The organism is Microbacterium sp. HJ5, assembly GCF_054824025.1.
Map to the genome: position 1 here is coordinate 1 of NZ_JSYE01000013.1, position 56061 is coordinate 56061.

A 56061-nucleotide genomic window follows, 5' to 3' on the forward strand; every position below is an offset into this window, starting at 1 on the left:
AGCAGCGCGTCGCGATCGCCCGCGCGCTGGTGAACCGCCCGCAGGTGCTCCTGGCCGACGAGCCGACCGGAAACCTCGACCCCGCGACATCCGTCGACATCATGCAGCTGCTCGCGCGCATCAACGCGGGCGGCACCACCGTGGTCATGGCGACGCACGAGGCCGGCTTCGTCGACCAGATGCAGCGCCGCGTGATAGAGCTGGCCCACGGCGAGCTCATCCGCGACGAGCGGCACGGCGGCTACGGCGACACGTCGAGCCTGCCGAGCCTCGCGCCCGAGCAGGAGCGCGGAGCCGCCGCCGTCGCGGCGCTCACCGCGGTGCTCGAGGTCCAGCGCGAGGCGGCTGCAGCGGCCGAGGCCGGGCTCGATCCGACGCTCGCGAGTCTCGACGAGGAGGTGACGGATGCCGCGTCCCCGGCGGCACCCGAACCATCCGAAGATCCAGAGCCCGCGATCGCCGCCGCCCCCGCGGCGCTGCCCGTCGAGGACCCGACGCCTGTCCGCCCCGCCGGCGGCGAGACGGCGGCGGCCGGAAAGACGGACGCGGACGCCAACCCCTACGGCGTCGCGCCCGCCGCGCCCCGCACGCAGCCGATCCCGGTGGCCGACATCCCCGAGGTCGACCTGGCCGAGCTGGGCGTCGCCGACCGGCTCGGCCTGGGCGAGACCGACCCCGACGAGGAAGTGGGACCCACGTCGTGAGGCTCGGACTCATCCTCTCCGAGGCGTTCACCGGCCTGCGCCGCAACGCCTCGATGGTCATCTCGGTCGTGCTCGTCACCTTCGTGTCGCTCACGTTCGTCGGCGCCGCGATCCTCATGCAGATGCAGATCGCCACGATGAAGGACTTCTGGGTCGACCGCGCCCAGGTCGCCATCTACATGTGCACCGAGATCTCGCTCGCGGCGACGTGCACCGAGGGCGTCGCGACCGAGGAGCAGCTCGCGGCCGTGCAGGAGAAGCTCGAAGGGCCCGCGCTCTCGCCGCTCATCCGCGACGTGCGCTTCGAGGACCGCGACGAGGCGTACCAGAACGCGCTGGAGCTCTTCGGCGAGGACTACGCCAGCGTCATCACGCCGGAGCAGCTCAACGAGACCTACTGGATCAACCTCGTCGACCAGAACCAGTCCGACGTCATCTTCGAGGCGTTCCAGGGCACGGATGGCGTGGAAGAGGTGAAGGACCAGCTGCAATACCTCGAGCCGCTGTTCTCCGCGCTCACGGTCGCCACCTACATCGCGGTCGGCATCGCGGCCCTCATGCTGATCGCCGCCGTGCTGCTGATCGCCACCACGATCCGCCTGTCGGCCTATGCGCGGCGACGGGAACTCGGGATCATGCGCCTGGTCGGGGCATCCAATCGATTCATTCAGACGCCGTTCGTGCTGGAAGGCGTGTTCGCCGCGCTCATCGGTTCGCTGCTCGCCAGCGCGGCCGTCATCGCGGGCGTCCATTTCGGCGTCAACGAGTACCTGCGCGGGCGGGTCGAGTTCGTCACCACGTGGGTCGGTCTCGGGGATGCGTGGCTCGTCGTGCCGATCCTGATCCTCATCGGAGTCGTGCTCGCAGCGCTGTCCGCGAGCTTCGCGATCCGACGCTGGCTGCGCGCCTGAGGCTCGTTCGCGCCGGACGCGCCCGCTCGGATAGACTGACGGGCTGCCGTGCGCCCGGTGCGGCGCACATCGAGGAGTCATCATGCCCAGGGAACGCGGGGAGACGGTCGTCGCGACCAATCGTCGCGCGCGCCACGAGTACACGATCGAGAAGACGTACGAAGCGGGCCTGGTGCTGACCGGCACCGAGGTGAAGTCGCTGCGACAGGGTCGTGCCAACATCTCCGACGGCTACGCGTACATCAACAACGGCGAGGCGTTCCTCGACGCGGTGCACATCCCGGAGTACTCCCAGGGCCACTGGACCAACCATGCGTCGAAGCGCGTGCGCAAGCTGCTGCTGCACAAGGACGAGATCGTCAAGCTGTCTCACGCCATCTCGGCCGGGGGCTACACGCTCGTGCCGCTCAAGCTCTACTTCTCGGACGGCCGTGCCAAGGTCGAGATCGCGGTCGCGAAGGGCAAGCGCGAGTACGAGAAGCGGCAGACCATCAGAGAGCGCGAAGACAAGCGCGAGGCCGAGCGCGCGATGCGCAGCCGCAACCGCCTGGGGGAGTGACGTCGGGCGCCGGCCCTCAGCTCGCCGAGAACCGCGCCTCCACGGCCGCGGTGATCACGATGTCCTCCGGCTGCAGCTGGATCGCCGGCCCGCCGCCGGCGTCTGCGGCGAAGGATGCCTTGGCCACCAGCATCCGCTCCGCTTGCGGGGCAGGCGGAGCCTCGTTGCGCGTCAGCAGTCCGAGATCCGCGATCTCGAGCGGGGTCACCGTCGTGAGGTCGATGGCTCCGGCGTAGGCGTTCGCGCGCGCCACGGCGACGGCCACCGCGCCGGCCGCGACATCGCGCTCGACCGTCGCGCGTGCCCCCGGAGTCAGCTGCCAGTCGATCCAGCCGAGCTGCACGCCCTCGCGCTCGACGACCTCACCCGCCCACCACGACAGCACCGCGAAGTCGGTGAAGGTGGCGCTGAAGTCGACCGACCCGTAGTGCACCGGGGCCAGACGCTTGCCCTCGGGACTCCACGGCCGCTCCGACCACACCGACACCCGCTGGCTGGTCCACTCGACAACGGTGCCCGCGGCCTTGCGTGCCGCCAGGTCGTCGCGCACAGGCTCGCTGAAGGCGGCCATCCGCTCGACGACCGCGCCGCGCTCCGGCCCCTCGGCGCGGATCGTGAGGTGTGCCACGGCTCGCTCAGGGGCGACGCGCGTCTCGTGCTCCCCACGGACGGTGATGACGACTTCACTCATGGGGCAGAGCCTACTTCGCCGCGCGGAATGGCGGGGTGCCGGCATCCGTTGTATCCTGATGTGCTCGGATGCTTCGGCTCCGGGTCTTGGAAATTCCACAGCGTGACAGCGGCCCTTCGCACGAAGGATCCATGGGGATGATCGGTTTCGACATCGCCTGTGAATCTGCGGGAAGCGGGCCGAGGATGCAGGGTTATCTCGTAAACGACCTCTGCAAACCAATAATTGCCGATGCAAATCGCAATGAGTTCGCCCTCGCTGCCTAAGCGAGCCTGAACTCCGTCAGACCGTAGGCGTTCCCGCTACGGACTCTGGCGTCATCTAGGGGACTTGCTGCGTGATGGCGTCTGGACGTCACGTGGGACTCTTCCCAGGCTGGGCTCGTCGACTTAGGTGTCTGTGACAAAGGTCGGAGCCGAGCAGAACGCCTCTACAGACTGCGCCCGGAGAAGACGCAGTATCCCAGCGATGGACGGGGGTTCGATTCCCCCCATCTCCACCAACGCCGCTGTCGCGGAACAAGGCCCTGAGAGCCGCGTCGTCACGCGGATCTTGGGGCCTTCGTTCGTTTGCGTGAGGCGGCTCGAGACCGGATCGCCCACACACTGACGCCTGGTCAGGCACCGCCGGTCATCGTGGGTCGTGCGGTCCCAGGGTCGGTCCTCGATCTGCATCGGCCTCGCAGATGGCGGGTCCGTACTCGAGCCAGTCAGGTCGGTCCGCGATGAATGCCCGTCGGCTGCTTTGTTCGTCCAGGGCGGACCATGCGACGATGTCGTCGACCTCGGGCTCGTACTTCACCCACTCGAACCAGTTCACGAGGCGAAGCATGGGCAGCCTCTCGTGGGTGTCCTCAGCGAACACCTGCCGCCACCAGGCACGCCGGATCGCCGTCTCGGCCGATTCGTCGCCGCCGGGGATGACGAAGGCGGCGGTCTCCGGGATCGCGACGGGCTTGCCGCGAAGCTCGCCATATTCGGTGTAGAAGTCTGGGACGGCGGTGTCGTCACCGCCGAGCCCGTCGTAGGTGCCGGTGAGCTGGGCGACGAACTTGCCCGGCTCCGGAAGCTCGTTCTCGCCCCATGGGACAGCCGACCCCCAGTGGTACAGCGACATCCCGACCCAGTCCACGTACTCATCCCCGGGGTAGTACGGCGCATACGGGTCGTCCGCACCGTCGAGGGTCCCGTCGCCGTCGGTGTCCAGCGCGGCCTCGTCCTTCGGGCGTTCGTCGGCCGCATAGGTGCCTCCCGTGAAGGGATACCCGCCGCCGTAGTTCGGCGCCCACATCGTGGCGGCCCCCGGGATCTCGTGCACGCGGTCGGCGACGCGCCGGAACGCAGCGATGTAGCCCTCGGGCTGCTGGCCCCAGGCGTACCAGGAGCCGTTCATCTCGTGAGCGAACCGGACGATCACGGGCACACCGGTGCTCGTGACCTCGTTGAGCAGGTTCGCGAGATCGTCCAGCATGTCGTCGGTCAGCGCGGCGAGGCCCGACGTGGGTTCGAGCGTCAGCAGATGAACGGCGCGGGCAGCGTGTGCTTGCTCGGCTGCCTGGACGACCCACTGTCGCTCCTCGGCAGAGAACGGCACCGGGACGAAGGACACGACGTTGCTCGGCTGTTCACCCAGCAGGTCGGCATACTCGGTGATGGACTGGTCATCCCAATCCAGGTTCACCCCGAAGCGGACGTGGCCCGGCTGAGCGAACTGCTCGAGTGCACAGCTCGGGTGTGGCACTGCTTCAGGTGCGGATGCGCCTGATGTCGGCCCGCAGGCTGAGAGCCCGCTGGCGAGCACCAACGCGGCCACGCTGAGTGGTATGCGTTTCCCCCTGGGCATGCATTCGAGTATCCCGTGCCCACGATGAGTCAGCGCGATGCTCGCCGCTCTCCCGCGCATCTTCCTGCGGGAACCGGTCACTTCGTGCGCTCAGCGCGCGAAGACGTCTGAGGTCGATCGCACCCGACTTGGATCCATCCGCCATACAACCCAGCGAGTGTGCAGCGTTTGCTCACCCTGTCGGGGTGACGTCTCAGGGAACGGGCGGTCATAACGTGCACGCCGACGATCGCGCCTGTGCCCGCATCTACGCCCACCATGCCGGAAACGAATACGTGGGTCCCCGCCCGTACCGCCTGACTGTAGAGCGACGCACTCGTCGGACCAAGGGTCTAGCGTTCGAGCATGGTCGCCACTTCCGACAAGCCTGAGCTGCGCGTCGACACGATCGAGGAGTGGGAGCGCTGGCTGGAGGCCGATCCCGGTCCCGACGGAGTGAGGCTGCGCCTGCGCAAGACGTCGTCGAGCAAGCCGGGCATCACGTACGCCGAGGCCTTGGATGTCGCGCTGTGCTTCGGCTGGATCGACGGGCAGAAGCAGTCGCTGGATGCGGACTACTTCCTCCAAGTCTTCACACCGCGCCGGCCGCGCGGCCTGTGGTCGAAGATCAACATCCAGCACACCGCTCGCCTGATCGAGGAAGGTCGGATGCGGCCCGCGGGCCAGCGAGAGATCGACCGCGCCAAGGCGGACGGGCGATGGGATGCCGCCTATCGACAGAGCGACGGAGACATTCCCGCCGAGCTCAAGGCGGCACTCGAGGCCGATCCGGCGATCGCGGCCGCGTTCGCTGCGCAGTCGGCGCAGAATCGCTTCGCGATGTCGTTCCGCGTGAGCAACCTGAAGCGACCGGAGTCCCGTGCCGCGCGCGTCGCCGAGTACGTGGCCATGCTCGAGCGGGGCGACACGATCCACTGAGCCGACTGTTCCGTTCTGCCGGTTCGGGCTACTTCTTGCCGAGTTGAGCGGCGACGTCCGGAACATAGCGGAACTGCTCGATGGGCGGTCGCTCGTAGTCGTCCGCCTTCGGGCGGTCGGGGATGGTGATCTCGGGCCCATCCAGATGGTGGTACGGGATGCTGTCGAGGAGGTGGCTGATCGCATTCACACGTGCGCTGCGCTTGTCGTCGCTCTCCACGACCCACCACGGCGAACCGGGGGTGTCGGTGGCGGCGAACATGGCGTCTTTCGCGCGGGAGTAGTCCTCCCACCGGCGAATCGACTCCAGGTCGGTCGGTGACAGTTTCCACAGTTTCATCGGGTCTTCCCGTCGCGCAACGAAGCGCGCTTGCTGCTCGTCATCCGAGACCGAGAACCAGTACTTGATCAGGATGATGCCGTCCTCGATGAGATGCTGCTCGACGACCGGCACCTGCCGAAGAAACCTCTGGTACTGCTCGTCCGTGCAGTAGCCCATGACCCGCTCCACCCCGGCTCGGTTGTACCAGGATCGGTCCATCAGCACGATCTCGCCCTTGCTGGGGAGATGTGCGATGTACCGCTGGAAGTACCACTGGCCCCGCTCGCGCTTCGATGGCTTGCTGAGCGCGACCACGCGGGCATGCCGAGGATTGAGATATTCGGTGACCCTCTTGATCGCTCCGCCCTTGCCCGCGGCATCACGGCCCTCGAAGATCACGAGGACACGCGCGCCCGACTTCGCCACCCAGCGCTGCATCTCGACCAGCTCGATCTGGAGGCGCTTCAATTCGGCCTTGTACCTCCGTTTCGGCATCCGCCGCACGGACGTGGTGGCACTGCTCTTCTTGGCCATGGCTCCCCCTGGTTGACCCCGGTCGATCACCGCGCATTCCCGCGGCCGCAATCATCGCCCTCGAGATCAGCGTCGGCCAGGGCTTGCGTTGCGCGCCGAGTTGCGGCAGGGCCGGCGCGGCCGACCGCGAACACCGCACGCACTGCTCCTCTGTACACACCGGCCGCCGATGGGTGGAATGGTGCGATGAGAGCTGTTGAGCCGGTCCCGGCAGACCCGTGGCCCCATGACATGGTCATCAGGGTGGACGATCGACCGCACGCATTGCTCGAGTTGCTCTGGCTGCGGGAGGCGCACGGTCTGTCTCCCGTCGGAGACGGCCTCCCACCCCTGTTGGTCGACACCCCGACGGCGCCCGCTGACGAGATCGACGACGAGACCCGCGGGAAATGGGAGGGGGACTGGCCGTCCGTCTGGCGAGACGTGGTTGCGCATGCGGGTGAAGAGAGCGACCCGCAACTGTACGAGCGACTTCCTCACACCGAGGATGGTTCAGCCGAGCGCGAGGCGATCCTTCGCGCACTCGTCGGGCCGAGTTGGGCAGACCACCACGATCGGGACGTCTTCAACGACGCGTCTTACCTCGCCTGGGAGCAGAGCGGTATGGAGGCGTTCCTCGCCTCTCAGCACGAGCGGCTCGCAGACAGTCCCGAGCGTCGCGAGGTCGACGCGCTCGTCCCGGCGTGGCGCGCAGGGCTGACGAAGGTCATCACGATCCCGTGCCGCGGAGAGCTGGCCCAGAGGATCGGCGCGCATGGTCTTCTCCTGACGCACGCCACTCGCGCCACCCCTGATCGGTATCGTCGGGCACTGCGGTCGTTCGTCGGGTAGAGCTGCGCTCGCTCGGCCGAGCGTGGGATGTGCGCGCCGGCGGGAGACCCGCGAGTCAGCGGTCGGAGTTGCCCAAGAGCTGCCGCTGCCCGCAGGATGTCAGGATGCCGCTCTTCGACCACCTGGGAATCACCGTCGACGATCTGGACACGGCGATCGCCCAATTCGACCCGGTGATGCGTGGGCTCGGGTGCACCAGGCAGGACGCGGACGGATCGGTGTCCTGGTACAAGGGCGAGGAGGAGCTGATCCTGTTCCCCGCACGCGAGGTGGGAAGCGGGCCGCACAGAACCGGTCGCGTCGGATGGCAGCACCTCGCCTTCGCCGTCGGTGCCCCTGAAGAGGTCGACCGCCTGCACGCCATCGCGGTCCAGGCCGGCTGGACGGTGGTCCGCGAGCCGAAGCAGTATCCGCGATTCAACGACCGCTACTACGCATCCTTCATCGAGGACGACAACGGCATCCGCCTGGAGTTCATGTTCAATCCCCCTGCGGAGTCAGACGACGCGCTCTGAACCCGATCCGACCCGAGGCCGCGGTTCCCTCGGTGCGCCGTCAGTCGTCGCCGGGGGTGCGCGGCGTCATGAACCACTCGACGAATCGCGTCGCACGGCCGTCGGGCGCGAACCGACGTGTCTACGCGGCCCGCGGTGCCGGCGCTAGCCCCAGGCCCGCTCGATCGGCACCTCACGCCCGAGGACGTTCTGCGCCGCACGATGACCTGACAGCATCGCCGCGGGCACGGTGGCGGGGTCGTCGGTCCAGGTCGCTTCGCCGGCGAGATGCAGCACGCCGCCGATCGGCACCGCCAGGTCGTCGTGGTCGGACGTCGTCGAGCCGACCGCCATGTACGCGTACGAGCCGTACGAGAACGGGTCGTCCTGCCAGTCCGTCACATGCACGCGGATCGGGCGCTCGACCGCGTCGCCGTACAGGCGCCGCAGTTGCGCGAGCACAGAGTCGACGATGGCCTCCTCCGACCAGTCGAGAGTCTCCACCGCGGCCGGCCCGGCGGCGAACGTCAGCAGCGTCGGCTCGTCGTGAAGCGGGGTGAGGTCGTACCACGAGTGCCACCAGCGCCCCTCGGGCCCTTGCTGGCGGATCGCGTACACGTCGTCGTCCCAGAACTTCGTCCGGAAGCCGAGGAACACCTTCTCGAAGGCGTTCATCCGCAACCGTCCGAGCGGCTCGGCATGCGACGCGGGCAGCGGCGGGTCGAGCACGAAGCCATCGGACTGCAGCACGCCGACCGGCACGGTGATCACGATGTCGTCCGCCGAGAACGACCCGAAGTCCGTCGTCACCACGACGCCGTCGCCGCCCCACGAGACGCGCGACACGACGTGGATGAGCCGGATGTCGAGGCCCTCCGCCAGTCGGCGGGGGAGGCGGTCGTAGCCGTCGGGGAAGACCACTTCGTCACCCTCGATGAAGTCGTCGTCCAGTCCGTGCGCGGCGAGATCCTCGATCCACGCGCCGTACTGCTCCTCGGACCGATGCTCGAGGTACTCGCGCACCCGCTGCGTGCGCTCGTCGTCCCACCCCTGCGCGGCGAGCGCCTCTTCGGTCACGTCGCGGTACGAGGCATCCGGAGCCGAATCGGAGATGACGTCGAGCAGTGTGGCGTCCACCGTGTGGATGTCATCGATGTACCGCTGCGCGGCCGCGTCGTCGAGCCGTGTTCCGTCGGGCCCGTAGTACGCGATCGGGCGGCCGTCGGGCTGGTACCCGCCGACGGTGAACTCGGCCGTCCGCATCCCGAACGCCTCGGCCGCGGCGGCGACGGGGGAGCCGGTGATGCCGTGGATCCACGACGCGCCCATGTCGGTGGGGATGCCGTAGCGGCGATCCGTCACGACCCGCCCGCCGACGCGGTCGCGTGCCTCGAGCACGACGACGTCACGACCCTCGGATGCCAGCAGACGGGCGGCGGTCAGGCCCGCCACGCCCGCGCCGACCACGATCGTCTCGAACCGCTCCATCGTCGACCATCCTTCCGCAGCACCGGGCCGCGTTCAGACGCTATCGACTCCCGGACCGGATGCGCGAACGGGCCGCGATCAGCGGAAGCCCTCGCTCTGCGTCCGCTCGTCGGCCACGCGCACACCGTGGTGGTACGCGAGCTTGCCGCCGAGCCAGCCCGAGACGCCGAGCGCGCCCAGGCCGACCAGGCTGAGGATGAACCCGAAGACACTCACCTCGTCGTCTTCGTCGGCCGACCAGCGCACGATCAGGTTCACCAGGAACAGCACCGTGACGCCGAGGTTGAGCGCCATGTGGATCGTGGCGGTGCGGTGCGCGGCGGTGCCGCGCTGCAGCTGCGTGTAGTCGAGGAAGCCCACCGCCGCCGCCAGCACGGCACCGATGATGCCGATGAGGATCAGCACGCGTGCGGCGATCACGTACGGCGTCGCGTCTTCGGCGACGAAGCCGATGATGTCGAAGACGAGGCTCGCCACCCACGTGCCGATCGGGATCGTGACCAGGATCGGGTGGAACGGGTGCCCGTAGGGGCCGGCGACGATCGAGCGGGGGCGCTTCGCGCGCTGAAGGGGTGTGCGGTCGTCCATGATCGGATCCTCTCGTCAGGCGCCGTGAAGGGCGGGAGACCAGTGAAGCGCCGAGCGGGCGGATGTGTGCGGGGGTTGCGGCCGTGCGCTCGCTGTGCCACACATGTCCCCGGGGCGCGAGGAGCGTGGGAGAATCTCGATCGATGGCCAATCTGACGATCATCCAGCAGTCGCCCGAGCCCGAGCAGGTCGCACAGCGCTCGCGCACGCGACACTCCATCGCCGAGAAGATCCGCGCCATGGGGCAGAACCGCATCGGCGCACTCCTCCTGCTCCTGGCGACCGTCGCCGCGATCGTGTGGGCGAACGTCGCGACCGGCTCGTACGAGGCGTTCTGGGAGACGCATCTCACCGTCGGCGTAGGCGACCTCCAGCTCGACTTCACGCTGCATGCGCTCGTCAACGACGCGCTCATGGCGATCTTCTTCTTCACGGTGGGGCTCGAGGTGCGCAGGGAGTTCGCGATCGGCGAGCTGACGAGCTGGTCGCGGGCGATGGTGCCGGTCATGGCGGCGATCGCCGGCCTGGTTCTGCCCGCGCTCCTGTTCGTGCTGATCGCGATGGGATCGGGCTACGAGAACGCGTGGGGCATCGTGATCTCGACCGACACCGCCTTCCTCGTCGGCGCCCTCGCGCTCATCGGCCCTCGGGTGCCGGGGCGCCTGCGTGTGTTCCTGCTCGCGCTCGCCGTCGTCGACGACATCGGGGCGCTGTCGATCATCGCCCTCGTGTACACCGAGAACTTCAACCCGCTGCCCCTGGCGATCGCGGCGGTCGGCCTGGCCGGCGTGTACTTCACGCGCTACCTCCCGAGCGGCCGGGGTCCGGTCTACGCGACGCTGTCGATCATCGTGTGGCTCGCCTTCCTCGCGTCGGGCGTGCACCCCACGCTCGCCGGCGTCGCGATCGCCCTGCTCGTACCCGTGTACCGTCCCGACCGCCGCGATGTGGAGCACGCGCTGGAGCTTGCGCGCACGTTCCGCCAGTCGCCGAACAGCGAGTACGCGCGCGCGGCCGCCAACAGCCTGCGAGAGTCGATCTCGATCAACGAGCGCCTGCAGTCGGCGTACGCGCCGTATGTCGCGTACGTGATCCTGCCGCTGTTCGCGCTCGCCAACGCGGGCGTCGTGCTGAGCCCCGAGATCCTCGGCGCGGCGGTCACCTCGTCGCTGACGTGGGGCATCGTCGTCGGCCTCGTGGCCGGCAAGCTCATCGGCGTCTTCGGATCGAGCGCCCTCATGAAGGTGCTGCGCCTGGGTGAGTTCGGGCCCGGCCTCACCCTCGATCGCCTCGCGGGGGGCTCGGCGCTGTGCGGCATCGGGTTCACGATCTCGCTGTTCATCGTCGACCTCGCGATCGACGACGCGGACGCGCAGAACCAGGCCAGGGTCGGTGTGCTCGCGGCATCCGTCATCGCCTTCGTGCTCGCCGCGATCATCTTCCGGATCTCGGATGCCGCCCGCCCCGACGTCGATGCCGGGCAGACCCTCGCGCGCCCCGTCGACCCGAAGCGCGACCACATCTTCGGATCGCCGGACGCGCCGTACACGATCGTCGAGTACGGCGACTTCCAGTGCGGGTTCTGCCTCAAGGCGTCGGGATCGATCCACGAGGTGTACGAGGAGCTCGGCGACCGCCTGCGCTACGTGTGGCGTCACGCGCCGCTCACGCAGTACCACCCGAACGCGCTCGCCGGCGCCGAGGCGGCGGAGGCCGCAGCCCTGCAGGGCCGGTTCTTCGAGTTCGAGCGAGGTCTCTTCGCCGACCAGGAGAACCAGCGTCCCTCCGACATCATCCGGCTCGCGCGCGACCTCGGCCTCGACGTCGACCGGTTCGAGCGCGATCTGACGGCCCCCGAGGTCACCGGCAGGGTGCAGGACGACATGCTGGATGCCGAGGCGATGGGCATCACGTCGGTGCCGACCCTCTTCATCAACGGCCGCCGCCACACCGGGCCGTACGATTCCCAGTCGCTCATCCGCGCGCTGTCCTCCGGCGACGGATCGGCCGCGCCCGACCCCGGCACCGCGAGCGCTCACTAGCCTGGTCACGATGGACACCGCCCTCGACCCCATCCAGCGCCCCGAGCTGACCGACGCCCAGTGGGAGCGCCTGCGCGGCTTCGGCGTGCCTGAAGGGGTCGCCGCAGGCGACTACCTCTTCAGATCGGGCGACCGGGACTACGACCTGATCCTCGTCGACGAGGGAGAGGTCGAGGTCGTGCGCGACTCGCTCTTCTGGATCGACGAGGCGGTGCTCGCCCGCAGCGGCCCGCGGACGTTCGTCGGAGAGCTCGGCCTCCTCAACGGGCAGGGGGCGTTCCTCTCGGCTCGTGCGACGACGGCCGGTCGCATCCTGCGCGTGCCGCGACCCGAGCTGCGCCGGCTCATGGCCGAGGACGACGAGCTGTGCGACATCATCCTCCACGCACTGTGGGCGCGCCGCGAGTCGCTGCGACGCGGACCGGCCGCGCTCACGCTCAAGTTCGTCGGACAAGGCTCGTCGGGCGACTTCCTCGCACTGCAGCGGTTCGCCGAGCGGCTCGACCTCGTGCACAAGACCGTCGCTCTCGCCCCCGGCGAGCTCGGCGCGCACGAGAAGCTCGGCCTCACCGAGGACGACCTGCCGATCGCCTACATCCAGGGAGAGGCCATCCCGCGCGCGACGCCCGGCATGGTCGCCGAGCGGCTGGGCCTGAGCTATCAGGCCGACGGCGACGAGGTGGTCGACCTCGTCGTGATCGGTGGCGGGCCGGCCGGGCTCGCCGCGGCCATCTACGGCGCGTCGGAGGGCCTCAGCACGGTGCTCCTCGACGCGGTGGCCCCGGGCGGGCAGGCGGCGTCGACGTCGCGCATCGAGAACTTCCTCGGCTTCCCCTTCGGCGTGAGCGGGGGTGACCTCATCGGGCAGGCGAGCCTGCAGGCGCTCAAGTTCGGGGTGCGCGTGTACGCGCCGTGCGAGGCCGTGAAGCTCGACCCGGTCGCCGAGCGCCGGCTCGACGTGACGCTCGCCGACGGCCGCGTGATCCGGGCGCGCACCGCGATCGTGACCTCCGGCGCCGCCTATCGCCGGCTCGACCTCGAGCGGTGGTCCGAGTTCGAGCGAGCCGGCATCTACTACGCCGCGACGCAGCTCGAGCTGCGTCAGGTGATGGAGTCGCCGGTCGTCGTCGTCGGCGGAGCGAACTCGGCCGGACAGGCATCCCTCTATCTGGCGTCCAACGGATGCCCCGTGCACCTCGTCGTGCGCGGGGAAGACCTCGGCGGGCGCATGTCCTCGTACCTGGTCGACCGCCTGATGGAGGAGCCCCGCGTGCAGGTGCACACGGGCGCCAACGTGGTCGGTCTCGACGGCGGCTCCGCTCTGGAGCGCGTCCGGATCGACCGCCTCGGCGATGTCGACGCCCGGGGGCTGTTCTGCTTCATCGGTGCCGACCCCGCCACCTCATGGCTGCCGTCGCTCGATCGCGACGCGGACGGCTTCCTCCGCACCGGCACCGACATCGCCGCGCAGTCGCTCGCGCAGTGGCAGCGTCTGGGTCGCGAGCCGCTGCCCTTCGAGACATCCGTCCCGCGTGTGTTCGCCGCCGGCGACGTGCGGCGCGGATCGATGAAGCGCGTGGCGGCCGCGGTCGGCGAGGGCTCGAGCGCCGTCGCCTCCGTCCATCGCGCGCTCGCGAACTGAACCGAACCGACCGAACCGAGGAGACCCCGTGCCCGACGCCGTCGATGTGACCGTCCCACCGAGCGGCCCGGGGTGCGCCGACTGCGACGACCTCGACGGCTGGTGGCTGCATCTGCGCCGCTGCGCGGCGTGCGGACGGATCGGATGCTGCGACTCGTCGCTCGGGCAGCACGCGTCGGCACATGCGCGCGAGACCGGCCACCGTCTCGTGCAGAGCTTCGAGCCCGGTGAGGACTGGTGGTGGGACTACGAGGCGGCTGCGTGGGCCGATGGTCCTGAGCTCGCGCCGCCGACGAGCCGCCCGGACGATCAGCCGGTGCCGGGTCCTGCGGGCCGCGTACCGGAGGACTGGCGCTCGGCGCTGCGCGCCGCAGGACGCTGAACGGGCGACGTGGCGCCGGTCGGCGGAGGACTCAGGCAGCCGGCCATTCGATGAGGAGCAGCCCCTGCTTCGTGTCGGCGAGCTTCACCCAGCCGGCGCCGAACAGGTAGGTCATGCCGTAGCCCTCGTCGTCGACCGCGATCGTCGTCTCCTTGGGCTCGGTGATGTAGACCCCCGCCTCGGACTCCTCGCGGATCCAGCCCTGGCCGACCAGGGCGGTCTGCGCCTCCCCGGCCTGGTCGGACTCGATCGGCGCCCACCCGAACAGCTGCAGGTGATCGCCCGCGGGGCCCTCGAAATCGGCCCACACGCACTGGATGCCGTGGGCCAGCTCGACGTCGCCGAGGTAGAACTTCTCCGCCTGCGCCGACCATCCGATGCTTTCGAAGTCGGCGACGACGTCGGCGCCGATGAGCGTCTCGCACGTCGGATCCTCGCCCGGCTCGGGCGCGGCGGACACGGTCGGGGTGGGCTCGGGAGCCGGCGTCGTGGGCGTGCTCGCGGTCGTCTCCGACGGCTGGGTCGACGGCGGGGTGGACGCGGCGCACGCGGTCGCCAGGGTGGCGGCCAGTGCGATGAGGAGCGCGGCGCCGATTCGGTGTCGTGGGGGGAACATCGAGCGGTCTCCGGGGGAGGGGATCGGTGGGGCGAGGGCAGGGTCAGGGGGAGTGCAAGAGCTGCAGATAGGCGTCGTGCAGGACGCGGTTCGTCGCGAGCGACGAGCGCTCCGACAGCGAGTCGGCGCCGTCGAACGAGGTGAAGCGTCCGCCGGCCTCGGTGACGATCGGCACGAGGGCGGCGATGTCGTACTCCTTGACGCCGAACTCGGCGACGAACTCGAGTCTGCCCTCGGCGAGGAGCATGTACGGCCATGCATCGCCGTACCCGCGGTCGCGCCACACCGATGTCGTCAGGCGCTCGAGGGCGTCGAGGTGACCGGCATCCCGCCACTGGCCGATGCTCTGGAAGCTCACGCTCGACTCGGCGACCGAGTCGACGGCCGACACGGCGAGCCGCCGCGGGTCGCCGGACGGCGTGTTCGTCCACGCGCCGAGTCCGGTGGCCCCCCACCAGCGCCGGCCGATCGCCGGCTGGCTCGCGACGCCCACGCGCGGCACGCCGTCGACGGCGAGCGCGATGAGGGTCGTCCACATCGGGATGCCCTTGAGGTAGTTGGCGGTGCCGTCGATGGGGTCGATGATCCACTGGCGCTGCGCGTCGCCGGTGACCCCGTACTCCTCGCCGAAGACGCCGTCGGAGGGTCGCTCGGCCTCGAGCAGCGCGCGGATCGCGCGTTCGGTCGCCAGATCGGCTTCGGTGACGTGGCTCGCGTCGGCCTTGAGGCTCACCTCGAGATCGGCCGCGTCGAACCGGCTCATGGATGCCGCGTCCGCCGCATCAGCCAGACGCAGCGCGAGCTCGAGATCGGCCGTCAGATCGCCCTCGTACGGCGCGTCGAAGGGCGTCGCAGAGGAGGGGGAGGTCACGCTCCCCAGGATATCCGGCTGTCGACGGGCTCGATTTCCGGTGACGCAATCGTGATGCTAATGTTGACCCTCGGTTCGCCTCTTGCGAATCACGCACCTCTAGCTCAATCGGCAGAGCAACTGACTCTTAATCAGTGGGTTCAGGGTTCAAGTCCCTGGGGGTGCACCACACGGAGAAGAGCGGTCCCGGACGGGGCCGCTCTTCCTCGTTCCGGCCCCGCGTCCGAGGCCCGCGCTACCGTGCAGCCATGGCGGAACGGGTCGAGCTCTGGTGGGCGCGCAGACAGTTCTCGCGCGGCGCCGAGATCCCATACGAAGTGGGCACGTACCGCGACGCGTGGGCACCCTTCCCGGCGCTCATCAGGCAGTACCATCCCGAGCTCAACGCCGGGATCGTGCTGACCCAGGTGCCGCCCGCGGCCGACGTGCTGCTGCTCTGGGAGTGCGAGTCCGGGCACACCTTCGCCGCGACCCCGACCGAGCAGCGCAACCGGCCGGGCCGCGAACGACGCCGCTCGGCGTGGTGTCCCGAGTGCAGCGTGCTGGCCCGCCCGTCGCCCGCTCCGCTCGGCAGGACCGCAGGCGCGTCCGCCGGCGCAACCACCGGCCCGACCGCCGGCCCGTCCGCCGGTGGAGCCGCCCTCGCGCGCGCTCCGCGCCCGCCGAAGCCGCCTCGGGCGCTGTGCGCGAAGACCCCGGACCTGCCCGTGGGCGAGCCGTTCGCGAGCGCGTGCGCCCCGCGTCCCGCGTCGGCGGTCGAGGCGCAGCTGCGCGCCGACCTGTTCTCGCGGCTTCAGGTGACGGCAGGCTTGACCGCGGTGCGCACGTCGCGCCCGTTCTTCGAGCACCTCGAGGTGTGGCCCGACATCCTGCTGCCCGAGCTGCGTATCGCGATCGAGTACGACAGCACCGGGCGCCACGGGCTCGAGCACGTCGGCAAGCGCGAGGACGCCGACCGCCGCAAGGACCGCACGCTGCGCGCGTCGGGATGGGAGGTCGTGCGCATCCGCACCGGCAAACTCGAGAAGCTCGGCCCGTACGACGTCCAGCTGTCATCGCTCGGCCGCCGCGGGCTCGACCGGATCATCGACGCCCTGCGTGACGTCCGCGGGCCGCTGCTCGTGGACGCGTACCTCCTCTGACGATCCCGATTGCATAACGAGGAGTGGCGGCATCCGCTCCCGACTTGACCGGGAAGCGGGGATTTCCTACATTTGCGAATACCTGAATCGGATTTCAGGTACGCCCGGATCCGGGCACCCGAACCTTCCAACGGCGAAAGGCACGCACATGCGGGTTTCGAAGAAGTTGCTCCTGGGGTCCGTGGTCGCCACGGCCGCCCTCGCACTGGCGGCGTGCGCGCCCCAGACCACCCCCGGCGGTGAGGCCACCGACGGCGGAGACCGTCCGTCCGAGGTGACGGTCGGCATCGTCACGAGCGAGTCCGGCCCGCTCGCAGGCTACGGCAAGCAGTACCTCGACGCGTTCGAGGCGGGTATCGACTACGCCACCGACGGCACCGGCGAGATCGACGGCACGACGATCGACGTGCAGTACAAGGACGACGCGGGTGACCCCGACAAGGCTGTCACCGTCGTCAAGGAGCTGATCGGCGAGGGTGTGAACATCATCGCGGGCACCGCGTCGTCGGGCGTCGCGCTTGCCGTCGCCGAGCAGGCCGAGCAGAACAAGGTGCTCTACATCTCCGGCCCAGCCGCCGCCGACGCGATCACCGGCGTGAACGACTACACCTTCCGCTCCGGCCGCCAGAGCGCGCAGGACGTCGCCACCGCCGGAACCTTCCTCGACGACATCGAAGGACGCACCATCACCGTCTTCGCGCAGGACAACGCGTTCGGCCAGGGCAACGTGGCGGCGGTCGAGGCGATCCTGGGCGGCCAGGGCGCGACGGTGAACTCGGTTCTCGTCGCCGAGGACGCCACCGAGTTCACCCCGTTCGCGCAGCAGATCCTCGCCGGCGACCCCGACCTGGTCTTCGTGGCGTGGGCAGGCGCGACGTCCGGCGCGATGTGGCAGGCACTCAGCCAGCAGGGCGTGCTCGACGAGATCCCCGTCGTGACCGGTCTCGGCGACGCGGCGACGTTCGGCGCGTACGGCGAGGCATCCGAGAAGATCAACTTCCTGAACCACTACTTCCCGGGCGCTCCCGACAACGAGGTGAACACCGCGATGGTCGAGGCGATCGAAGAGGCCGGCGGCACCGCCGACCTCTTCAGCCCCGATGGGTTCAACGCCGCGATCATGATCGTCCAGGCCATCAAGGAAGGCGCGGGTGACGTCGACGCCATGGTCGCCGCGCTCGAGGGCTTCGAGTTCGAGGGACCGAAGGGCACGATGACCGTCCGTGAGGGCGACCACGCGCTCATCCAGGAGATGTACCAGGTCAAGCTCGTCGCCGAGGGTGGCGCGTTCGTGCCCGAGCTCGTCGACACGGTCTCGGCCGACGACGTCGCACCGGCCGAAGCCGCCGAGTGAGCCGGAGCGTCACAGAACGATGAGCACCCCTGTCCCGTCCGCGCCGGCCGCGGAGACCGCCCTGCGCGGCTCCCGGCTGCAGATCGAGTCGCTCGGTCTGCAGATCGGCGGCGCGACGATCCTGAAAGATGTCGACCTCGACGTCGCCGCGGGCTCGCTCGTGGGCGTCATCGGGCCCAACGGCGCCGGCAAGACCACGCTCTTCAACGCGGTCTCCGGTCTCGTGAAGCCCACTGCCGGCCGGGTCCTCCTGGACGGCGACGACATCACGACGGCGTCCGTGCCCGCCCGGGCGCGGGCGGGACTGGGGCGCACCTTCCAGACGTCGAGCCTCTTCCCGCGGCTGTCCGTCCTCGAGAACGTGCGTCTCGCGGCGCAGGTGTCGCTGGGCGGGTCGTCGTCGCTGTTGCGGTTCCCCCGGCGATCGGATGCCGCGACCGAGCTCGCCCTGTCGAAGCTCGAGGCCGTCGGCCTGACGCACCAGCGCGACGCCGCGGCCGGCGACATCTCGCACGGCGACAAGCGCAAGCTCGAGATCGCCGTCCTGCTGGCCACCGAGACCAGCATCGTCCTGCTGGACGAGCCCATGGCGGGCGTCGGCTCGGGCGACGTCGAGGGGCTCGTCGGCAACATCCGCGACCTCCACCGCGAGAAGGGCTGCACCGTGCTGATGGTGGAGCACCACATCGACGTGCTCATGGGTCTCGTCGACAAAGTGGCGGTGATGTACTTCGGCACGATCATCGCGTACGACACCCCGCAGAACGTCATGGCGAACCCGCTCGTGCAGAGCGCGTATCTCGGGACGGGGGCCGCCTGATGGATCCGATCCTGACCGTGCGGGGCCTCCGGTGCTCGATCTCCGGACAGCAGGTGGTGGAGGACGTCACCCTCGAGGTGCCGGCGACCGGCATCACCGCGGTGCTCGGGCGCAACGGGGTCGGCAAGACCTCGACCCTCCGCGGCATCCTGGGCCTGATCCCGCGCCGCGGCGAGGTGCGCCTCGCGGGCGAGCGCATCGACGGGCTGCCCACGCACCGCATCGTGCGCCGCGGGGTCGGCTACGTCCCCGAGGACCGCGAGATCTTCTCGAAGCTCTCCGTCGCCGAGAACCTCGCGCTCGCGGAGCGGCAGCGCACCCCTCGCCGCGAGCTCGTGGCCGAGCTCTTCCCCGACCTGGTGAGCCGCCGCGACCAGCCGGCCGGCACGCTCTCGGGCGGCCAGCAGCAGATGGTCTCCGTCGCGCGGGCGCTGCTCAACGACAACCGCCTGCTGCTCGTCGACGAGCCCACGAAGGGGCTCGCCCCGAAGATCGTGCACGAGGTGGCGGATGCTCTCGCCGAGGCGGCGAAGACCGTCCCGATCCTTCTCGTGGAGCAGAACCTCGAAGTGGTGAGGAGGCTCGCCGACACCGCGGTCGTGATCGGCGGCGGGCGCGTCGTCCACACCGGAAAGGCCCTCGACATCCTGGACGACGACGACCTCACCCGGCGACTGCTCGGCGTGCACGCGGAGGCGAGTGCATGAGCACCCTCGTCCTCACCCTCATCACCGGCGTCGGTCTCGGCGCCCTCTACTTCCTCGTCGCGAGCGGGCTGAGCCTCATCTACGGGCTCATGCACGTGCTCAACTTCGCGCACGGCGCCTTTCTGACGCTCAGCGCCTTCATGGGCTGGATGGTCGCGCAGGCGCTCGGCACCGAGTCCTGGGGCTCGTTCCTGCTGTCGGTCCTCGTCGGGGCCGGCGTCGGCGCGGTGTTCGCAACGCTCACCGAGCTCGTGCTCATCCGGCCGCTGTACGAGCGGCACATCGAGCAGGTGCTCGTCACCGTCGGTCTCTCGTTCGCCGCCGTGGCGCTGTTCGAAGGGATCTGGGGCACGGACCCGATCCACATCACCGGCCCGCCGTGGCTCAAGCAGACGACCGACGTGCTCGGCGCCCGCATCCCGAACACGTACTGGGTGCTGATGATCGCCGCGGTGCTCGTGCTCGCTGCGCTCGTGCTCTTCCTGCAGAAGACCCGCTACGGCATGATCATCCGCGCCGGCGTGGAGAACCGCTCCATGGTGACCGCGCTCGGCATCGACGTGCGGCGCTCGTTCACGCTCGTCTTCGCCATCGGCGGCGCGGCCGCCGGCATCGGCGGCGTGCTCGCGATGCACTACTCGACCTTCGTCTCGGCGCACCTGGGAGCGACGCTGCTGATCTTCGCGTTCATCGTGACCGTGGTCGGCGGTCTCGGCTCGCTGACGGGCGCGGCCGTGGCATCCGTCCTCGTCGCGGTGCTGCAGCAGTTCGCGAACTTCTATCTCGGCGGCACCGGCGACTTCATCGTCGTCATCCTGCTCGCCGTCGTGCTGCTGGTGCGCCCGGCCGGACTCCTGGGGAAGAAGGCATGACCGTCCACGTGACCTCGACCGGCGGCCTGCGCCGCTTCGTCCCCGCGATCGTGGGTGCCGCGCTCGTGGTGTTCATGGCGCTGCTGCCGCTGCTGAACCTGTCGCTCCCCGGCATCCTGCCCACTCCGACGTACATGCCGGGCACGCTCGCGCTGCTGTCGCTGTGCATGGTGTTCGCGGCGCTGGCGCTGTCGTACAACCTGCTGCTCGGCTCGGGCGGGATGCTGTCGTTCGGGCACGCCCTGTACTTCGGCGCGGGCGCCTACGGGCTGGGCATCGCTCTCGAGCACTTCGGGGTGCCGCTGTGGCCGGGCGTGTTCATCGCGCTCGTCGGCGGCATGGTCATCGCCCTCGTCACCGGTGCGGTGTCGATGCGGGTGTCCGGCATCCCGTTCGCGATGGTCACGCTCGCCTTCGCGCAGGCGGGATCGGTGCTCGTGCGCCGCAACTCGCAGATCACCGGCGGTGAGGAGGGCCTCGGGCTCGACACCGACCAGGTTCCCGACTTCCTCATCGGCGTGATCAACACCCGCAACCTGTACTGGTTCACCCTCGCCGTGCTGGTCGTCGTGTACCTCGTCGTGCTCTGGGTCGACACGTCGCGTCTCGGTCACCTGGCCCGCGCGACACGCGAGAACGAGCAGCGCGTACGCGTTCTCGGTCTCTCGCCGTACCGCGTGCGGCTCGTCGTGTTCGTCATCGCGGCGGTGCTCGCCAGCCTCGCCGGCGTCGCGTACATGCTGCTGCAATCCGGCACCGTGCCGCGCGCGGTGTCGGCCGACCTCACGATCACGATCCTCGTCATGGTGGTGCTCGGTGGCGTGGGGTTCCGGTGGGGTGCCATCGTGGGCGGTGTGCTGTACACGCTGCTCGACCAGCGCCTCACGGTCCTCGCCGGCTCCGACGCGATCGCCGGGCTGCCCGACGTGCTGCGCGTGCCGCTCTCCGAGCCCCTGTTCATCCTCGGCGTGCTGTTCATCCTCGTCGTGATGTTCCTTCCCGGCGGCATCGCCGGAACCATCGACGCCGCCGTGCGGCGCCGCCGGGGCGAGAAGGTCCGCGGCTCGCTGCAGACCCTCGACGACGAGGCCGCCGAGGCTCCCGCGGAGGCGCGGGCATGACGTGGGCGGCGACGGGGGTGCGCGCATGACGTGGGATGCCGACGTCGAGGACGGTGCGCACACGGTCGGCCGCTGGCTGACCGACCGTGCCGCACGCTCGCCGCAGCGCGTCGCCATCGACGACCGCGGGGTGACGACCGACTACGCGACCCTCGCCGGCCGGGCGCGCACCCTCGCGGACTCACTTCGCCGTGGCGGCTACGGAGCGGGCGACCGGATCGCGACGGTGTCGGGCAACTCGACCGACCACGTCGTCGCGTTCTTCGCGTGCGCGCTGGCGGGTGTGGCGTTCGTGCCGCTGTCCTGGCGCCTCACGCCGCGCGAGCTCGCCGACCTGCTCGACCGCACCGGGCCGGTGCTCGTCCTCGTCGAGGACGAGCACACGTCGCTGGCCGGTGAGGCGCTGCGCCGGCTCGACCGGGAGCTCCCGGTGGCGGCACTCGGCACGACGGGCGTCGAGGCCTCCCTCGCGCCGTCGCCGGCGCCGCGCGCGCGTCGCCCGGTGCACGACGATGACCCGCTGCTCGTGATCTTCACGTCGGGCAGCGAGGCGGCGCCGAAGGGCGTCGTGCTCACGCACGCCAACTGCTTCTGGAACAACCTCGCGCTCGGGCAGGCCCTGCCCCTCACCCACGACGACGTGGTGCTGGCGATGCTCCCGCAGTTCCATGTCGCTGCCTGGAACTGCCAGCCGCTCCTGGCGTGGTGGGTCGGAGCGACCGTCGTGCTCGAGCGGTCGTTCCAGCCGGCGCGGGCCCTGCAGCTCATCGCCGAGCGCGGGGTGACAGCCATGATGGGCGTCCCCACCCAGTACGCCCTGCTCGCCGCCGACCCGGCCTGGCGGGCATCGACCGATCGCGCCGACGCGCTCGCTTCCCTGCGCCTCGCGCTCGTGGGCGGGGCGACGGTGCCGGCCGATCTCCAAGACGAGTGGACGCGGCGCGGCATCCCGCTCACCCAGGGCTACGGGCTGACCGAGGCGGCGCCCAACGTGCTGCACCTTCCCGCCGAGGCCGCCGCCGCCCACCCCGGCGCCGTGGGGCGCCCGTATCCGCACGTCGCGGTGCGGGTCGTCGACCCCGATACGTCGCTCGCTCTCGACGGCGAGGCGACCGGTGAGCTGTGGGTGCGCGGGCCGAGCGTGTTCGCCGGGTATCTCGACGACGACGACGCGACGGCCCGGACGATGGCCGGTGAATGGCTGCGCACCGGCGACCTCGTCCACCGCGACGCGGACGGCGTCGTGCGGATCGTCGACCGCCTCAAGGACATCTTCATCTCGGGCGGCGAGAACGTCGCGCCCGCCGAGGTCGAGTTCGCGCTGGGCCTCCACCCCCTCATCGAGGCGGCGGCCGTCGTCGGTGTGCCGGATCCGGTGTGGGGCGAGCGGGGCGTAGCGTTCGTCGTGCCCGCATCGGGGGCGGCGCTCTCGGCCGACGAGGTCCTCGCGCACGCGCGACGCAACCTCGCCGGCTTCAAGGTGCCGGTGCGGGTGGAGTTCGTCGACGCGCTGCCGCGCTCGACGATCGAGAAGCTCGCCCGCTCGCGACTGCGGGACAGGGCGAGAAAGCTCACGGAGGGGGACCGGGCGATGACGCTCGGCCACGAGACGGAAGGGGTGGAGCGATGACGCTTCCCGAAGGGATCGTCGACGACGAGGCGGCGCTCGTGTCGCCGGCGACGGGGCGACCGCTCACCAAGCGCGGCGAGGCGACGCGCCGGCGCCTGCTCGAGGCCGCAGAGGTCGTCTTCGCCGAGCAGGGCTACCACGAGGCATCCATCGTCAAGATCACCGAGCGCGCGGGCATCGGTCTCGGCACGTTCTACCTCTACTTCGACAGCAAGCAGTCGATCTTCGAGGCTCTCGTCATCGACCTCAACCGGCGCGTGCGGCACTCGATGTCGGAGGCGATGACGGGGGCGTCGTCGCGCCTCGACGCGGAGCGGGCGGGCTTCGCCGGGTTCTTCCGGTTCACCGCCGAGCACCCCGCCCTCTACCGAGTGGTGCGCGAAGCCGAATTCGTCTCGCCCGACGTGCTGCGCCTCCACTACACGCGCATCGTCGAGGGCTACGAGGCCGGTCTGCGCGCCGCACAGGAGGCCGGAGACGTCGATCGCGCGCTCGATCCCGAGACCACCGCGTGGGCGCTCATGGGCATGGGCGAGCTCATCGGCATGCGGTTCCTGCTGTGGGAGCGGGATGCCGCGGGCCGGCCGCCCGCGCAGCTCGACCCCGTCGTGTTCGACGGCATGACCCGCATCATCGACAACGCGCTCGCACCGCGTGCGACAACCACGGAAGGACCGAGCTGATGGCCGAGCAGGACCTGGCGGGCAGACGCGCGCTCGTCACGGGCGGAGCGAGCGGTATCGGGCTCGCGTGCGCCCACGAGTTCGCCGCACGCGGCGCGCACGTGGTGATCGCGGACCTGAACGCGGAGGCCGCGTCCGCCGCCGCCACCGACGTGGGCGGCGAGGCATGGGCGGTGGACCTCTCCGACACCGCGGCCCTGGAAGAGCTGTCGCTCGACGTCGACATCCTCGTCAACAACGCGGGGATCCAGCGTGTGAGCCCCATCACCGACTTCGACCCCGACACCTTCCGCCTCCTGCTGCGCCTGATGCTCGAGTCCCCGTTCCTGCTCATCCGTGCCGCCCTGCCGGGCATGTACGAGAAGGGCTGGGGCCGCGTGATCAACATCTCGAGCGCGCACGGCCTGCGCGCGAGCGCCTTCAAGTCGGCGTACGTGGCGTCCAAGCACGGGCTCGAGGGGCTCTCGAAGGTCACCGCCCTCGAGGGTGCCCCTCACGGCGTGACGAGCAACTGCATCAACCCGGCGTATGTACGCACTCCGCTGGTCGAGAAGCAGATCGCCGACCAGGCCGCGGTGCACGGCATCCCCGAGAACGAGGTCGTCGAGAAGATCATGCTGACCGAGACCGCCGTCAAGCGGCTGGTCGAGGCCGACGAGGTCGCCTCGCTCGCGGGCTGGCTCGCCTCGGACAAGGCCGGCATGGTCACCGGCGCCTCGTACACGATGGACGGCGGATGGACGGCACGGTGAGTCACACGTACCGGCAGATCGACGTTCCCGTCGACGGCGGGCTCCTCCACGCCGGAGTCTGGGAGCCGGATGCCGCGCCGGGCGTGCCGTCGGTCCTCGCGATCCACGGCGTGACGGCGTCGCACCTCGCGTGGCCGTTCGTGGCCGAGCGGCTTCCCGGAGTGCGCGTGATCGCCCCCGACCTGCGCGGTCGCGGCCGCAGCAACGCGATCGAGGGCTCCGCGGGCATGGCCGTCCACGCCGACGACCTGGCGGCGCTGCTCGACGCGCTGGGCGTGGACCGCGCAGTCGTCGTCGGTCACTCGATGGGCGCGTTCGTAGCGCTCGTCTTCGCCGCCCGGCACCCCGGCCGAGTCTCCCGCGTCGTGCTGGTCGACGGCGGCCTGCCGCTCGACGTGCCCGAGGGGATCGACACGGACGCGCTCGTCGCGGGCATCCTCGGGCCGACGGCCGCGAGGCTGTCGATGACCTTCGCCGACACGGGGGAGTACCTCGACTTCTGGCGGCGGCATCCCGCTTTCGCGGACGCCTGGACGCCCGAGCTCGAGCGCTACCTCGCCTACGACCTGGTCGACGACGGCGCCGGCGCGCTGCGACCTGCGACGAGCTACGCGACCACGGCGGACGACACCGTCGACATGAACACCGGCACGACGCTGTCCGACGCGCTGGCCGGGCTGCGTCATCCGACGCGCCTGATCACGGTGCCGCGCGGACTGCAGGACGAGCCACCCGGTCTGTACGCGCCGGCGCAGCTCGACCGCGTGCTCACGGCGAACCCCTCGGTGCGGCACGAGCGGGTGGACGGCTTCAACCACTACACGATCGTGATGTCGCCGGGCGGGGCGGACGTCGTCGCGGCGGCCGCTCGCGAGGAGCTCGCCGCGGCCGGCTGACGCGCGGGGAACGGGGCGCCTGCCACGCGGTGACGCCCGCGACGCGCAGCGGGCGCGCTGCTCAGCGGGTGGCGGCGATGCGGGTCGTGAGCTGGTGCGCGTGGGCGAGGAGGGTGCGGCCGAGCTCGGGCAGGCGGTCGGCCCCGAAGCGGAACTCGACGCCGGTGAGGCTCAGCGCCCACTGCGGGTGCCCCTCGCGCGTGAAGACCGCCGCGCCCAGGCCGTACGATCCCTCGACGATGAGTCCGGGGTTCACCGCGTACCCGCGCTCGTGGGTGTCGCGCAGTCGTGCGCGCAGCCGCTTCTCGCCGTGTGAGGCTCCCCACGCCTGCGGCAGCTCCGGATGCCGTTCCAGATAGGCGTCCACATCGTGGGGTGGCAGGAACGCGAGGATCGCGAGCCCGGCCGACGCGACACCCAACGGAAACCGCACGCCCTCCGACAGCACGAACGAGCGGATCGGGAAGCTTCCCTCCTCGCGGAGGAGGCAGACCGTCTCGTCTCCGCGCCGGACCGAGAGGAACGCGCTCTCCTCGGTGCGGACGGCGAGGGAGCGGACGATGTCGCGCGCGATGCCGGTGATGTCGTAGCGGGATGCCGCGACCGATCCCATCAGGTACAGCTCGGGTCCCGGCATCCATCGCCCGCTGCGATCGTCCTGATCGACGAGCCCCTCGTGGCGCAGCGCGGCGAGCAGCCGGTGGGTGGTCGGACGGGTGAGGTCGGCGCGGCGGGCGAGGTCGGCGACCGTCATCCCGTCGCCGCCCGACGAGGTCACCAGCCGCAGCAGCAGCGCCGCCCGCGCGACGGACTGCGCCCCGGGCACGGATCGTCCGCGCTTGATCGGTTCGTCCACGATGTGGACATTACGCCCACGGTCTTCCACATGGCAAACCCGGTCGTGGCGGCCGCCCCTCCGCCGACGGAGGATGGGGGCGTCCGGCAACGAAGGAGTAGCACGTGATCGACAAGACGTGGGGGTCGGCCGCCGAGGCGGTCGCCGACATCGCCGACGGCGCATCGCTCGCCGTCGGCGGGTTCGGGCTCTCGGGCAACCCCATCGCCCTCATCGAGGCCCTGCTGGCGCAGGGCACGACCGACCTCAGCATCGTCAGCAACAACTGCGGCGTCGACGACTGGGGACTCGGCATCCTGCTGAACGCCAAGCGCATCCGCAAGATGACGTCCTCGTACGTCGGCGAGAACAAGGAGTTCGAGCGCCAGTTCCTCTCGGGCGAGCTCGAGCTCGAGCTGACGCCGCAGGGGACTCTCGCCGAGAAGCTGCGCGCCGGCGGGTCGGGCATCGCGGCGTTCTACACGCAGACGGGCGTGGGCACCCAGGTGGCCGAGGGCGGTCTGCCCCGCCGGTACGACGGAGCGGGCGGCATCGCCGTCGCTTCGCCGGTCAAGGACGTCCGCTCGTTCGACGTGTCGGGCGAGCCGCGCGACTACGTGCTCGAAGAGGCGATCGTCACCGACTTCGCGCTCGTCCACGCGCTCAAGGGCGACCGGCACGGCAACCTGATCTTCAACAAGGCGGCCCGCAACTTCAACCCGCTCGCCGCGATGGCCGGCCGCGTGTGCATCGCGCAGGTCGAGGAGCTCGTCGAACCCGGCGAACTCGACCCCGACTGCGTCCACCTGCCGGGCATCTACGTGCACCGCATCGTCGAGGTCGGCAGCGACATCGAGAAGCGCATCGAACGCCGCACGGTCTCGGTCGCCGAGGCGCTGAGCCGCGACATCCCCGAAGGAGCCTGACCATGGCACTCACCCGCAACGAGATGGCGGCCCGTGCCGCGCAGGAGCTGTCGGACGGCGCGTACGTCAACCTCGGGATCGGCCTGCCGACGCTCGTGCCGAACTACGTTCCGGAGGGCGTCACCGTCGTGCTGCAGTCCGAGAACGGCATCCTCGGTGTCGGGCCCTACCCGACCGAGGAGCACGTCGACCCCGACCTGATCAACGCCGGCAAGGAGACGGTCACGACCCTCAGGGGCGCCGCCTTCTTCGACTCCGCGACGAGCTTCGGCATGATCCGCGGCGGCAAGATCGACGCCGCGATCCTCGGGGCGATGCAGGTGTCGGCCTCGGGAGACCTCGCCAACTGGATGATCCCGGGCAAGATGGTCAAGGGGCCGGGCGGCGCCATGGACCTCGTGCACGGGGCAGCCAAGGTGATCGTGCTCATGGAGCACGTCGCGCGCGACGGATCCGCGAAGATCGTCGACGACTGCTCGCTCCCGCTCACGGGCAGGGGAGTGGTCGACCGCATCATCACCGACCTGGCGGTCATCGACGTGACCGACGACGGACTCGTCCTCGTCGAGCTCGCGCCGGGCGTCACGGTCGACGAGGTGGTCGCCGCCACCGAGCCGGCGCTCACGATCGCCGACGAACTCAAGGAGGAATCATGAACCACGACGACGTCGTCATCGTCGCCGCGGCCCGCACCCCGCAGGGCCGCCTCAAGGGCCAGCTCGCACCGCTCACCGCCGTGCAGCTCGGCAGCGCCGCCATCCGCGGCGCCCTCGAGAAGGGCGGCATCCCCGCCGATGCCGTCGACGCAGTGCTCGTCGGACAGGTGCTTCCCGCCGGCTCGGGGCAGAACCCCGCGCGACAGGCCGCGGTCGGCGCGGGCATCGGATGGGAGGTCCACTCCGGCTCGGTCAACAAGGTGTGCCTGTCGGGCCTCACCGCCGTCATCGACGGCGCGCGCATGATCTCCGTCGGCGACGCCACCGTGGTCGTGGCGGCCGGCATGGAGTCGATGACCCGCTCGCCTCACCTGCTGATGGGCTCGCGCGACGGCTGGGCGTACGGCTCGATCGAGGTGATCGACCACATGGCGTTCGACGGGCTGACGGACGCGTACGACCGAGAGAGCATGGGTGCCTCGACCGAGCGGCACAACGGCCGCCTCGAGGTCACACGCGAGGCGCAGGACGCGGTCGCCGCACGGTCGCACCAGCGCGCGGCGGCGGCGCAGGCCGCGGGCGTCTTCGACGCCGAGATCATCCCCGTCGAGATCCCGCAGCGCAAGGGCGACCCGGTCGTCGTGACGAAGGACGAGGGCATCCGTCCCGACACCACCGTCGAGACGCTCGCGGGGCTCCGTGCCGCCTTTGCCGAGGCCGGCTCGATCACCGCGGGCAACTCTTCGCAGATCTCGGACGGCGCGTCGGCGGTCGTGCTGACGAGCCGCTCGCACGCCGACGAGAACGGCTGGCCCGTGCTCGCCGTCGTCGGTGCGTCCGGCCAGGTGGCAGGCCCCGACAACTCACTGCACTCGCAGCCGGCGCGCGCGATCGAGAAGGCGCTCGCCAAGCAGGGCATCGCCGCGTCCGACCTCGACCTGGTCGAGATCAACGAGGCGTTCGGAGCCGTCGTGGCACGCTCGCAGACCGAGCTCGGCCTCGCCGACGACGTCGTGAACCCGCACGGCGGCGGCATCGCGATCGGTCACCCGATCGGGGCGTCGGGCAACCGACTCGTCGTCCACGCGGTGCACGAGCTCGTACGTCGGGGCGGCGGCACCGCGGCCGTCGCGCTGTGCGGCGGCGGCGGGCAGGGCGACGCCCTGATCCTCACGCGCTGAGCCGCGGCATCCGATTCCCCGGCGGTGCCGTGCGAGTGTCCGCACGGCACCGCCGATTAAGACCGGTAGCGTCGCGGCATGACCAGCATCACCGCGATCACCGCTGACGACCGTCCTGCGTGGGACGCGCTCTTCCAGGCGTACATCACGTTCTACGAGTCGGAGGTGCCCGCCCCGGCCGTCGAGTCGACGTTCTCACGCATCCTGGCCGACGAGCACATCCACGGCGCGCTCGCGCGAGACGCGGACGGCCGTCCCATCGGGCTCGTCCATTGGCTCACCCACCCCGCGACGTGGAGCACCAAGCCGTACTGCTACCTGGAGGACCTCTTCGTCGACCCCGAGGCGCGGGGCGCGGGAACGGGCGAGGCGCTGATCGCGCACGTGCGCGACTGGGCACGGGTGTTCGGCGCCGAGAAGGTGTACTGGCTCACGGCCCACGACAACACGCGGGCGCGGGCGCTCTACGATCGCATCGCGACGTCGACCGGCTTCGTGCACTACGAGATCGAGCTCTGACGATCCCGGCTCGACGGGGTCAGCTGTCGGCGGCGTACCGCTCCACGCGGAGCACGCACGTCAGGTCGTCCTCGGCGATCGCGATCTCGGACTGCCACTCGGTGGTCGCGCCGGCCTCGAGTCCTGCGACATCCACCTGCTGGAGGCCGCGCGTGTCGTTCGCGCCGTTCAGCAGCGACACGTAGATGCGGTAGTCGACGACGCCCTCCGTCGAGTTCGGCGGTGGCGGTGGCGGTGGCGGTGGCGGTGGCTCCGGGAGCGAGGGTGACGTTGCCGGTGGCGCAACTCCTACCGTCATGGCGCGCCGCGGGGTAGGCTTCGGCATCGCTCAGCGGCGCAGGCGGCGCTGCTGCAGCTTCTTCTCCTGGCCGTGGACGGGCGAGTCGGGGGCGATCGTCGCTCCGTGCGATGCGCGGCGCACGTCGACGATCGCACCGACCACGAGGGCGACCGAGATCGCCCAGCTCAGCCATCCGAGCGCGGTGCGCCACGTGAACGGGGCGTCTTCGCGCAGTCCTCGGAGCAGGGTGAGCCCTCCCGTGATCGCGGTCAGCAGGCCGGTGCCGAAGAGGTACTTTCGCATGCGCCCACGGTAGCGCGCGGCATCCGTCGTCGTCGCCCCTTGACAGCGCCCGAGCCGCGCGTCCATCAGGAAATCCGTCCCGCGTCAAGCGGGCGGGACGCCGTGGGATGGGGCGATAGCCTGAGGATGCCTCGTCCCCAGCCACCGTCAGGAGCCCGCGTGACCCAGGCCCAGCTCGTCGTCGTCGCCAATCGCCTCCCCGTCGACCGCGTCGTCGACGGATCCGGGGAGCAGTCGTGGCGGCGTTCCCCCGGGGGGCTCGTGACCGCGCTCGAGCCGGTCATGCGTCGCGCGGACGGCGCCTGGGTCGGGTGGCCCGGGCAGGCGGGGATCGAGGTGGAGCCGTTCGAGTTCGAAGGCACGCACCTCGTCCCGGTGTCGCTCAGCGCCGACGAGATCGAGCTCTACTACGAGGGCATGTCGAACGACACCTTCTGGCCGTTGTACCACGACGTGATCGCCGAGCCGCGGTACCGCCGCGTGTGGTGGGACGCCTACGTCAAGGTCAACAGGCGGTTCGCCGAGGCGGCGGCGTCGACCGCCGGTCCGGGCGCCACGGTGTGGGTCCAGGACTATCAGCTGCAGCTCGTGCCGCGCCTCCTGCGCGAGGCGCGTCCCGATCTGACGATCGGCTACTTCCATCACATTCCCTTCCCCGCATACGGCCTCTACTCGCAGCTCCCGTGGCGCCGCCAGGTCCTCGAGGGCCTGCTGGGCGCCGACGTCATCGGCTTCCAGCGCGTGGCGGACGCCGGCAACTTCGCCCGCGCGGTGCGCAGGGTGCTGCGCTATCCGACCAAAGCGAGCGGCATCGCCGTGCCGAACGACGACGGAACGACCCGCAATGCGGTCGCGCGCGCTTTCCCGATCTCCATCGACTCGTCCTCGTACGTCGAGCTCGCCCAGGACCCTGCGATCCGTGCACGGGCCGCCGAGATCCGCGAGGAGCTGGGCAACCCGAAGAAGATCCTTCTGGGCGTCGACCGTCTCGATTACACGAAGGGCATCCGCCACCGGCTGAAGGCTTTCGGTGAGCTGCTGCAGGACGGCCGGCTCTCGGTCGAGGACGTGACCCTCGTGCAGGTCGCCAGCCCGAGTCGCGAGCGCGTCGCGGCCTACGTGCAGCTGCGCGACGAGATCGAGCTCACCGTCGGGCGCATCAACGGCGACTACGACACGATGGGCCACACCGCCATCCGCTACCTCCACCAGGCCTACCCGCGCGAAGAGATGGTGGCGCTGTTCCTCGCCGCCGACGTCATGCTCGTCACGGCGCTGCGCGACGGCATGAACCTCGTCGCCAAGGAGTACGTCGCGACACGCGTCGACAACCGGGGGGTGCTCCTGCTCAGTGAGTTCGCCGGCGCCGCCGACGAGCTCTCCAGCGCGGTGCGCATCAATCCCCACGACATCGACGGGCTGAAGGACGCCGTCATGCGCGCGATCGAGATGCCGGCGGCCGAACAGGGGCGCCGCATGCGGGCTCTGCGGCGGAAGGTGCTCGAGAACGACGTGGCCCGGTGGTCGCGGTCGTTCCTCGCAGCGCTCGAGTCCGCCGGCACCGCCAACCGTGCGATCCGGGTCGACGCATGAGCGCCGGGATCAGCGACGCCGCCCGCGCCGCCGTCGGCCGGGTCGCGGCATCCGATCGCCTGCTCGTCGCCCTGGACTTCGACGGCACACTGTCGCCTCTCGCCGATGAGCCGATGGACGCGCGGATGCTGCCCGCCGCGCGTGCCGCGCTCGACGCCCTGGTGGCCGCGCCTCGCACCGCCGTGGCGCTCGTGTCGGGCCGCAGCCTGTCCGACCTGCGCATCATCGCCGAGCACCTCGACGACTCGCCGCTGCTGCTGGCCGGCTCGCACGGCGCGGAGTTCTGGCTCCCGGGCGAAGGCGTCCTCACCCACGACGACGAGCCCGGCGACGAGCGGCTGCGCGACGAGCTGCGTGCCCACGCCGAGGCAGCGACCGCCCTGCTCGCCGGGGTGTGGATCGAGCCCAAGCGGTTCGGGTTCGGTGTGCACACCCGCAAGTCCACGCCCGCGGACGCGGCCGAGGCGAACCGTCTCGTCGACGCCCTGGTGTCGGCCGAGGCGCCGCTTTGGCGCCGGCGCACGGGGCACAACATCGTCGAGTACGCGTTCCGTCACGAGGGCAAGGACTCCGCCATCGCGGAGCTGCGCACGCGGACGGATGCCTCGGCCGTGCTCTTCGCGGGTGACGACGTCACCGACGAGGACGCCCTGGAGAGCCTCGGACCGGACGACCTCGGCGTGCACGTGGGGCAGCGTCCGACCGCCGCGACGCTGCGCGTGCCCGACATCGCCGCACTCGCGGAGCTCCTCGAGGAACTGGCCGCCGCCCGGTCGACCGAGGGCCGGTGACGGCGCCCCGGCGGCGGTGAGAGCCGGCCCGTCATGACGGGCGAGGGCGGTGCCGCGCGGGAATAGACTGCAGATCATGCCCCAGCAGTCCGACAACTTCATCGACATCAAGCCCCGCAGCCGCGTCGTCACCGACGGCATCGAGGCGACCACGTCCCGCGGAATGCTCCGCGCGGTGGGAATGGGCGACGAGGACTGGGACAAGCCCCAGATCGGCATCGCCTCGAGCTGGAACGAGATCACGCCGTGCAACCTGAGCCTCGACCGGCTCGCTCAGGGCGCGAAGGAGGGCGTGCACGCCGGTGGCGGCTACCCGCTCCAGTTCGGCACCATCTCCGTCTCCGACGGCATCTCGATGGGCCACGAGGGCATGCACTTCTCCCTCGTGTCGCGTGAGGTCATCGCCGACTCCGTCGAGACGGTCATGATGGCCGAGCGCCTCGACGGCTCCGTCCTCCTCGCGGGCTGCGACAAGTCCATCCCCGGCATGCTGATGGCCTCGGCGCGGCTCGACCTGTCGAGCGTCTTCCTCTACGCCGGGTCCATCGCGCCGGGCTGGGTGAAGCTCTCGGACGGCACCGAGAAGGACGTCACGATCATCGACTCCTTCGAGGCCGTCGGCGCGTGCCTCGCGGGCAAGATGAGCGAGGCAGACCTCAAGCGCATCGAGTGCGCGATCGCACCGGGTGAGGGCGCGTGCGGCGGCATGTACACCGCCAACACCATGGCCTCGGTCGCCGAGGCGCTGGGGCTGTCGCTCCCCGGATCGGCCGCGCCCCCGTCGGCCGACCGCCGCCGCGACTACTTCGCGCACCGCTCGGGCGAGGCCGTCGTGAACCTGCTCCGCCAGGGCATCACGACGCGCGACATCCTCACCAAGGAGGCGTTCGAGAACGCCATCGCCCTGGCGATGGCGCTCGGCGGCTCGACAAACGTCGTGCTCCACCTCCTGGCCATCGCGCGCGAGGCCGATGTCGAGCTGAGCCTGCACGACTTCAACCGCATCGGCGACAAGGTGCCGCATGTGGCCGACATGAAGCCGTTCGGCAAGTACGTCATGAACGACGTCGACCGCCACGGCGGCATCCCGGTCATCATGAAGGCGATGCTCGACGAGGGCCTGCTGCACGGCGACGCGCTCACCGTGACCGGCAAGACGCTCGCCGAGAACCTCGCCGACCTCGACCCGGATCCGATCGACGGCACGGTCATCCACACGTTCGACGACCCGATCCACGAGAAGGGCGGCATCACGATCCTCCACGGCTCGATCGCCCCCGAGGGCGCGGTCGTGAAGTCTGCGGGCTTCGACGGCAATGTGTTCGAGGGGCCCGCGCGGGTGTTCGAACGGGAGCGCGCCGCGATGGACGCCCTCGAGGCGGGCCAGATCGCCGCCGGCGATGTCGTCGTCATCCGCTACGAGGGTCCGAAGGGCGGCCCCGGCATGCGCGAGATGCTCGCGATCACCGCCGCCATCAAGGGCGCTGGGCTCGGAAAAGATGTACTACTCTTGACGGACGGCAGATTCTCAGGCGGCACAACCGGCCTGTGCATCGGCCACATAGCACCCGAAGCGGTGGACGCTGGTCCCATCGCCTTCGTGCGCGATGGTGATCTGATACGGGTCGATATCGCGGCTCGCAGTCTCGACCTACTCGTCGACGATGCAGAGCTCGACTCCCGCCGCTCCGGCTGGGAGCCGCTTCCCCCGCGCTATACCCGTGGCGTCCTTGCCAAGTACTCCCGTCTCGTGCGCTCCGCCTCCGAGGGCGCGACGACGGGCTGACCTCGGCTTCCGACACTCCATCCACCGATCGAGGATCATCACCATGCCCGCCGAAACCGCTGCGGCCGTTCCACGGCCACCCGCTCGCACCGCCACTGCGCCCGTGCTCACGGGCGCTCAGGCGGTCGTCCGCTCGCTCGAGCTGCTCGGCGTCACCGACGTCTTCGGGCTGCCGGGCGGCGCGATCCTTCCTGTGTACGACCCGCTCATGGACTCGAGCGACCTCCGCCACATCCTCGTGCGCCACGAGCAGGGCGCCGGTCACGCCGCCGAGGGCTACGCCGCGGCGTCGAACAAGGTCGGCGTCGCGATCGCGACGTCCGGCCCCGGCGCGACCAACCTCGTCACGGCGATCGCCGACGCCTACATGGACTCGGTGCCGATCGTCTGCATCACCGGTCAGGTCTTCTCGAACCTCATGGGGACGGATGCCTTCCAGGAGGCCGACATCGTCGGCATCACGATGCCCATCACGAAGCACTCCTTCCTCGTCAAGGACGCCGCTGAGATCCCCGGCGCGATCGCCGCCGCGTTCGAGATCGCCGGCACCGGCCGTCCCGGCCCGGTGCTCGTGGACATCACGAAGGACGCGCAGCAGGCGGAGGTGCCCTTCGTGTGGCCGCCGCGCATCGACCTGCCCGGCTACCGCCCCGTGACCAAGGCGCACGGCAAGCAGATCCAGGCGGCCGCGCAGCTCATCGCCGAGGCGAAGAAGCCCGTGCTGTACGTCGGCGGCGGCGTGATCCGCGCCCAGGCGTCGGCCGAGCTGCTGACCCTCGCCGAGACCACCGGCGCTCCGGTCGTCACGACGCTCATGGCGCGCGGGGCGTTCCCCGACTCGCACGAGCAGCACCTGGGCATGCCGGGCATGCACGGCACGGTGCCGGCCGTCCTCGCGCTCCAGGAGGCCGACCTGCTCGTCTCGCTCGGCGCGCGGTTCGACGACCGTGTGACAGGCAAGGCGGCGCTGTTCGCCCCCAACGCGCAGATCGTGCACGTCGACATCGACCCGGCCGAGATCTCCAAGATCCGCACGGCCGACGTGCCGATCGTCGGCGACTTGAAAGAGGTGCTGGTCGACCTCGACGTCGCGTTCCGCGCGGCGGCGGAGGGTGCCGAGCCGGACATCGCGGAGTGGTGGTCGTTCCTCGACGGCCTGCGCGACGAGTTCCCGCTCGGCTACGCGCCGACGACCGACGGGCTCCTCGCCCCGCAGTACGTCATCCAGCGCATCGGCGAGCTCACCGGCCCGGAGGGCGTGTACGCCGCGGGTGTCGGACAGCACCAGATGTGGGCGGCCCAGTTCATCAAGTACGAGCGGCCGAACGCGTGGCTCAACTCCGGCGGCGCCGGCACGATGGGCTACTCGGTGCCGGCGGCCATGGGCGCCAAGGTCGCCGAACCCGACCGCCACGTGTGGGCGATCGACGGCGACGGCTGCTTCCAGATGACCAACCAGGAACTGGCGACCTGCGCGATCAACAACATCCCGATCAAGGTCGCGATCATCAACAACTCGTCGCTCGGCATGGTGCGCCAGTGGCAGACGCTGTTCTACGACGGCCGGTACTCGCACACCGACCTCAACACCGGGCACGACACGATCCGCATCCCCGACTTCGTGAAGCTCGCGGAGGCCTACGGCTGCCTCGCGATCCGCGTCGAGAAGGAGGACGACGTGGATGCCGCGATCCGGACCGCCCTCGAGACGAACGACCGCCCGGTGGTGATCGACTTCGTGGTGAGCGCCGACGCGATGGTGTGGCCGATGGTGCCGCAGGGCGTCAGCAACAGCTACGTCCAGTACGCCCGCGACCACGCGCCCGCCTTCGAGCAGGAGGACTGAGCCATGACCACGCACGTGCTGAGCCTCCTCGTCGAGGACAAGCCGGGTCTGCTGACCCGCGTCGCCGGACTGTTCGCGCGCCGCGGCTTCAACATCAACTCCCTCGCCGTGGGCGTGACCGAGGTGCCGGGTCTCTCGCGCATCACGGTCGTCGTCGACGTCGACGAGCTGCCGCTCGAGCAGGTGACCAAGCAGCTCAACAAGCTCGTCAACGTCATCAAGATCGTCGAGCTCGACCCGACCGCCTCGGTCCAGCGCGAGCACATGCTCGTGAAGGTGCGCGCCGACAACCAGACGCGGTCCAACGTGCTCGAGGTCGTGAACCTCTTCCGCGCGTCGATCGTCGACTACGCCACCGACGCGCTCGTCGTCGAGGTGACGGGCGACAAGGGCAAGGTCGAGGCCTTCCTCCGCGCGCTCGAGCCGTTCGGCATCAAGGAGCTCGCCCAGTCGGGACTCCTCGCCATCGGCCGCGGCGGCAAGAGCATCACCGAGCGCGTGCTGCGCGGCTGAGCCGCGGCATCCGCTCTCTTCAGACCATCACGAACCAGATACACAAGGAGACACACCCCCATGGCTGAACTCTTCTACGACGCCGACGCCGATCTGTCGCTCATCCAGAGCAAGAAGGTCGCGATCGTCGGCTACGGCTCGCAGGGCCACGCCCACGCGCAGAACCTCCGCGACTCGGGCGTCGAGGTCGTCATCGCGCTCAAGGAGGGCTCCAAGTCCACCGAGAAGGCCAAGGACGAGGGCTTCGAGGTCAAGACCGTCGCCGATGCGGCCGAGTGGGCCGACGTCATCATGATCCTCGCGCCCGACCAGCACCAGCGCGGCATCTTCAACGACTCGATCAAGGACAAGCTCGCGCCGGGCAAGACCCTCGCATTCGCGCACGGATTCAACATCCGCTTCGGCTACATCGAGGCTCCCGAGGGTGTCGACGTCATCCTCGTCGCCCCGAAGGCTCCGGGCCACACCGTGCGCCGCGAGTACGTCGCGGGACGCGGCATCCCCGACATCATCGCCGTCGAGCAGGATGCCTCGGGCACCGCATGGGACCTCGCGAAGTCGTACGCCAAGGCTATCGGCGGCACGCGCGCGGGCGTCATCAAGACGACCTTCACCGAGGAGACCGAGACCGATCTCTTCGGCGAGCAGGCGGTGCTGTGCGGCGGTGTCTCGCAGCTCGTCCAGTACGGCTTCGAGACCCTCACCGAGGCGGGCTACCAGCCGCAGATCGCCTACTTCGAGGTGCTGCACGAGCTCAAGCTCATCGTCGACCTCATGTGGGAGGGCGGCATCGCCAAGCAGCGCTGGTCGGTCTCCGACACCGCCGAGTACGGCGACTACGTCTCCGGCCCGCGCGTCATCGACCCGCACGTCAAGGAGAACATGCAGGCCGTGCTCGCCGACATCCAGTCGGGCGCGTTCGCGAAGCGCTTCATCGACGACCAGGACAACGGCGCGGCCGAGTTCCTGGAGCTGCGCGCCAAGGGCGCCGAGCACCCCATCGAGGAGGTCGGCAAGGACCTCCGCGGCCTGTTCGCCTGGAAGCAGCAGGACGAGGACTACGTCGAGGGATCGGCAGCGCGCTGATCTGATCTTCGAGGGATCGTGCCGTTCTCGGATCGAGGCGGCGCGATCCCTCGACTTCCGTGCGTCCGGTTGCGGAGCCACGGTACGGGCCGCTCCCCACAAGGGGGCGGCCCTTTCTCGTCCGGTGCTCCGTATCACGTCCGAACCCTGAGCGCTCCTTTCCATCAGAAGCCGGAAGCCCGTCCGGCGGAGGTAAAGGAGCCCCCAAATGAACACCATCACGCGCGGAAGCGGCCGGAGGGCCGCCCTCACCGCAGCCGCCCTCGCGGTCGTCGCCCTCGGACTGGCGGGATGCCAGGCCGCTGCCGTCGATCGGACCACCGAGGACTCGGCGTCGATCGCGCAGCAGGTCGCGCGCTCGTCCGCCGCCTCTCAGGCCCGGTACGAGGGCCTCGCCGATCACTACGCGCAGCACGCACAAGGGCCCGACGTGAACCGCGAGGTCGCGCCGCTGCGCATCGTGCCGGATCGGCTCGAGCAGGCGATGCCGCAGCCGCGGGAGGTGACGCAGCTGCGCGTCCTGGCCGACCGTCTCGATCCGCAGCCGACACCCGACGACGTCGGCACGGAGCAGACGCCGCGCATCGTCCCCGACCGGCTGGTGGGGATGGAGTGACGGCTCTCCAGCGATGGGCGCCGATGGGGCACGGCGACTCCGCGGAACGGATGCTGAGGCTCCCGTGGACATCCACGGGAGCCTCAGCATTCGTGCCGGGTGCGATCGGCCCGTTCACGGGGCGCACGTGTCGCGACGCTCGCCCATCCCGCTCAGATGGGCGGTCCGCTGGGACTCCGTGAGAGCGCGCCCCGCTACGCTGAGCACATGCCCGCCGGACGCGACGACGATGCCCTGACGTGGGACGGTGACGACGATCCGACGCTCGACGTCGGGGTCGCCGACGCCGCTGCCGACACCGATCCCGACGCGACCGCGGCGACCGGCACAGCGGCACTCCCGGAGGGCTGGAACGCCGTCGGCCGGGGGAGCGACACGGTGGCGACCCCTGCGCGCGCGGACGAGCCCGCCCCCGCCCCCGCCGACGACGAGTCGCCGCCGCGGGCTGCCGCACCGGCGGAACGGGCCCCCATGGGCAACGCCGAGCTCATCACCCTGGGCGTCCTGGGCGGGTTCTCGGTGCTCTACGCGGTCGGCTGGCTGATCGGCGCGCTCCGCCTGCAGGGTACGGCCGAGTTCCTGGTGGCCCCCGTGGCCTACCAGGTCAGCCTCTGGCTCGCAGCGCTGGCGCCCCTCGTGTGGTTCGCCACGGTCGTCCTGCTCACGACGCGCTCGAAGCCGTGGGTGCGGTTCCTGTGGCTCATCGGAGGCGTGCTGCTCCTCGTGCCATGGCCGTTCATCATGGTGGGGGTGATCGGGCGATGAGCGATTCCGTGACGGATGCCGCGGCCGACGCGCCCGTGAACCAGCGGCGCACCCCGACCTGGGTCGTCGTCACGATCTCGGTGGTCTTCGGGCTCTTCTACGCCTACGCGCTGTGGAACGCGCTCGCCTTCCTCGTCGCGCAGGCGGGCGGACCGCTGGGCCTCAACGGCTACGGCTGGTTCGTGCTGCTGCTGGCGGTCGTCTTCCCGCTCGTCGCCTTCGCCGTCGCGTTCGCGCTCGGGTGGCGGCGGACCGCGTGGCAGTTCGCCCTCCTGCTGTTCGCCGGACTGTGCGTCGTCGCGGTGTTCTGGCTCAACGTCGTCGCGTACGCCGCGGTCTACGGGGCGTCGCTGCTCGGCTGACGCGGTTTGTCACACGGTCGGCGGCCTCCGGCGGCCCGCGATAGGCTGGCAGAGGCCTCGCCCCCGCCGGCGTGCGGCGCGGCATCCGCGCTGCCCTGCTGTGACGGACGGCCCCTGCCCTTCGCGCACCGCCCCTAAGGAACCATCCGTGACGAAGCCCGTCGTGCTCATCGCCGAAGAACTCTCTCCCGCCACGATCGACGCCCTGGGTCCCGACTTCGACGTGCGCAGCGTCGACGGCACCGACCGCCCGGCGCTCCTCTCGGCACTGGCCGACGCGCATGCGGTGCTGATCCGCTCGGCCACGAAGATCGACGCCGAGGCGATCGCCGCCGCGCCCGTGCTCAAGGTCGTCGCCCGCGCCGGCGTCGGACTCGACAACGTCGACATCAAGACCGCCACCACGGCGGGCGTCATGGTCGTCAACGCCCCGACGTCGAACATCATCTCGGCGGCCGAGCTCACCGTCGGCCACATCCTGAGCCTCGCGCGCCGCATCCCCGCCGCGCACGCCTCGCTCGCGCAGGGGCAGTGGAAGCGCAGCTCGTACACGGGCACCGAGCTCTTCGAGAAGACCGTCGGCATCATCGGCCTCGGCCGGATCGGCGCGCTCATCGCCGCGCGCCTGCAGGGCTTCGACATGAAGGTCGTCGCGTACGACCCCTACGTCACGAGCGCCCGCGCCCAGCAGCTCGGCGTGCAGCTGCTGAGCCTCGACGAGCTGCTCGAGCAGAGCGACTTCGTCACGATCCACATGCCGAAGACCCCCGAGACGACCGGCATGATCGGCGCCGAGCAGTTCAAGATCATGAAGCCGAGCGCGTTCGTCGTGAACGTCGCGCGCGGCGGCCTCATCGACGAGGAGGCGCTGCACGCAGCGCTCACCGCGGGCGAGATCGCCGGTGCGGGCCTCGATGTCTTCACGAGCGAGCCCCCCGCCGAGGGCGGCACCGCCCGTCCGCTGCTCGACCTGCCGAACGTCGTCGTCACGCCCCACCTCGGTGCATCGACCGAGGAGGCGCAGGAGAAGGCGGGCGTCTCGGTCGCCCGCTCGGTGCGCCTCGCGCTCGGCGGCGAGCTCGTGCCCGACGCGGTGAACGTCGCGGGCGGAGTCATCGACCCGTACGTGCGTCCCGGCATCCCGCTCGTCGAGAAGCTCGGCCAGATCTTCGCCGCGCTCGCGCACTCGCCTCTCACGTCGCTCGACGTCGAAGTGCACGGCGAGCTCAACGACTACGACGTGAGCGTGCTCAAGCTCGCGGCGCTCAAGGGCGTCTTCACCAACATCGTCAGCGAGACGGTCTCGTACGTGAACGCGCCCCTGCTCGCCGAGCAGCGCGGCGTCGAGGTGCGCCTCCTCGTCGACGACGACAGCCCCGAGTACCGCAACATCATCACCCTGCGCGGCGCCCTGTCCGACGGCTCGCAGCTGTCGGTGTCGGGAACGCTGACCGGCACGAAGCAGATCGAGAAGCTCGTCGGCATCAACGACTACGCGATCGAGCTGCCGATCGAGAAGCACCACGTCGTGATGGTCTACACCGACCGGCCCGGAATCGTGGCCGTCTACGGCCAGAAGTTCGGCGAGGCCGGCATCAACATCGCCGGCATGCAGATCGCGCGCCGCGAGGCCGGCGGCCAGGCGCTCTCGGTGCTGACGGTCGACTCGCCGGTGCCCGACGCGCTCCTCGACGAGGTGCAGTCCGCGATCCACGCCGACCTGTTCCGTCAGATCGAGATCACCGAGTCCTGAGGGCTCGGCCGGGAACCGGCATCCGCTTCTGGTGCACTTTCCTGCGAGTGCTGCGCCGATCGTCGCAGCGGCCGCAGGAACCAGCAGCGGTCGCGAGCGTCGCGTCTCCTTCAGCGCCGCGTGGCGGTCTCGACCATCGCGATGAGCGCGTCGAGCGCGGCTCCGCGGGGGACGGGGCCCGGGATCGAGCCGCCCGACAGCGCGTTGTTGAAGTACAGGCCGTCGCTCACGAGCATCACCAGGTCGAGCCCGACCTCGTCGCGTGTGTGCGGGCGCAGCGCGCCGGCCCACTGCTCCCGCACGTCGCGCAGGGCGTCGCTGGCCGAGGCGTCCCCGCCCTGAGCCAGGCGCGAGGTCGCGAGGATCGCGCGGTCGATCGGGTCGTTCGCCATGACCGACGAGCGCAGGAAGTAGGCGATCGGGCCCTCGGGGGCGGCGGCCATCACGGCCACGTCCTCGGCGACGAGCGTGCGCAGCCGCTCGATGATCGCGGCTTCGAGGGACTCCTTCGTGCCGAAGTGGTAGAGCAGGCCGCCTTTAGAGACGCCCGCGGCTCGGGCCGTGGCATCCATCGTCGCCGCTCGTTCGCCGTCGGTCATGAGGATCTGCTCGAAAGCGTCGAGCACCTTCTCGCGTGCGAGCGGGGGACGACTCATGCGCTCGATCGTATCGACAGGGGAGTGCGCACCCTGTTACTGTACCGGCTAGACGGTATAGAAACTGGAGAGTCACCATGACCACCGCGACAGCGACGACACCACGCACCGACGCCGGGCTCCGCGTCGGCTGGCGCGGCTGGCTGGCGCTCGTGGTGCTCATGCTCCCGGTGCTCCTGGTGTCCGTCGACAACACGGTGCTGAGCTTCGCCCTGCCCGCGATCGCGCTCGATCTCGCGCCGACCAGCGCCCAGCAGCTCTGGATCATCGACGCCTACCCGCTCGTGCTCGCGAGCCTTCTCGTGACGATGGGCGTGCTGGGGGACCGGTTCGGACGGCGACGGATGCTGCTCATCGGCGCCACCGGCTTCGGCGTGGTCTCCGCGCTCGCGGCCTTCGCCCCGACGGCAGCCCTGCTCATCGCCGCGCGCGCGGGCATGGGCGTCTTCGGCGCCATGCTGATGCCCTCGACGCTGTCGCTCCTGCGCTCGGTGTTCACGAACCGCGACCAGCGCCGTCTCGCGATCGCCATCTGGGCCGCGGGATTCTCGGCCGGTGCCGCGCTGGGGCCGGTCGTCGGAGGCGTCCTGCTCGAGCACTTCTCGTGGGGCTCGGTGTTCCTCATGGCCGTGCCGGTCCTCGTGCCGCTCCTGGTCTTCGTGCCGCTGCTCGTGCCCGAGTCGCGCGACCCGAACCCCGGCCGCATCGACCCGTTGAGCATCGGGCTGTCGCTCGCGGCGCTCGTGCCGATCGTCTACGCGATCAAGGAGCTCGCCGTGCACGGGCTCGCGAGCCCGGCCCCCGCCCTGTTCCTGGTCGGCGTGGTGTTCGCGGCGCTGTTCGTGCGCCGGCAGCTGCGCCTCGAGACGCCGATGCTCGACATGGCGCTGTTCCGGCGCGGTTCTTTCAGCGGCGCGATCCTGGTCAACCTGCTGAGTGTGATCGCGCTCGTCGAGTTTCTCTTCTTCGTGGCGCAGCACCTGCAGCTCATCGCGGGCCTGTCGCCCCTTCAGGCCGGGCTCGCCCTCGTACCCGGCCTCGCCGCCATGATCGCGGCGGGCCTGCTGGTCGTGCCGCTCGCGAAGCGCTTCTCGTCACGCGTGATCGTGCCGGCCGGGCTGGCCGTCTCGGTGCTCGCGTACGTGACCATCGCGGCGACCGCGCACAACGGCGAGGTGTGGGTGCTGACGCTCGCGTTCGCGGCTCTGGGCATCGGCATAGGGATGGCCGAGACGGTGTCCAACGAGCTCATCCTCTCGAGCGCACCGCCGGAGAAGGCCGGCGCGGCCAGCGCCGTCTCCGAGACCGCCTACGAGCTCGGCGCGGTCCTGGGCACCGCCGTGCTCGGTGGCCTCCTCACGGCTCTGTACCGCGGCAACCTCGTGCTGCCGGACGGCCTGCCGCCAGAGGCGGCCGAAGCCGCGCGGGAGACGCTCGCGGGCGCCGTCGCAGCGGGCGGGTCGCTCGATCCGCTGCTGGCCCAGGAGCTGCGGGATGCCGCGTCCCACGCGTTCGACGCCGGGGTCGGCGTCACCGCGCTCATCGGCGCCGGACTCATCGTCGTCGCCGGGGTGATCGCGGCCACTACCCTGGAGAGAACCGCGTCCGCGTCCGAGCACTGAGCCCGGGTGCCCGCCGGGCGCCAGCGAGGGGAGCAGTGTCGCGCGTGCAGGAGTCAGGTGTCGTGAAGCTGGCCGTCATCCCGGGTGACGGCATCGGTCCCGAGGTGATCGCCGAGGCGGAGAAGGTGCTCGACGCCGTGACGGCGGGGAGCGGCATCCGGTTCGAGAAGACGCGCTTCTCACTCGGCGCCGCGCGCTTCCTCGAGACCGGCGACACCTTGGCCGACGCCGACCTCGACGCGATCAAGGAGCATCACGCGATCCTGCTCGGCGCCGTCGGCGGAGTGCCCGGCGACCCTCGACTCAAGGACGCGAACATCGAACGGGGGCTGCTGCTGAAGCTCCGGTTCGAGCTCGACCACTACGTCAACCTGCGGCCGTCGAAGCTGTACCCGGGCGTGCCGGGACCGCTCGCCGCTCCGGGCGACATCGACTTCGTCGTCGTGCGCGAGGGCACCGAGGGCCCGTATGTGGGCAACGGCGGATCGATCAGGCGGGGCACTCCGCACGAGGTCGCGAACGAGACGTCGGTCAACACCGCCTTCGGCGTCGAGCGAGTCGTGCGCTACGCGTTCGCCCTCGCCGAGCGCCGCTCGAAGAGGGTGACGCTCGTGCACAAGACCAACGTGCTCGTGCACGCGGGCGGCATCTGGAAGCGCGTCGTCGACGCGGTGGCGGCAGAGCACCCCGACGTGGCCGTAGACTACCTGCACGTCGACGCGGCAACCATCTTCCTGGTCACGAACCCGGGCCGATTCGACGTGATCGTCACCGACAACCTCTTCGGCGACATCCTCACGGACCTGGCCGGCGCCGTCACCGGTGGCATCGGTCTCGCCGCATCGGGCAACATCAACCCCGACGGCGCGTTCCCCTCGATGTTCGAGCCCGTGCACGGTTCGGCGCCCGACATCGCAGGTCAGCAGAAGGCCGACCCCACGGCCGCGATCCTGTCCACCGCTCTGCTGCTCGATCACCTCGGGCTGCGGGCGGAGTCCGACGCCGTCACCCGCGCGGTCGAGGCGGACATCGCCGAGCGGGGCACGGCCGCACGCACCACGGCGCAGATCGGCGACGCCATCGCCGCCCGCCTCCAGGCGTAACCTGGAACCGGCAGCGCCACCACAACGCAGCGGAACGCTCCGCAGGAAAGCACAGGCCGTCATGACGCTCATCGACAACGATCCCGACACCGGACTCGCCCCCCTCGAGTTCACCGTCAACCGCAACCTGCAGGCGAAGTCCGCCGAGCAGCGTGCAGAGATCCTCGCGAACCCCGGCTTCGGCACCAGCTTCACCGATCACATGGTCGACATCTGCTGGTCGGTCGGCGGGGGCTGGCACCGCCCGCGCGTGCAGCCGTACGGCCCGCTCTCGCTCGACCCGGCCGCCGCCGTGCTGCACTACGGCCAGGAGATCTTCGAGGGCATCAAGGCCTACCGTCACGCCGACGGCTCGGTGCACACCTTCCGCCCCGACCAGAACGGACGCCGTCTGCAGCGTTCGGCGCGCCGACTGGCGCTGCCCGAGCTTCCGGTGTCGTACTTCATCCAGTCGCTGCGCGAGCTGATCGCCGTCGACGGCGACTGGGTGCCCTCGGGCGCCGACCAGAGCCTGTATCTGCGGCCCTTCATGTTCGCCAAGGAGGCGTTCCTCGGCGTCCGCCCCGCGCACAAGGTCGGCTACTACGTCATCGCCTCGCCCGCAGGCGCGTACTTCAAGGGCGGCGTGAAGCCGGTGTCGATCTGGCTCAGCGAGGACTACGCCCGCGCGGGCAAGGGCGGCACGGGCGCCGCGAAGACCGGCGGCAACTACGCCGCGTCGCTCCTCCCGCAGTCGGAGGCCTACGAGAACGAGTGCGACCAGGTCGTGTTCCTCGATCAGGACCGCAACGTCGAGGAGCTCGGCGGCATGAACGTCGTCTTCGTCTACAAGGACGGCACGATCGTCACCCCGCAGTCCGAGTCCATCCTCGAGGGCATCACGCGCGACTCGATCCTCCAGCTCGCCCAGGACCGGGGCCACAAGGTCGAGGGCCGCGCAGTCTCGTTCGACGAGTGGCGCCAGGGCGTGGCATCCGGCGACATCGTCGAGGTGTTCGCGTGCGGCACGGCCGCCGTGGTGACCCCCATCGGCCTGCTCAAGGGCAAGGACTTCGTCGACGAGCAGCCGATCGGCGAGCTCGCCCTGTCGCTGCGGGAGGAGCTCACCGACATCCAGTACGGCCGTCGCGAGGACAGGCACGGCTGGCTCGTGCGCCTCGACGGCTGAGCTGATCGCGACGAATCCCCGCGGAGCGATCCGCGGGGCTTCGTCGCGTGTCGCGTGTCGAGCCCGGTGGCTAGGCTGAGCGGGTGAGGATCGCGCGCTTCAGTCACAACGACGCCATAAGATTCGGGATCGTCGACGAGGGCGAGCTCGTCGTCCTCGCGGGCGACCCCATGTTCGCGGGCTACGAGACGACGGGGGAGCGCGTGCCGCTCGCCGACGTGGCGCTGCTCGCCCCGGTCATCCCGCGCTCGAAGGTCGTGTGCGTGGGGCGCAACTACCGCGACCACGCCGCCGAACTCGGCAACGAGGTGCCCGCAGCCCCCATGCTGTTCTTCAAGCCCAACACCTCGGTGGTCGGCCCCGGAGACGCCGTGGTGCTTCCGAAGGGCTCGGACTTCATCAGCTTCGAGGGCGAGCTCGCGGCCGTCATCGGCCGCATCGCGAAGAACGTCCCGGCCGAGAACGCGCTCGATCACGTCTTCGGCTACACGATCGCCAACGATCTCACGGCACGCGACTGGCAGAAGTCCGACGGGCAGTGGGCTCGGGCGAAGGGCTTCGACACGTCATGCCCGCTGGGGCCGGCGATCGAGACCGACTTCGACGTCGACGGCTCCGCGGTGATCACCACGCGTCTCAACGGGGAGGTGCGCCAGCAGGGCCCCCTCTCCGACATGATCTTCTCGCTCGCCGAGGTGATCGAATTCGCGTCGGCCGCCTTCACGCTCCTGCCGGGCGACGTGATCCTCACCGGCACTCCGGCCGGCGTCGGGCAGATCGTCGCCGGCGACACCGTCGAGGTCGAGATCACCGGACTCGGCTCCCTGCGCAACACCGCCCGTGACGCGTAGCGAAGAGACCGGCGAGTCCGCGGGCGCCGCGGACCTCACGCCCGCGTCCGTCGCCGCCGTCCAGCGCCGCACCGTGTGGGTGCTGTCGATCGGGCAGGTCCTCGGCGGCCTCGCCTTCGGTGCGACCGTCTCGCTCGGTGCCGTGCTCGCCGCCCAGATCTCCGGCGACGAGGCGTTCTCCGGGCTCGCCGCCGCCGGCGTGACACTCGGCACCGCCGCCGTGGCCGTGCCCCTCGCCGCTTTCGCGAGCAGGCGGGGCCGGCGCCCGTCGCTCGCGCTGGGCATGGCCATCGCACTCGTCGGCGTCGTGCTCGTGGTGCTCGCTGCGGCGCTCGCGCTGTTCCCGCTGCTGCTGCTCGCCTTCGCGCTCGTCGGCGCCGGGCAGGCGGCGAACCTGCAGACGCGGTTCGCCGCGGCCGACCTGGCGACCGACACCACACGCGGCCGCGACCTGTCGGTCGTCGTCTGGGCCACCACGATCGGCGCCGTCCTCGGCCCCAACCTCACCGGCCCGGGCGAGGTGCTCGGCCAAGCGGTCGGCATGCCGCCACTCACCGGTCCGTACCTGATCACGGTGGTCGCGCAGCTGCTCGCCATCGCGCTCTACCTCGTCGCATTGCGGCCGGATCCGCTGTTGCTGGCGTACCGGGTGGTCGCTGCGGCGAAAGACGCCGTCGGCACCGCGATCTCGAAGCCCGACCAGCCGATCGTCGCGCGCTATGCGATCTTCGCCGTCGCCGCAGCCCACGGCGTCATGGTGTCGGTCATGGCGATGACGCCCGTCCACCTGCTGCACCACGGCGCGTCGCTGTCGATCATCGGGCTGACGATCAGTCTGCACATCGCCGGCATGTTCGCCCTCTCGCCGGTGTTCGGCATCCTGGCCGACCGGCTCGGCCGCATCCCGACGATCATGATCGGGCAGGGTCTGCTCGCGGCGTCCCTCGTGACCGCCTCCTTCGGGCAGGAGTCCACCGTCTCGGTGACGATCGCGCTCGTGCTGCTCGGCCTCGGATGGAGCGCGACGACGGTGTCGGGCTCGACGCTCCTGACGGAGGCCTCTTCGGAGTCGCAGCGCACGCGGCGCCAGGGTCTCAGCGACCTGATCATGAGCCTGGTCGGCGCGACCGGCGCGATCCTGGCAGGCGTCGTGCTCGCGTGGATCGGCTACGGCGGGCTGGCCCTGACCGTCGGGGTCGCGGTGATCGCGACCGTGCTGCTTGCGCCGTTCGGGCGGCGCGCACGGGCGGCGGCGACCGAGCCCGCGTAGTCCGCAGCCGCCGCTCCGGCGCCATATGCGCGGCACGGCATGAAGTTTTGTGCGTTGCCCACAAGGTTCCGCGGCGCGGCGTGACGGATGCTCTACCGTCGCTCCATGGGCACCACGGCGTCTGCATATCTCACCGGCTTCGGGGCGTACCTTCCGGGCGATCCGATCGGCAACGACGAGATCGTCTCGCGGCTCGGCGGAGACGATGCCGTGACCGAGCGCATCCGCCGCCGCGTGCTCGACGCCAACGGCATCCGGCTGCGTCACTACGCCCTCGACGACAACGGCGACCCCACGGAGCTGAACGAGGAGCTCGCCGTCAAGGCGCTGCGCGCGGCGCTCGACGACCGGGGTATCGATGCCGGAGATCTGCGGATGCTCGCCACCGCGACGACGATGGGCGACGTGCTCGTCCCGGGGTTCGCGTCGATGGTGCACGGTCGCCTCGGCGGGGGGCCGATGCAGCTGCTCTCCGCCTCGGGCGTCTGCGCGTCGAGTCTGGCCGCGCTCGACGCAGCGGTGAGCAAGGTCAAGCTCGGCGACCATCCGCGCGTCGCCGTCGTCGGCTCGGAGCTGCCGAGCCGCAGCCTCCGCCAGAGCCGCTTCGACGGCATCCGCGCCGGCATGGACTCGCACTTCCTGCGATGGATGCTGTCGGACGGCGCGGGCGCCGTCGTCGTCGAGTTCCAGCCTCACCCCACGCGGTCGTCGCTGCGCGTGGACTGGGTGCGCCATGTCTCGCTTGCACACGAGCACGACGTCTGCATGCGAGCAGGCATGGACGGGATCGATCCGGTGGTCGGCAGCACATGGCAGGACGTCGACGTCGACGACGCCGAGGCCGCCGGCATGTTCGTGCTCCGCCAGGACGTGAGCGTCCTCGACGATCTCGCCGGCGCGGGCCTGGCGCAGTTCGAGGAGCTCGTCGACATCGGGCTCGTCGATGTGCACCACCTCGACCACGTGCTCTGCCACTACAGCACGAATCTGTTCCGGGATCTCGCCTTCGAAGGTCTGCGCAAGCGCATCCCGACGCTCGACACGTCGCGCTGGTTCTCCAATCTCGAGACCCGCGGCAACACAGGCGCCGCGAGCATCTTCATCGCCCTCGAGGAGGCGTGGCGCTCCGGACGCTTCGCGCCGGGCGACACGATCCTCCTCGCCGTCCCCGAATCGGGCAGGTTCTCCTTCGCCTTCGCCCACCTGACCGTGGTCGCCCCGACCCGCACCTGAGGAGCACAGAAATGACGACCGAGACCCTGGCCCCGTCCGACACCCTCGCCGACCGTCTCACCGCGGTGTGGGACGAGTTCGAGGAGCACCTCGCACGGGTGCCGATCCTGCAGCGTCTCGCCGAGGGCACCGTCACGATCGACGACTACCGGCGGCTCCTGTTCAATCTGCGTCAGCAGGTCGTCGACGGCTCGCCGTGGATCTCGCGGGCCGCCGCGAGCTTCGACGTCGATCACTTCGAGCTGCGCTCGGCGGCGATCCGTCATGCCGAGGAGGAGCATCGCGACTACCTCATGATCGAACGCGACTACGTGGCGTTCGGCGGGACGCTCGCCGAGCTCCGTGCAGGGCGGAAGAACATCGGATCCGAGGCACTGTCGGGCTACATGTTCCACTACGCCGACCGACCGAACCCGGTGGGGCTGCTGGGCGCGATGTTCATCATCGAGGGCCTCGGCGCCCGGCGTGCGGCGGGTTGGGCGAGCAGGTTCCAGGAGGTGCTCGGACTGGCCGACAACCAGGTGCACTTCATGACCTACCACCAGGATGCCGACGCCGAGCACACCGGCAACCTCGAGGCCATCCTGCAGTCCGGCGCCATCGACGCCGAGGGCGCTGACGAGATCGTCCGCTGTGCGCAGGTGGTCGCCCGGCTCTACGCGCTGCAGCTCACGGAACTGGACCGCTGACGTGCCGGAGTTCGTGCGCTCGGACCCCAGCATGTGGGAGGCGGTGTACGCCGACCCCTCGATCCCGCTCGACCGGGCCCTCGTCCGGCAGATCATCCAAGATCAGCGTCGACTCTCACGGCGCTGGCTCTATCCGGTGGCGAGGGTGTTCTCCCGGGTCATCGTCGCCCTCGTGTCGATCGTGAAGCGCGTCCTGCCGTTCCGCTGGATGCCGCTGTCGACGATGGACCGGCTGTGCGTGTGGTTCCTGCGCCACTTCGTCTCGCCGGACGCCGTCGACCTCCTCATCCGGCACTTCGTCGTCGAGACGAACCTGGTGAACTTCATCATCCGCAACACCTCGATCGACATGGAGCCGGTCACGCTCCGTCCCGAGACGCTCGCGGGACTCGGCGACAACGCCGTGGTCGAGCACGACGTGAACGTCTACGACCTGCTCATCGCCCTCGACCCGGTCCCGCTCACTCCTCCGGAGACGCTCGACTTCACGCAGCTCGACATCCCGCCACTCGACGCGGAGCGTCAGCGCCGGAGGCTGCTCCGGCTCGACATCCAGACCGCGCTCTGCTTCATGAACATCCCGTTCTCCATCGCCCTCACCGTCGAGGATTACCGGCGCGCCGTGCATTCCATCCGGTTCGACGACTCGTTCCTCGAAATCCTCGCCCTCGTGTGCGACGACGACACCTTCCGTCACTGGAAGGTGGGCGGACTGAGCTTGTGGATGGACTCGAACGTCGACGTGCCGCAGATGGTCTACCGCCACGCGCTGGTGTGCGAGTACGCGCATGCGCGCCTCGTGATGCTCGCCGGCGGCGCGTATCCGCGGCAGACGGCGACGGAGTTCGACTGAGGGATCGCCGCCTCAGCGACCGAGGGCGCCCAGAGCCGCGGCGACGTCGCGCTCGTCGTTGAACACGTGGAAGGCGACGCGAGCCCGGCCTGCGCGGCCCGAGGCGACGATGCCGGCGGCGGTGAGCGCGGCGAGGTCGCAGCCGTCGTGGTCCGCCCATGTCACGATCGCGCTCTCGCGCGCGGGCGCCGGCAGGCCCATGCCCTCTCGGAACCGCCGTGCGAGCCCCGTGGTGTGGGCGAGCAGTTCGGCGGGATCGAGGGAGGCGAAGAGCGCCAGTGCCGGCTCAGCGCCCACGAACGCCTGCCAGGGCGGCGACACGTCGTACCTGGTGGCGTCGTCCGCCAGATCGACGTCGCGTCCATAACACGAGGTCCAGGGGTCTGGCCCGGCGTACCACCCCGCGAACAGTGCCGGCATCGCGGCCTGGAGATCGTGCGACACCGTGAGGAACGAGACTCCACGGGGTGCGCACAGCCACTTGTAGGCGTGACAGATGAGCGCATCGAAGCGGGATGCCTCGACCGGCAGCCACCCGATCGCCTGCGTGGCGTCGCACAGGGTGCGGGCGCCGTGGGCTGCGGAGGCCGCGACGATGGCGTCGGCGTCGGCGACCTCGCCGGTCGCGGACTGCACCAGAGAGAACACGACGAGTGCGGTCGCAGGCCCGACGGCTCCGGCCAGCCGATCGAGCGGCGCGGTGCGCACGCGCAGGTCGCGGTCGGCGTGCACGAACGGGAGCACGATCGACGAGAAGTCGCCGTCCGCGATGAGGACCTCGGATCCGCGGGGGAGCGACGCGGCGACGAGCGCCGCTGCGACGGACGCCTGCGAGCCGATCGCCACCCGGTCGGGCGTCGTGCCGACCATCGTGGCGAAGAGGCCGCGACTGCGCTCCACGGTGGCCGAGTACGCCATGGGGTCGGGGTGGCCGGCGGCCGCCGCATCGAGGTCGGCGATGATCGCGGCGTGAGCGGATCGCGTGGGGAGACCGACCGTGCACGCGGCCAGGTAGCCGAGGCCACCGGCGAACTCCTGCTGCGCGTCGGCGATCGTCCGGTGAGCGGGAGCAGCGGTGAGGGGCATGACTCCAGGGTGACGCCGCCCGCTGGTATTCGTCTACCGCAGGTGTTGCATGCGATGCATGACGAAGAGTTATCTTCACGCCTATGCTATGGAGCATGAGCGTCTTCGACGATCCCGACATCGATGCGTCCGCCCTGCGCGTGGTCAAGGCGATCGCCGACGAGGGCTCCATCACCGGGGCCGCCACCGCGCTCGGCTACAGCCAGCCGGCGATCAGCCAGCAGCTGAAGCGGCTCGAGCTCCGGCTGGGGGTTCCCCTCGTCGAGCGCGTCGGACGCAGCGTGCGGCTCACCGAGGCAGGACGCATCCTCGCGCGGCACGCGCCCGCGGTGACGACGGCGCTGGACGCCGCGGCCGGCGAGCTCGCCGAGTTGCGCGGTCTTCGCCAGGGCCGCGTGCGACTGGTGGGGTTCCCGTCCGCGTCGCCCACGGTGGTCCCGCGTCTCCTCGCCGAGCTCGAGGCCCAGCACGCCGGAGTGGTCGTCACGTACCTCGAGGCCGAGCCTCCGGAGGCCGTCGAGGCCGTGCGTGAGGACCGCGCCGACATCGCTCTCACTTTCAGCTACCCGGGCGACAGGGAGGACCCGCACGGCCCGAGCGCCCGCGGACTCTCGGTGCGGACGGTCGGCACCGACGACCTGCTCGCCGTCCTCCCGGTCGGGCACGCCGCGGCGACGGGAGAGTCGGTCGACGTCGCCGCCCTGGCCGAGGAGAAGTGGATCGCCGGATGCCCGCGATGCCGCGGCCATCTGCTGGAGCTGTGCGCCCGCGCGGGCTTCGACCCGCACATCGCCTTCGAGACCGACAACTTCGTCGCCGTCGAGGGCCTGGTCTCGCAGGGGATCGGCGTGGCCACCCTGCCGCGCATGGCCGTGGCATCCTTCCCCCAGCTGCCCGGCGTCGTGACGCTGCCCCTTCCACCCGCCGAGGCGCGGACGATCCACGTCGTCACGGCGCACGGGGCAGACCGCGTGCCGGCGATCCGACTCGCCCTCGCGGCGATCGTGCGCCTGCTCGACTCCACCAGCGCGTGAGCAGGGTCGCGCCTCGCAACGGTCGGCGCGGATCCGGCTGACTAAACTCGAGGGCGATGTCTTCTTCACCCGATCCTCGCACCACCACCGCGACCGGCGCCGACGTCCGCGTCCGCTTCTGCCCGTCGCCGACCGGCCTCCCGCACGTGGGTCTCATCCGCACGGTGCTCTTCAACTGGGCGTACGCGCGCCACAACGGCGGCAAGCTGGTCTTCCGCATCGAAGACACCGACGCGGCTCGCGACAGCGAGGAGAGCTACCAGCAGCTGCTCGACGCGCTGCGCTGGCTGAAGATCGACTGGGACGAAGGCGTCGAGGTCGGCGGACCGCACGCACCGTATCGTCAGTCCCAGCGTCACGATCTCTACCGCGAGGTGCTCGACAAGCTCGTCGCGATCGGGGCGGTGTACGAGAGCTATTCGACAGCCGAAGAGATCGACGCCCGCAATGAGGCGAACGGCCGGGCGAAGCAGCTCGGGTACGACAATTTCGACCGCGACCTGACCGACGAGCAGAGGGCCGCGTTCCGCGCCGAGGGCCGCGAGCCCGCGTGGCGCCTGCGCGTGCCCGACGAGGACCTCACGTACGTCGACCTGATCCGCGGCGAGGTCACCTTCCCCGCAGGCTCATTCCCCGACTTCGTGCTCGTGCGGGCCGGCGGCGTGCCGTTGTACCCGTTCGTGAACCCGGTCGACGATGCGCTCATGGGAATCACGCACGTGATCCGCGGCGAAGACCTCATGCCGTCGACCGCCCGCCAGCTCGCGCTCTATCGCGCGCTCGTCGACGCCGGGGTCACGACCTTCATCCCGCGCTTCGCGCACATGCCGCTCGTGCTCGGCGAGGTGGGCAACAAGAAGCTGTCCAAGCGCGACCCGAAGGCGGATCTCTTCCTGCAGCGCGAGAAGGGCTTCATCCATGAGGGGCTGCTCAACTACCTCTCGCTCCTCGGGTGGTCGATCGGCCCCGACCGCGACGTCTTCTCGCTCGACGAGCTCGTCGCCGAGTTCGACATCGTCGACGTGAACCCGAACCCCGCGCGCTTCGACCAGAAGAAGGCCGAATCCATCAACGGCGATCACATCCGGATGCTGGAACCTGCCGACTTCGCGGGCCGCCTCGTCCCGTACATCGCCGCGGCCGGGCTGGTGTCCGAGCCGCCGACGCTCGAGCAGCAGCGCATCATCGACGCCGCAGCGCCTCTCGTGCACGAGCGCATGCAGCTCCTCGGCGAGGCGCCCGGGCTGCTCGGCTTCCTGCTGCGTGACGAGGTCGCCTACGACGAGGATGCCCTGTCGAGCCTTCCGGCGAACGCGGGCGAGGTGCTCGTCGCATCGGTCGGCGCCCTCGAGCTCGTGTCCGAGGGTGAGTTCACCGCCGCCGCCGTTCAGGAAGCGCTCTCGGGGGCGCTCATCGACGGCCTCGGCCTGAAGCCGCGCATCGCCTACGGCCCGCTGCGCGTCGCGCTGAGCGGCCGCCGCGTATCGCCGCCGCTGTTCGAGTCGATGGAGCTGCTCGGGAAGCCTGAGTCGATCCGGCGTCTGGGACTGCTGCTCGAGCATCAGGGCTGATCGGCCGCGCTCGGTTTGGTTCACGTGCCGCGGTCGTCTAGACTTGATCTTCGGCACGACTCCGGTCGAACGCCTTGGGGTATGGTGTAATTGGCAACACGGCTGATTCTGGTTCAGTTGTTCTTGGTTCGAGTCCAGGTACCCCAGCCAAACGAGAAAACCCCCGCTGAGCGGGGGTTTTTCGTTTGTGTGGTCGGCGTTCCCCATCCGACGACCCGCGTCAGGCGCGCCGGCGGGATAATGGCCCGATGGACGCGCCATCGCTGTCGCCGGCCCGCTCGCGCGAACTCGCCGACCTGCGCAAGCGCGCGTACGGACCGGATGCCGACATCCAGCGCGATCCGGTCGCCCAGGCGCGCCTGCACGAGCTCGAGGCGCTGGCACGCTCGACGGCCGAGGCGGCACCGGCGGCCGAGGCCGATGCGCGGCCGACGACACCCGTGCCGGATGCCGAGGCGACGGCATCCGTCGCCGCTCGAGAGGAGGAGGCGACCGACGACCCCGCCGAGGCGGCGCCGGCCGCCGCGCAGGTCGCGGATCCTGCCGCCCCCGCACGCCGGCGATGGTGGCAGCGCGTGCCGCTCTGGAGCGTCACCGCGCTCGTCGGCATCGCCGCGGGCGTCGCGATCGGGGTGGCTTGGCCGACCGACTCAGAGCCGCCGCCGGACCTCGTCCTCGACGTCGAACCGGCGGGAGCCGAACGGGGCGCCGGCTTCACCGAGAATCTCAACTACTGGGGTGTCGACCCCGGGAGCGTCGTGCCGCACGAGGCGTTCGACACGATCCAGGTCTGGACGGCGAGGGCTGTCGACGACGCGCGCTGCGTGCTGCTCTCGCACGAGGGCGGTTTCCTCGGCGCCACGTGCAGCGGCGCCGGGCTCGACCCCGTCCTCGACTTCACGGTCTACGACGGCATGTCGGTCGAACTCGACTCCGAGCTGCCCGTCGGCACGGTCATCCGATTCGTCGGACGCGACGGCCGCGTCGCGGTATGGGTGAGCGTCCCGGGAGGTCAGCGTGGCGACGCGGCGCCGATGACCTGATCGGCGGACGCGGTCCCGAGCGCGGCGTAGTCGGGGTTGTCGTCGCTGTGTGCGAGGAGGATCACGGCGACGGCCGCCGCCCAGGCGTGAGCGCGCGTCCAGGTGTCGGCGTCGTACCTGTCGCCGGCGGCCTCGATGAACGCCGACCGCCCGTGATGGTCGAAGGCGAGCCACGCCACCGCCAGGTCGTACGCCGGGTCGCCGGCCGTGACGTCGCCGAAGTCGATGATCCCCGCGAGCGCCCCGCCGGCGTCCACGAGGTTGCCGGGATGCAGGTCGCCGTGGATCCAGACCGGCGGTGCCGACCACGCGGGCGCCTCGAGGCCCGCTGACCAGGTCGCGGCCAGGCGATCGGCGACGCCCGCGTCCACGGCACCGGTGCGCCTCAGTGCACGCAGGCGCTCGTCGAACGCGGCCGCGCGCATGCTGAGGGGCACCCCGCGCACCGGGTTCACCGGATGCTCGCGCGGCGCCTCCACGTGCAGGGCCCGGAGGGCGGCCGCGAGCGCCGGCACCCAGGGGGTGCGCTCCGCGCGCGGGACATCCATGCCGCGCGTCCCTTCGATCCACGGCACGACCGACCACCCCCACGGATACCCGGCGTCGGGCACGCCGCACACCAGGGGGAGCGGAACCCTGACGCCTGTCGCCTCCATCCG

At 70.4% G+C, this 56061-nt stretch carries 57 protein-coding genes, 2 tRNA genes and 1 other RNA gene (1 of these 60 only partly in view); 47 read left to right on the plus strand and 13 right to left on the minus strand.

Annotated features, from left to right (window positions below; all coding sequences use genetic code 11):
- The 3 genes from OB08_RS06425 to smpB all read left to right on the plus strand — a co-directional run.
- Window positions 1-704: FtsE family protein (locus OB08_RS06425; protein ID WP_461473306.1), on the plus strand; the 704-nt coding region annotated here is incomplete at its 5' end.
- Window positions 701-1615 carry a permease-like cell division protein FtsX gene (gene ftsX, locus OB08_RS06430; protein ID WP_461473308.1) on the plus strand — a complete coding sequence of 305 codons (915 nt, stop codon included), beginning with the start codon at window positions 701-703 and terminating at the stop codon, window positions 1613-1615. The genes OB08_RS06425 and ftsX, both read left to right, overlap by 4 nt.
- Window positions 1616-1697: 82 nt before the next feature.
- Entirely contained in the window at window positions 1698-2174 is a 477-nt protein-coding gene (gene smpB / locus OB08_RS06435; RefSeq protein ID WP_461473310.1) for an SsrA-binding protein SmpB, read from the plus strand.
- A 16-nt stretch (window positions 2175-2190) separates the two neighbouring features.
- On the opposite strand, the gene OB08_RS06440 is transcribed toward smpB, so the two are convergent.
- On the minus strand, window positions 2191-2865 hold the full coding sequence (locus OB08_RS06440) for an SIMPL domain-containing protein (protein ID WP_461473312.1): 675 nt from the start codon (window positions 2863-2865) through the stop codon (window positions 2191-2193).
- A gap of 133 nt (window positions 2866-2998) precedes the next feature.
- Between OB08_RS06440 and ssrA the strand changes: the two genes are divergently transcribed.
- Window positions 2999-3367, plus strand: a transfer-messenger RNA (tmRNA) gene (gene ssrA, locus OB08_RS06445).
- A 128-nt stretch (window positions 3368-3495) separates the two neighbouring features.
- On the opposite strand, the gene OB08_RS06450 is transcribed toward ssrA, so the two are convergent.
- Window positions 3496-4545: a glycoside hydrolase family 26 protein gene (locus OB08_RS06450; protein WP_461473314.1), complete on the minus strand. Its 1050-nt coding sequence runs from the start codon at window positions 4543-4545 to the stop codon at window positions 3496-3498.
- Window positions 4546-5052: 507 nt separating this feature from the next.
- Between OB08_RS06450 and OB08_RS06455 the strand changes: the two genes are divergently transcribed.
- Window positions 5053-5625 (plus strand): YdeI/OmpD-associated family protein, encoded by a 573-nt coding sequence (locus OB08_RS06455; RefSeq protein ID WP_461473316.1) that lies wholly within the window; start codon window positions 5053-5055, stop codon window positions 5623-5625.
- 28 nt (window positions 5626-5653) lie between these two features.
- Here OB08_RS06455 and ppk2 read toward each other — a convergent pair whose 3' ends face one another.
- A complete protein-coding gene (ppk2, locus tag OB08_RS06460) occupies window positions 5654-6442 on the minus strand; it encodes a polyphosphate kinase 2 (protein ID WP_461473838.1) in 789 nt (262 codons plus the stop codon).
- A 282-nt stretch (window positions 6443-6724) separates the two neighbouring features.
- Between ppk2 and OB08_RS06465 the strand changes: the two genes are divergently transcribed.
- Both OB08_RS06465 and OB08_RS06470 read left to right on the plus strand, forming a co-directional pair.
- Window positions 6725-7312, plus strand: a complete 588-nt coding sequence (locus OB08_RS06465) for a hypothetical protein (protein ID WP_461473318.1) — start codon at window positions 6725-6727, stop codon at window positions 7310-7312.
- 104 nt (window positions 7313-7416) lie between these two features.
- Window positions 7417-7827, plus strand: a complete 411-nt coding sequence (locus OB08_RS06470) for a VOC family protein (protein WP_461473320.1) — start codon at window positions 7417-7419, stop codon at window positions 7825-7827.
- A gap of 144 nt (window positions 7828-7971) precedes the next feature.
- Here OB08_RS06470 and OB08_RS06475 read toward each other — a convergent pair whose 3' ends face one another.
- Together OB08_RS06475 and OB08_RS06480 are read right to left on the minus strand one after the other, a co-directional pair.
- Window positions 7972-9294 carry a flavin monoamine oxidase family protein gene (locus OB08_RS06475; protein ID WP_461473322.1) on the minus strand — a complete coding sequence of 441 codons (1323 nt, stop codon included), beginning with the start codon at window positions 9292-9294 and terminating at the stop codon, window positions 7972-7974.
- Window positions 9295-9372: 78 nt separating this feature from the next.
- Window positions 9373-9882: a DUF2231 domain-containing protein gene (locus OB08_RS06480; RefSeq protein WP_461473324.1), complete on the minus strand. Its 510-nt coding sequence runs from the start codon at window positions 9880-9882 to the stop codon at window positions 9373-9375.
- A 143-nt stretch (window positions 9883-10025) separates the two neighbouring features.
- On the opposite strand from OB08_RS06480, the gene nhaA reads away from it, so the two are divergent.
- From nhaA to OB08_RS06495, 3 genes are read left to right on the plus strand one after another with little or no spacing between them, the layout of a single operon-like run.
- Window positions 10026-11924 carry a Na+/H+ antiporter NhaA gene (gene nhaA / locus OB08_RS06485; RefSeq protein WP_461473326.1) on the plus strand — a complete coding sequence of 633 codons (1899 nt, stop codon included), beginning with the start codon at window positions 10026-10028 and terminating at the stop codon, window positions 11922-11924.
- A gap of 10 nt (window positions 11925-11934) precedes the next feature.
- Window positions 11935-13566, plus strand: coding sequence for an FAD-dependent oxidoreductase (locus tag OB08_RS06490; protein WP_461473328.1), 1632 nt, complete (start codon window positions 11935-11937; stop codon window positions 13564-13566).
- Window positions 13567-13594: 28 nt separating this feature from the next.
- Window positions 13595-13948 (plus strand): UBP-type zinc finger domain-containing protein, encoded by a 354-nt coding sequence (locus tag OB08_RS06495; RefSeq protein WP_461473330.1) that lies wholly within the window; start codon window positions 13595-13597, stop codon window positions 13946-13948.
- Between the two features lie 31 nt (window positions 13949-13979).
- On the opposite strand, the gene OB08_RS06500 is transcribed toward OB08_RS06495, so the two are convergent.
- On the minus strand, window positions 13980-14564 hold the full coding sequence (locus tag OB08_RS06500) for a hypothetical protein (protein ID WP_461473332.1): 585 nt from the start codon (window positions 14562-14564) through the stop codon (window positions 13980-13982).
- A gap of 43 nt (window positions 14565-14607) precedes the next feature.
- On the minus strand, window positions 14608-15435 hold the full coding sequence (locus OB08_RS06505; RefSeq protein ID WP_461473334.1) for an inositol monophosphatase family protein: 828 nt from the start codon (window positions 15433-15435) through the stop codon (window positions 14608-14610).
- Between the two features lie 93 nt (window positions 15436-15528).
- On the opposite strand from OB08_RS06505, the gene OB08_RS06510 reads away from it, so the two are divergent.
- The 11 genes from OB08_RS06510 to OB08_RS06560 all read left to right on the plus strand — a co-directional run bounded on the left by OB08_RS06510 (window position 15529) and on the right by OB08_RS06560 (window position 25412).
- Window positions 15529-15604, plus strand: a tRNA-Lys gene (locus OB08_RS06510).
- A gap of 79 nt (window positions 15605-15683) precedes the next feature.
- A complete protein-coding gene (locus OB08_RS06515) occupies window positions 15684-16577 on the plus strand; it encodes a zinc-ribbon domain-containing protein (protein WP_461473336.1) in 894 nt (297 codons plus the stop codon).
- A gap of 148 nt (window positions 16578-16725) precedes the next feature.
- On the plus strand, window positions 16726-17931 hold the full coding sequence (locus OB08_RS06520) for a substrate-binding domain-containing protein (protein WP_461473338.1): 1206 nt from the start codon (window positions 16726-16728) through the stop codon (window positions 17929-17931).
- A 19-nt stretch (window positions 17932-17950) separates the two neighbouring features.
- Entirely contained in the window at window positions 17951-18751 is an 801-nt protein-coding gene (locus OB08_RS06525; RefSeq protein WP_461473340.1) for an ABC transporter ATP-binding protein, read from the plus strand.
- Window positions 18751-19458 (plus strand): ABC transporter ATP-binding protein, encoded by a 708-nt coding sequence (locus OB08_RS06530; protein WP_461473342.1) that lies wholly within the window; start codon window positions 18751-18753, stop codon window positions 19456-19458. The genes OB08_RS06525 and OB08_RS06530 overlap by 1 nt, the downstream gene beginning before the upstream one ends.
- Complete coding sequence (locus OB08_RS06535) at window positions 19455-20330, plus strand: branched-chain amino acid ABC transporter permease (RefSeq protein ID WP_461473344.1); 876 nt, start codon at window positions 19455-19457, stop codon at window positions 20328-20330. Before OB08_RS06530 ends, OB08_RS06535 begins: the two co-directional genes overlap by 4 nt.
- Window positions 20327-21451: a branched-chain amino acid ABC transporter permease gene (locus OB08_RS06540; RefSeq protein ID WP_461473346.1), complete on the plus strand. Its 1125-nt coding sequence runs from the start codon at window positions 20327-20329 to the stop codon at window positions 21449-21451. The genes OB08_RS06535 and OB08_RS06540 overlap by 4 nt, the downstream gene beginning before the upstream one ends.
- Window positions 21452-21476: 25 nt before the next feature.
- Window positions 21477-23081, plus strand: a complete 1605-nt coding sequence (locus OB08_RS06545) for a class I adenylate-forming enzyme family protein (protein ID WP_461473348.1) — start codon at window positions 21477-21479, stop codon at window positions 23079-23081.
- On the plus strand, window positions 23078-23764 hold the full coding sequence (locus OB08_RS06550; protein ID WP_461473350.1) for a TetR/AcrR family transcriptional regulator: 687 nt from the start codon (window positions 23078-23080) through the stop codon (window positions 23762-23764). The genes OB08_RS06545 and OB08_RS06550 overlap by 4 nt, the downstream gene beginning before the upstream one ends.
- Window positions 23764-24516, plus strand: a complete 753-nt coding sequence (locus tag OB08_RS06555; protein WP_461473352.1) for a 3-hydroxybutyrate dehydrogenase — start codon at window positions 23764-23766, stop codon at window positions 24514-24516. The genes OB08_RS06550 and OB08_RS06555 overlap by 1 nt, the downstream gene beginning before the upstream one ends.
- Complete coding sequence (locus OB08_RS06560) at window positions 24501-25412, plus strand: alpha/beta hydrolase (RefSeq protein WP_461473354.1); 912 nt, start codon at window positions 24501-24503, stop codon at window positions 25410-25412. The genes OB08_RS06555 and OB08_RS06560 overlap by 16 nt, the downstream gene beginning before the upstream one ends.
- A gap of 61 nt (window positions 25413-25473) precedes the next feature.
- On the opposite strand, the gene OB08_RS06565 is transcribed toward OB08_RS06560, so the two are convergent.
- Window positions 25474-26268 (minus strand): IclR family transcriptional regulator, encoded by a 795-nt coding sequence (locus OB08_RS06565; protein WP_461473356.1) that lies wholly within the window; start codon window positions 26266-26268, stop codon window positions 25474-25476.
- 104 nt (window positions 26269-26372) lie between these two features.
- Between OB08_RS06565 and OB08_RS06570 the strand changes: the two genes are divergently transcribed.
- The 4 genes from OB08_RS06570 to OB08_RS06585 all read left to right on the plus strand — a co-directional run bounded on the left by OB08_RS06570 (window position 26373) and on the right by OB08_RS06585 (window position 29529).
- Window positions 26373-27173, plus strand: coding sequence for a CoA transferase subunit A (locus OB08_RS06570; RefSeq protein ID WP_461473358.1), 801 nt, complete (start codon window positions 26373-26375; stop codon window positions 27171-27173).
- Window positions 27174-27175: 2 nt separating this feature from the next.
- The gene (locus tag OB08_RS06575; protein WP_461473360.1) at window positions 27176-27829 is read left to right on the plus strand and encodes a CoA transferase subunit B; all 654 of its coding nucleotides are present in this window, start codon (window positions 27176-27178) and stop codon (window positions 27827-27829) included.
- A complete protein-coding gene (locus OB08_RS06580; RefSeq protein WP_461473362.1) occupies window positions 27826-29010 on the plus strand; it encodes an acetyl-CoA C-acetyltransferase in 1185 nt (394 codons plus the stop codon). Before OB08_RS06575 ends, OB08_RS06580 begins: the two co-directional genes overlap by 4 nt.
- 78 nt (window positions 29011-29088) lie before the next feature.
- Window positions 29089-29529 carry a GNAT family N-acetyltransferase gene (locus OB08_RS06585; RefSeq protein ID WP_461473364.1) on the plus strand — a complete coding sequence of 147 codons (441 nt, stop codon included), beginning with the start codon at window positions 29089-29091 and terminating at the stop codon, window positions 29527-29529.
- Between the two features lie 19 nt (window positions 29530-29548).
- Here the strand turns inward: OB08_RS06585 and OB08_RS06590 are convergent, their stop codons facing one another.
- Complete coding sequence (locus OB08_RS06590; protein WP_461473366.1) at window positions 29549-29710, minus strand: hypothetical protein; 162 nt, start codon at window positions 29708-29710, stop codon at window positions 29549-29551.
- Window positions 29711-29857: 147 nt separating this feature from the next.
- Window positions 29858-30178 (minus strand): hypothetical protein, encoded by a 321-nt coding sequence (locus tag OB08_RS06595; RefSeq protein WP_461473368.1) that lies wholly within the window; start codon window positions 30176-30178, stop codon window positions 29858-29860.
- A gap of 60 nt (window positions 30179-30238) precedes the next feature.
- On the opposite strand from OB08_RS06595, the gene OB08_RS06600 reads away from it, so the two are divergent.
- From OB08_RS06600 to serA, 10 genes are all read left to right on the plus strand, one after another.
- Window positions 30239-31705: an alpha,alpha-trehalose-phosphate synthase (UDP-forming) gene (locus OB08_RS06600; RefSeq protein ID WP_461473370.1), complete on the plus strand. Its 1467-nt coding sequence runs from the start codon at window positions 30239-30241 to the stop codon at window positions 31703-31705.
- Entirely contained in the window at window positions 31702-32496 is a 795-nt protein-coding gene (gene otsB / locus OB08_RS06605; RefSeq protein WP_461473372.1) for a trehalose-phosphatase, read from the plus strand. The genes OB08_RS06600 and otsB overlap by 4 nt, the downstream gene beginning before the upstream one ends.
- A 76-nt stretch (window positions 32497-32572) precedes the next feature.
- Window positions 32573-34282 carry a dihydroxy-acid dehydratase gene (ilvD, locus tag OB08_RS06610; protein WP_461473374.1) on the plus strand — a complete coding sequence of 570 codons (1710 nt, stop codon included), beginning with the start codon at window positions 32573-32575 and terminating at the stop codon, window positions 34280-34282.
- Between the two features lie 43 nt (window positions 34283-34325).
- A complete protein-coding gene (locus OB08_RS06615) occupies window positions 34326-36128 on the plus strand; it encodes an acetolactate synthase large subunit (RefSeq protein WP_461473376.1) in 1803 nt (600 codons plus the stop codon).
- A gap of 3 nt (window positions 36129-36131) precedes the next feature.
- Window positions 36132-36641, plus strand: coding sequence for an acetolactate synthase small subunit (gene ilvN / locus OB08_RS06620; RefSeq protein WP_461473378.1), 510 nt, complete (start codon window positions 36132-36134; stop codon window positions 36639-36641).
- Window positions 36642-36701: 60 nt separating this feature from the next.
- Complete coding sequence (ilvC, locus tag OB08_RS06625; RefSeq protein WP_461473380.1) at window positions 36702-37727, plus strand: ketol-acid reductoisomerase; 1026 nt, start codon at window positions 36702-36704, stop codon at window positions 37725-37727.
- A gap of 208 nt (window positions 37728-37935) precedes the next feature.
- Complete coding sequence (locus OB08_RS06630; protein ID WP_461473382.1) at window positions 37936-38343, plus strand: hypothetical protein; 408 nt, start codon at window positions 37936-37938, stop codon at window positions 38341-38343.
- A 207-nt stretch (window positions 38344-38550) separates the two neighbouring features.
- Window positions 38551-39108, plus strand: a complete 558-nt coding sequence (locus tag OB08_RS06635; RefSeq protein WP_461473384.1) for a DNA polymerase III subunit gamma/tau — start codon at window positions 38551-38553, stop codon at window positions 39106-39108.
- Window positions 39105-39470, plus strand: coding sequence for a bacitracin resistance protein (locus OB08_RS06640; protein ID WP_461473386.1), 366 nt, complete (start codon window positions 39105-39107; stop codon window positions 39468-39470). Before OB08_RS06635 ends, OB08_RS06640 begins: the two co-directional genes overlap by 4 nt.
- A gap of 148 nt (window positions 39471-39618) precedes the next feature.
- Window positions 39619-41223, plus strand: coding sequence for a phosphoglycerate dehydrogenase (serA, locus tag OB08_RS06645; protein ID WP_461473388.1), 1605 nt, complete (start codon window positions 39619-39621; stop codon window positions 41221-41223).
- Window positions 41224-41333: 110 nt separating this feature from the next.
- Here the strand turns inward: serA and OB08_RS06650 are convergent, their stop codons facing one another.
- Entirely contained in the window at window positions 41334-41879 is a 546-nt protein-coding gene (locus tag OB08_RS06650; RefSeq protein WP_461473390.1) for a TetR/AcrR family transcriptional regulator, read from the minus strand.
- 77 nt (window positions 41880-41956) lie between these two features.
- On the opposite strand from OB08_RS06650, the gene OB08_RS06655 reads away from it, so the two are divergent.
- From OB08_RS06655 to OB08_RS06690, 8 genes are all read left to right on the plus strand, one after another.
- The gene (locus tag OB08_RS06655; protein WP_461473392.1) at window positions 41957-43501 is read left to right on the plus strand and encodes an MFS transporter; all 1545 of its coding nucleotides are present in this window, start codon (window positions 41957-41959) and stop codon (window positions 43499-43501) included.
- 62 nt (window positions 43502-43563) lie between these two features.
- Window positions 43564-44604: a 3-isopropylmalate dehydrogenase gene (locus tag OB08_RS06660; protein ID WP_461473394.1), complete on the plus strand. Its 1041-nt coding sequence runs from the start codon at window positions 43564-43566 to the stop codon at window positions 44602-44604.
- 61 nt (window positions 44605-44665) lie between these two features.
- Window positions 44666-45772, plus strand: coding sequence for a branched-chain amino acid aminotransferase (locus OB08_RS06665; RefSeq protein ID WP_461473396.1), 1107 nt, complete (start codon window positions 44666-44668; stop codon window positions 45770-45772).
- A gap of 83 nt (window positions 45773-45855) precedes the next feature.
- Complete coding sequence (locus OB08_RS06670; protein WP_461473398.1) at window positions 45856-46623, plus strand: fumarylacetoacetate hydrolase family protein; 768 nt, start codon at window positions 45856-45858, stop codon at window positions 46621-46623.
- Window positions 46613-47893 (plus strand): MFS transporter, encoded by a 1281-nt coding sequence (locus OB08_RS06675; protein WP_461473400.1) that lies wholly within the window; start codon window positions 46613-46615, stop codon window positions 47891-47893. Before OB08_RS06670 ends, OB08_RS06675 begins: the two co-directional genes overlap by 11 nt.
- Window positions 47894-47998: 105 nt before the next feature.
- Window positions 47999-49126 carry a 3-oxoacyl-[acyl-carrier-protein] synthase III C-terminal domain-containing protein gene (locus OB08_RS06680; protein WP_461473402.1) on the plus strand — a complete coding sequence of 376 codons (1128 nt, stop codon included), beginning with the start codon at window positions 47999-48001 and terminating at the stop codon, window positions 49124-49126.
- Between the two features lie 11 nt (window positions 49127-49137).
- On the plus strand, window positions 49138-49815 hold the full coding sequence (locus OB08_RS06685) for an iron-containing redox enzyme family protein (RefSeq protein WP_461473404.1): 678 nt from the start codon (window positions 49138-49140) through the stop codon (window positions 49813-49815).
- Between the two features lies 1 nt (window position 49816).
- A complete protein-coding gene (locus OB08_RS06690; RefSeq protein ID WP_461473406.1) occupies window positions 49817-50668 on the plus strand; it encodes a DUF6999 family protein in 852 nt (283 codons plus the stop codon).
- A 12-nt stretch (window positions 50669-50680) separates the two neighbouring features.
- On the opposite strand, the gene OB08_RS06695 is transcribed toward OB08_RS06690, so the two are convergent.
- A complete protein-coding gene (locus tag OB08_RS06695) occupies window positions 50681-51754 on the minus strand; it encodes an aminotransferase class V-fold PLP-dependent enzyme (protein WP_461473408.1) in 1074 nt (357 codons plus the stop codon).
- A gap of 95 nt (window positions 51755-51849) precedes the next feature.
- Between OB08_RS06695 and OB08_RS06700 the strand changes: the two genes are divergently transcribed.
- The 4 genes from OB08_RS06700 to OB08_RS06715 all read left to right on the plus strand — a co-directional run bounded on the left by OB08_RS06700 (window position 51850) and on the right by OB08_RS06715 (window position 55402).
- Complete coding sequence (locus OB08_RS06700; RefSeq protein ID WP_461473410.1) at window positions 51850-52788, plus strand: LysR family transcriptional regulator; 939 nt, start codon at window positions 51850-51852, stop codon at window positions 52786-52788.
- A gap of 56 nt (window positions 52789-52844) precedes the next feature.
- Window positions 52845-54359: a glutamate--tRNA ligase gene (gene gltX, locus OB08_RS06705; protein ID WP_461473412.1), complete on the plus strand. Its 1515-nt coding sequence runs from the start codon at window positions 52845-52847 to the stop codon at window positions 54357-54359.
- A gap of 75 nt (window positions 54360-54434) precedes the next feature.
- Window positions 54435-54509 (plus strand) — tRNA-Gln (locus tag OB08_RS06710).
- Window positions 54510-54607: 98 nt separating this feature from the next.
- Complete coding sequence (locus tag OB08_RS06715) at window positions 54608-55402, plus strand: hypothetical protein (protein WP_461473414.1); 795 nt, start codon at window positions 54608-54610, stop codon at window positions 55400-55402.
- On the opposite strand, the gene OB08_RS06720 is transcribed toward OB08_RS06715, so the two are convergent.
- On the minus strand, window positions 55372-56061 hold the 3' portion of the coding sequence (locus tag OB08_RS06720; RefSeq protein ID WP_461473416.1) for a phosphotransferase. Its footprint extends 240 nt past the window's final position; 690 of the gene's 930 nt are visible here — the last part of the coding sequence; its start codon lies off the right edge, out of view — the gene reads right to left on this strand; its stop codon occupies window positions 55372-55374. The genes OB08_RS06715 and OB08_RS06720 overlap by 31 nt on opposite strands.

Bases quoted from the DNA above. Each gene is read 5' to 3' on its own strand.
- OB08_RS06630 (WP_461473382.1), top strand. From the start codon at position 37,936: ATGAACACCATCACGCGCGGAAGCGGCCGGAGGGCCGCCCTCACCGCA.
- OB08_RS06535 (WP_461473344.1), top strand. From the start codon at position 19,455: ATGAGCACCCTCGTCCTCACCCTCATCACCGGCGTCGGTCTCGGCGCC.
- OB08_RS06665 (WP_461473396.1), top strand. From the start codon at position 44,666: ATGACGCTCATCGACAACGATCCCGACACCGGACTCGCCCCCCTCGAG.
- OB08_RS06595 (WP_461473368.1), bottom strand. From the start codon at position 30,178: ATGGACGCGCGGCTCGGGCGCTGTCAAGGGGCGACGACGACGGATGCC.
- OB08_RS06635 (WP_461473384.1), top strand. From the start codon at position 38,551: ATGCCCGCCGGACGCGACGACGATGCCCTGACGTGGGACGGTGACGAC.
- OB08_RS06490 (WP_461473328.1), top strand. From the start codon at position 11,935: ATGGACACCGCCCTCGACCCCATCCAGCGCCCCGAGCTGACCGACGCC.
- OB08_RS06525 (WP_461473340.1), top strand. From the start codon at position 17,951: ATGAGCACCCCTGTCCCGTCCGCGCCGGCCGCGGAGACCGCCCTGCGC.
- OB08_RS06550 (WP_461473350.1), top strand. From the start codon at position 23,078: ATGACGCTTCCCGAAGGGATCGTCGACGACGAGGCGGCGCTCGTGTCG.
- OB08_RS06470 (WP_461473320.1), top strand. From the start codon at position 7,417: ATGCCGCTCTTCGACCACCTGGGAATCACCGTCGACGATCTGGACACG.
- OB08_RS06545 (WP_461473348.1), top strand. From the start codon at position 21,477: ATGACGTGGGATGCCGACGTCGAGGACGGTGCGCACACGGTCGGCCGC.
- OB08_RS06455 (WP_461473316.1), top strand. From the start codon at position 5,053: ATGGTCGCCACTTCCGACAAGCCTGAGCTGCGCGTCGACACGATCGAG.
- OB08_RS06715 (WP_461473414.1), top strand. From the start codon at position 54,608: ATGGACGCGCCATCGCTGTCGCCGGCCCGCTCGCGCGAACTCGCCGAC.
- OB08_RS06695 (WP_461473408.1), bottom strand. From the start codon at position 51,754: ATGCCCCTCACCGCTGCTCCCGCTCACCGGACGATCGCCGACGCGCAG.
- ilvD (WP_461473374.1), top strand. From the start codon at position 32,573: ATGCCCCAGCAGTCCGACAACTTCATCGACATCAAGCCCCGCAGCCGC.
- OB08_RS06440 (WP_461473312.1), bottom strand. From the start codon at position 2,865: ATGAGTGAAGTCGTCATCACCGTCCGTGGGGAGCACGAGACGCGCGTC.
- OB08_RS06600 (WP_461473370.1), top strand. From the start codon at position 30,239: ATGCCTCGTCCCCAGCCACCGTCAGGAGCCCGCGTGACCCAGGCCCAG.
- ilvN (WP_461473378.1), top strand. From the start codon at position 36,132: ATGACCACGCACGTGCTGAGCCTCCTCGTCGAGGACAAGCCGGGTCTG.
- OB08_RS06515 (WP_461473336.1), top strand. From the start codon at position 15,684: ATGGCGGAACGGGTCGAGCTCTGGTGGGCGCGCAGACAGTTCTCGCGC.
- OB08_RS06685 (WP_461473404.1), top strand. From the start codon at position 49,138: ATGACGACCGAGACCCTGGCCCCGTCCGACACCCTCGCCGACCGTCTC.
- ilvC (WP_461473380.1), top strand. From the start codon at position 36,702: ATGGCTGAACTCTTCTACGACGCCGACGCCGATCTGTCGCTCATCCAG.
- OB08_RS06520 (WP_461473338.1), top strand. From the start codon at position 16,726: ATGCGGGTTTCGAAGAAGTTGCTCCTGGGGTCCGTGGTCGCCACGGCC.
- OB08_RS06640 (WP_461473386.1), top strand. From the start codon at position 39,105: ATGAGCGATTCCGTGACGGATGCCGCGGCCGACGCGCCCGTGAACCAG.
- OB08_RS06650 (WP_461473390.1), bottom strand. From the start codon at position 41,879: ATGAGTCGTCCCCCGCTCGCACGCGAGAAGGTGCTCGACGCTTTCGAG.
- ppk2 (WP_461473838.1), bottom strand. From the start codon at position 6,442: ATGCCGAAACGGAGGTACAAGGCCGAATTGAAGCGCCTCCAGATCGAG.
- OB08_RS06580 (WP_461473362.1), top strand. From the start codon at position 27,826: ATGAACCACGACGACGTCGTCATCGTCGCCGCGGCCCGCACCCCGCAG.
- otsB (WP_461473372.1), top strand. From the start codon at position 31,702: ATGAGCGCCGGGATCAGCGACGCCGCCCGCGCCGCCGTCGGCCGGGTC.
- OB08_RS06575 (WP_461473360.1), top strand. From the start codon at position 27,176: ATGGCACTCACCCGCAACGAGATGGCGGCCCGTGCCGCGCAGGAGCTG.
- OB08_RS06585 (WP_461473364.1), top strand. From the start codon at position 29,089: ATGACCAGCATCACCGCGATCACCGCTGACGACCGTCCTGCGTGGGAC.
- OB08_RS06475 (WP_461473322.1), bottom strand. From the start codon at position 9,294: ATGGAGCGGTTCGAGACGATCGTGGTCGGCGCGGGCGTGGCGGGCCTG.
- OB08_RS06680 (WP_461473402.1), top strand. From the start codon at position 47,999: ATGGGCACCACGGCGTCTGCATATCTCACCGGCTTCGGGGCGTACCTT.
- OB08_RS06500 (WP_461473332.1), bottom strand. From the start codon at position 14,564: ATGTTCCCCCCACGACACCGAATCGGCGCCGCGCTCCTCATCGCACTG.
- OB08_RS06540 (WP_461473346.1), top strand. From the start codon at position 20,327: ATGACCGTCCACGTGACCTCGACCGGCGGCCTGCGCCGCTTCGTCCCC.
- OB08_RS06560 (WP_461473354.1), top strand. From the start codon at position 24,501: ATGGACGGCACGGTGAGTCACACGTACCGGCAGATCGACGTTCCCGTC.
- OB08_RS06700 (WP_461473410.1), top strand. From the start codon at position 51,850: ATGAGCGTCTTCGACGATCCCGACATCGATGCGTCCGCCCTGCGCGTG.
- gltX (WP_461473412.1), top strand. From the start codon at position 52,845: ATGTCTTCTTCACCCGATCCTCGCACCACCACCGCGACCGGCGCCGAC.
- nhaA (WP_461473326.1), top strand. From the start codon at position 10,026: ATGGCCAATCTGACGATCATCCAGCAGTCGCCCGAGCCCGAGCAGGTC.
- OB08_RS06555 (WP_461473352.1), top strand. From the start codon at position 23,764: ATGGCCGAGCAGGACCTGGCGGGCAGACGCGCGCTCGTCACGGGCGGA.
- smpB (WP_461473310.1), top strand. From the start codon at position 1,698: ATGCCCAGGGAACGCGGGGAGACGGTCGTCGCGACCAATCGTCGCGCG.
- OB08_RS06480 (WP_461473324.1), bottom strand. From the start codon at position 9,882: ATGGACGACCGCACACCCCTTCAGCGCGCGAAGCGCCCCCGCTCGATC.
- OB08_RS06615 (WP_461473376.1), top strand. From the start codon at position 34,326: ATGCCCGCCGAAACCGCTGCGGCCGTTCCACGGCCACCCGCTCGCACC.
- OB08_RS06530 (WP_461473342.1), top strand. From the start codon at position 18,751: ATGGATCCGATCCTGACCGTGCGGGGCCTCCGGTGCTCGATCTCCGGA.
- OB08_RS06655 (WP_461473392.1), top strand. From the start codon at position 41,957: ATGACCACCGCGACAGCGACGACACCACGCACCGACGCCGGGCTCCGC.